Origin of the sequence: Pseudomonas sp. PSE14 (genome assembly GCF_029203285.1) — a bacterium.
Classification (GTDB): Bacteria; Pseudomonadota; Gammaproteobacteria; order Pseudomonadales; family Pseudomonadaceae; genus Pseudomonas.
The window spans coordinates 3,853,961-3,910,531 of the sequence record NZ_CP115669.1 but is presented as its reverse complement, the minus strand read 5'-3'; the positions used below and the strand labels follow the sequence as shown (position 1 = coordinate 3,910,531).

Annotated in this window: 48 protein-coding genes (2 of these 48 only partly in view); 24 read left to right on the top strand and 24 right to left on the bottom strand. The window is 66.3% G+C overall.

The annotated features are described in order from the left end of the window. On the top strand, window positions 1–209 hold the 3' end of the coding sequence (selD, locus tag O6P39_RS17835; protein ID WP_275607810.1) for a selenide, water dikinase SelD. Its footprint begins 826 nt before the window's first position; 209 of the gene's 1,035 nt are visible here — the last part of the coding sequence; its start codon lies off the left edge, out of view; it ends in the stop codon at window positions 207–209. Beyond that, complete coding sequence (gene mnmH / locus O6P39_RS17830; protein WP_275607809.1) at window positions 209–1,309, top strand: tRNA 2-selenouridine(34) synthase MnmH; 1,101 nt, start codon at window positions 209–211, stop codon at window positions 1,307–1,309. Before selD ends, mnmH begins: the two co-directional genes overlap by 1 nt. A gap of 56 nt (window positions 1,310–1,365) precedes the next feature. Here mnmH and O6P39_RS17825 read toward each other — a convergent pair whose 3' ends face one another. Further along, the gene (locus tag O6P39_RS17825; RefSeq protein ID WP_275607808.1) at window positions 1,366–1,827 is read right to left on the bottom strand and encodes a thermonuclease family protein; all 462 of its coding nucleotides are present in this window, start codon (window positions 1,825–1,827) and stop codon (window positions 1,366–1,368) included. Window positions 1,828–1,886: 59 nt separating this feature from the next. Next, window positions 1,887–2,879 carry an aldo/keto reductase gene (locus O6P39_RS17820; protein WP_275607807.1) on the bottom strand — a complete coding sequence of 331 codons (993 nt, stop codon included), beginning with the start codon at window positions 2,877–2,879 and terminating at the stop codon, window positions 1,887–1,889. Between the two features lie 115 nt (window positions 2,880–2,994). Here O6P39_RS17820 and O6P39_RS17815 point away from each other — a divergent pair, with 115 nt between their 5' ends. From O6P39_RS17815 to O6P39_RS17790, 6 genes are all read left to right on the top strand, one after another. Further along, a complete protein-coding gene (locus O6P39_RS17815; RefSeq protein ID WP_275607806.1) occupies window positions 2,995–3,894 on the top strand; it encodes a LysR family transcriptional regulator in 900 nt (299 codons plus the stop codon). Between the two features lie 713 nt (window positions 3,895–4,607). After that, entirely contained in the window at window positions 4,608–5,108 is a 501-nt protein-coding gene (tpx, locus tag O6P39_RS17810) for a thiol peroxidase (RefSeq protein WP_275607805.1), read from the top strand. A 213-nt stretch (window positions 5,109–5,321) separates the two neighbouring features. Beyond that, entirely contained in the window at window positions 5,322–6,620 is a 1,299-nt protein-coding gene (locus O6P39_RS17805) for an MdtA/MuxA family multidrug efflux RND transporter periplasmic adaptor subunit (protein WP_275607804.1), read from the top strand. Next, window positions 6,617–9,739, top strand: a complete 3,123-nt coding sequence (locus O6P39_RS17800) for an MdtB/MuxB family multidrug efflux RND transporter permease subunit (RefSeq protein WP_275607803.1) — start codon at window positions 6,617–6,619, stop codon at window positions 9,737–9,739. Before O6P39_RS17805 ends, O6P39_RS17800 begins: the two co-directional genes overlap by 4 nt. Then, window positions 9,739–12,849: a multidrug efflux RND transporter permease subunit gene (locus O6P39_RS17795; protein WP_275607802.1), complete on the top strand. Its 3,111-nt coding sequence runs from the start codon at window positions 9,739–9,741 to the stop codon at window positions 12,847–12,849. Before O6P39_RS17800 ends, O6P39_RS17795 begins: the two co-directional genes overlap by 1 nt. Beyond that, window positions 12,846–14,318, top strand: a complete 1,473-nt coding sequence (locus tag O6P39_RS17790) for an efflux transporter outer membrane subunit (protein WP_275607801.1) — start codon at window positions 12,846–12,848, stop codon at window positions 14,316–14,318. The genes O6P39_RS17795 and O6P39_RS17790 overlap by 4 nt, the downstream gene beginning before the upstream one ends. Window positions 14,319–14,377: 59 nt before the next feature. Here O6P39_RS17790 and O6P39_RS17785 read toward each other — a convergent pair whose 3' ends face one another. The 4 genes from O6P39_RS17785 to O6P39_RS17770 all read right to left on the bottom strand — a co-directional run bounded on the left by O6P39_RS17785 (window position 14,378) and on the right by O6P39_RS17770 (window position 16,876). Next, a complete protein-coding gene (locus O6P39_RS17785) occupies window positions 14,378–14,974 on the bottom strand; it encodes a C40 family peptidase (RefSeq protein ID WP_275607800.1) in 597 nt (198 codons plus the stop codon). A 144-nt stretch (window positions 14,975–15,118) separates the two neighbouring features. Continuing rightward, window positions 15,119–15,526 carry a C40 family peptidase gene (locus tag O6P39_RS17780; RefSeq protein ID WP_275611975.1) on the bottom strand — a complete coding sequence of 136 codons (408 nt, stop codon included), beginning with the start codon at window positions 15,524–15,526 and terminating at the stop codon, window positions 15,119–15,121. Window positions 15,527–15,821: 295 nt separating this feature from the next. Further along, on the bottom strand, window positions 15,822–16,145 hold the full coding sequence (locus tag O6P39_RS17775; protein ID WP_275607799.1) for an antibiotic biosynthesis monooxygenase: 324 nt from the start codon (window positions 16,143–16,145) through the stop codon (window positions 15,822–15,824). Then, on the bottom strand, window positions 16,142–16,876 hold the full coding sequence (locus O6P39_RS17770; protein ID WP_275607798.1) for a hypothetical protein: 735 nt from the start codon (window positions 16,874–16,876) through the stop codon (window positions 16,142–16,144). Before O6P39_RS17770 ends, O6P39_RS17775 begins: the two co-directional genes overlap by 4 nt. Window positions 16,877–16,961: 85 nt before the next feature. On the opposite strand from O6P39_RS17770, the gene O6P39_RS17765 reads away from it, so the two are divergent. Next, window positions 16,962–17,879 (top strand): LysR family transcriptional regulator, encoded by a 918-nt coding sequence (locus O6P39_RS17765; RefSeq protein ID WP_275611974.1) that lies wholly within the window; start codon window positions 16,962–16,964, stop codon window positions 17,877–17,879. Between the two features lie 69 nt (window positions 17,880–17,948). Here O6P39_RS17765 and O6P39_RS17760 read toward each other — a convergent pair whose 3' ends face one another. Further along, a complete protein-coding gene (locus O6P39_RS17760; protein WP_275607797.1) occupies window positions 17,949–18,314 on the bottom strand; it encodes a hypothetical protein in 366 nt (121 codons plus the stop codon). A gap of 229 nt (window positions 18,315–18,543) precedes the next feature. Between O6P39_RS17760 and O6P39_RS17755 the strand changes: the two genes are divergently transcribed. Continuing rightward, window positions 18,544–18,870: an I78 family peptidase inhibitor gene (locus O6P39_RS17755; RefSeq protein WP_275607796.1), complete on the top strand. Its 327-nt coding sequence runs from the start codon at window positions 18,544–18,546 to the stop codon at window positions 18,868–18,870. A gap of 518 nt (window positions 18,871–19,388) precedes the next feature. Here the strand turns inward: O6P39_RS17755 and O6P39_RS17750 are convergent. Further along, entirely contained in the window at window positions 19,389–20,312 is a 924-nt protein-coding gene (locus O6P39_RS17750; protein WP_275607795.1) for a LysR family transcriptional regulator, read from the bottom strand. 119 nt (window positions 20,313–20,431) lie between these two features. Here O6P39_RS17750 and O6P39_RS17745 point away from each other — a divergent pair, with 119 nt between their 5' ends. Beyond that, entirely contained in the window at window positions 20,432–21,181 is a 750-nt protein-coding gene (locus tag O6P39_RS17745) for a 3-oxoacyl-ACP reductase family protein (RefSeq protein WP_275607794.1), read from the top strand. 64 nt (window positions 21,182–21,245) lie between these two features. Here the strand turns inward: O6P39_RS17745 and O6P39_RS17740 are convergent, their stop codons facing one another. Both O6P39_RS17740 and O6P39_RS17735 read right to left on the bottom strand, forming a co-directional pair. After that, window positions 21,246–22,334: an FUSC family protein gene (locus O6P39_RS17740; RefSeq protein ID WP_275607793.1), complete on the bottom strand. Its 1,089-nt coding sequence runs from the start codon at window positions 22,332–22,334 to the stop codon at window positions 21,246–21,248. Between the two features lie 86 nt (window positions 22,335–22,420). Next, entirely contained in the window at window positions 22,421–23,848 is a 1,428-nt protein-coding gene (locus tag O6P39_RS17735) for a glycosyltransferase family 39 protein (protein ID WP_275607792.1), read from the bottom strand. A 122-nt stretch (window positions 23,849–23,970) separates the two neighbouring features. Here O6P39_RS17735 and O6P39_RS17730 point away from each other — a divergent pair, with 122 nt between their 5' ends. Together O6P39_RS17730 and O6P39_RS17725 are read left to right on the top strand one after the other, a co-directional pair. Next, window positions 23,971–25,032 carry a metallophosphoesterase gene (locus tag O6P39_RS17730; protein ID WP_275607791.1) on the top strand — a complete coding sequence of 354 codons (1,062 nt, stop codon included), beginning with the start codon at window positions 23,971–23,973 and terminating at the stop codon, window positions 25,030–25,032. 86 nt (window positions 25,033–25,118) lie between these two features. After that, a complete protein-coding gene (locus O6P39_RS17725; RefSeq protein WP_275607790.1) occupies window positions 25,119–27,182 on the top strand; it encodes an EAL domain-containing protein in 2,064 nt (687 codons plus the stop codon). Here O6P39_RS17725 and O6P39_RS17720 read toward each other — a convergent pair. Further along, on the bottom strand, window positions 27,166–28,032 hold the full coding sequence (locus O6P39_RS17720; protein WP_275607789.1) for a LysR substrate-binding domain-containing protein: 867 nt from the start codon (window positions 28,030–28,032) through the stop codon (window positions 27,166–27,168). The genes O6P39_RS17725 and O6P39_RS17720 overlap by 17 nt on opposite strands. A 184-nt stretch (window positions 28,033–28,216) precedes the next feature. Here O6P39_RS17720 and O6P39_RS17715 point away from each other — a divergent pair, with 184 nt between their 5' ends. From O6P39_RS17715 to O6P39_RS17705, 3 genes are read left to right on the top strand one after another with little or no spacing between them, the layout of a single operon-like run. After that, a complete protein-coding gene (locus tag O6P39_RS17715; RefSeq protein WP_275607788.1) occupies window positions 28,217–28,852 on the top strand; it encodes an ankyrin repeat domain-containing protein in 636 nt (211 codons plus the stop codon). 28 nt (window positions 28,853–28,880) lie between these two features. Beyond that, window positions 28,881–29,336 (top strand): nucleoside deaminase, encoded by a 456-nt coding sequence (locus O6P39_RS17710; protein WP_275607787.1) that lies wholly within the window; start codon window positions 28,881–28,883, stop codon window positions 29,334–29,336. Further along, window positions 29,333–30,538 (top strand): CynX/NimT family MFS transporter, encoded by a 1,206-nt coding sequence (locus O6P39_RS17705; RefSeq protein WP_275607786.1) that lies wholly within the window; start codon window positions 29,333–29,335, stop codon window positions 30,536–30,538. The genes O6P39_RS17710 and O6P39_RS17705 overlap by 4 nt, the downstream gene beginning before the upstream one ends. 1,112 nt (window positions 30,539–31,650) lie before the next feature. On the opposite strand, the gene O6P39_RS17700 is transcribed toward O6P39_RS17705, so the two are convergent. The 5 genes from O6P39_RS17700 to O6P39_RS17680 form a co-directional block, all read right to left on the bottom strand. Then, complete coding sequence (locus tag O6P39_RS17700; protein WP_178119515.1) at window positions 31,651–31,818, bottom strand: hypothetical protein; 168 nt, start codon at window positions 31,816–31,818, stop codon at window positions 31,651–31,653. A 569-nt stretch (window positions 31,819–32,387) separates the two neighbouring features. Continuing rightward, window positions 32,388–33,785 carry a TolC family protein gene (locus O6P39_RS17695; RefSeq protein ID WP_275607785.1) on the bottom strand — a complete coding sequence of 466 codons (1,398 nt, stop codon included), beginning with the start codon at window positions 33,783–33,785 and terminating at the stop codon, window positions 32,388–32,390. Next, window positions 33,782–36,973 carry an efflux RND transporter permease subunit gene (locus O6P39_RS17690; protein WP_275607784.1) on the bottom strand — a complete coding sequence of 1,064 codons (3,192 nt, stop codon included), beginning with the start codon at window positions 36,971–36,973 and terminating at the stop codon, window positions 33,782–33,784. The genes O6P39_RS17695 and O6P39_RS17690 overlap by 4 nt, the downstream gene beginning before the upstream one ends. Window positions 36,974–37,081: 108 nt before the next feature. Continuing rightward, complete coding sequence (gene mexE, locus O6P39_RS17685) at window positions 37,082–38,317, bottom strand: multidrug efflux RND transporter periplasmic adaptor subunit MexE (protein ID WP_275607783.1); 1,236 nt, start codon at window positions 38,315–38,317, stop codon at window positions 37,082–37,084. A gap of 289 nt (window positions 38,318–38,606) precedes the next feature. Continuing rightward, window positions 38,607–39,521, bottom strand: a complete 915-nt coding sequence (locus O6P39_RS17680; RefSeq protein WP_275607782.1) for a LysR family transcriptional regulator — start codon at window positions 39,519–39,521, stop codon at window positions 38,607–38,609. Window positions 39,522–40,101: 580 nt separating this feature from the next. Here O6P39_RS17680 and O6P39_RS17675 point away from each other — a divergent pair. Next, window positions 40,102–41,121 (top strand): zinc-dependent alcohol dehydrogenase family protein, encoded by a 1,020-nt coding sequence (locus O6P39_RS17675; RefSeq protein ID WP_275607781.1) that lies wholly within the window; start codon window positions 40,102–40,104, stop codon window positions 41,119–41,121. 630 nt (window positions 41,122–41,751) lie between these two features. Here the strand turns inward: O6P39_RS17675 and O6P39_RS17670 are convergent. Then, window positions 41,752–42,099 carry a GFA family protein gene (locus O6P39_RS17670; protein WP_275607780.1) on the bottom strand — a complete coding sequence of 116 codons (348 nt, stop codon included), beginning with the start codon at window positions 42,097–42,099 and terminating at the stop codon, window positions 41,752–41,754. A gap of 101 nt (window positions 42,100–42,200) precedes the next feature. Here O6P39_RS17670 and O6P39_RS17665 point away from each other — a divergent pair, with 101 nt between their 5' ends. Together O6P39_RS17665 and O6P39_RS17660 are read left to right on the top strand one after the other, a co-directional pair. After that, entirely contained in the window at window positions 42,201–42,479 is a 279-nt protein-coding gene (locus O6P39_RS17665; RefSeq protein WP_275607779.1) for a hypothetical protein, read from the top strand. Window positions 42,480–42,565: 86 nt separating this feature from the next. Further along, entirely contained in the window at window positions 42,566–43,174 is a 609-nt protein-coding gene (locus O6P39_RS17660; protein WP_275607778.1) for a flavin reductase family protein, read from the top strand. Between the two features lie 4 nt (window positions 43,175–43,178). Here O6P39_RS17660 and O6P39_RS17655 read toward each other — a convergent pair whose 3' ends face one another. Next, the gene (locus tag O6P39_RS17655; RefSeq protein WP_275607777.1) at window positions 43,179–43,553 is read right to left on the bottom strand and encodes a hypothetical protein; all 375 of its coding nucleotides are present in this window, start codon (window positions 43,551–43,553) and stop codon (window positions 43,179–43,181) included. Between the two features lie 268 nt (window positions 43,554–43,821). On the opposite strand from O6P39_RS17655, the gene O6P39_RS17650 reads away from it, so the two are divergent. Then, entirely contained in the window at window positions 43,822–45,777 is a 1,956-nt protein-coding gene (locus tag O6P39_RS17650) for a methyl-accepting chemotaxis protein (RefSeq protein ID WP_275607776.1), read from the top strand. On the opposite strand, the gene O6P39_RS17645 is transcribed toward O6P39_RS17650, so the two are convergent. After that, the gene (locus O6P39_RS17645) at window positions 45,745–47,481 is read right to left on the bottom strand and encodes a SulP family inorganic anion transporter (protein WP_275607775.1); all 1,737 of its coding nucleotides are present in this window, start codon (window positions 47,479–47,481) and stop codon (window positions 45,745–45,747) included. The two genes, O6P39_RS17650 and O6P39_RS17645, sit on opposite strands and share 33 nt — an antisense overlap. Window positions 47,482–47,719: 238 nt before the next feature. Continuing rightward, complete coding sequence (locus O6P39_RS17640; protein WP_275607774.1) at window positions 47,720–48,724, bottom strand: NADP-dependent oxidoreductase; 1,005 nt, start codon at window positions 48,722–48,724, stop codon at window positions 47,720–47,722. 226 nt (window positions 48,725–48,950) lie between these two features. Here O6P39_RS17640 and O6P39_RS17635 point away from each other — a divergent pair, with 226 nt between their 5' ends. Continuing rightward, a complete protein-coding gene (locus tag O6P39_RS17635) occupies window positions 48,951–49,712 on the top strand; it encodes an SDR family oxidoreductase (RefSeq protein ID WP_275607773.1) in 762 nt (253 codons plus the stop codon). Window positions 49,713–50,138: 426 nt separating this feature from the next. Continuing rightward, window positions 50,139–51,029, top strand: a complete 891-nt coding sequence (locus O6P39_RS17630; RefSeq protein ID WP_275607772.1) for a bile acid:sodium symporter family protein — start codon at window positions 50,139–50,141, stop codon at window positions 51,027–51,029. A gap of 97 nt (window positions 51,030–51,126) precedes the next feature. Here the strand turns inward: O6P39_RS17630 and O6P39_RS17625 are convergent, their stop codons facing one another. From O6P39_RS17625 to O6P39_RS17615, 3 genes are read right to left on the bottom strand one after another with little or no spacing between them, the layout of a single operon-like run. Further along, window positions 51,127–52,290, bottom strand: coding sequence for an AAA family ATPase (locus O6P39_RS17625; protein WP_275607771.1), 1,164 nt, complete (start codon window positions 52,288–52,290; stop codon window positions 51,127–51,129). A gap of 53 nt (window positions 52,291–52,343) precedes the next feature. Then, window positions 52,344–53,543: a benzoate/H(+) symporter BenE family transporter gene (locus O6P39_RS17620; RefSeq protein WP_275607770.1), complete on the bottom strand. Its 1,200-nt coding sequence runs from the start codon at window positions 53,541–53,543 to the stop codon at window positions 52,344–52,346. 12 nt (window positions 53,544–53,555) lie between these two features. After that, a complete protein-coding gene (locus O6P39_RS17615) occupies window positions 53,556–54,158 on the bottom strand; it encodes a LysE family translocator (RefSeq protein ID WP_275607769.1) in 603 nt (200 codons plus the stop codon). 157 nt (window positions 54,159–54,315) lie between these two features. On the opposite strand from O6P39_RS17615, the gene O6P39_RS17610 reads away from it, so the two are divergent. Then, window positions 54,316–54,957: a hypothetical protein gene (locus O6P39_RS17610; RefSeq protein WP_275607768.1), complete on the top strand. Its 642-nt coding sequence runs from the start codon at window positions 54,316–54,318 to the stop codon at window positions 54,955–54,957. Here O6P39_RS17610 and O6P39_RS17605 read toward each other — a convergent pair. Continuing rightward, window positions 54,954–55,397 (bottom strand): MarR family transcriptional regulator, encoded by a 444-nt coding sequence (locus O6P39_RS17605; protein WP_275607767.1) that lies wholly within the window; start codon window positions 55,395–55,397, stop codon window positions 54,954–54,956. The two genes, O6P39_RS17610 and O6P39_RS17605, sit on opposite strands and share 4 nt — an antisense overlap. 82 nt (window positions 55,398–55,479) lie before the next feature. Between O6P39_RS17605 and O6P39_RS17600 the strand changes: the two genes are divergently transcribed. Further along, window positions 55,480–56,571: the 5' portion of a PLP-dependent aminotransferase family protein gene (locus O6P39_RS17600; protein ID WP_275607766.1), read on the top strand. Its footprint extends 75 nt past the window's final position; only the first 1,092 of its 1,167 coding nucleotides appear in the window; its start codon is at window positions 55,480–55,482; the stop codon falls past the right edge of the window.

The following is a 56,571-nucleotide window of genomic DNA, read 5'->3' as shown; positions in this document are numbered from 1 at the left end:
ACTTCGACAGCTACGGCGAGCGCATCGCGCCGCTGCCGGAGTTGCACAAGCTGCTGCTGTGCGACCCGCAGACCAGCGGCGGCCTGCTGGTGGCGGTGGAGCCGGAAGGCGAGGCGCAGTTCCTCGCCACCGCGAAGGAACTCGGCCTCGACCTGGCGCCCATCGGCGAACTGGTTGGCCGACAGCGTCACGCGGTCGAGGTGGCGTGATGCGCGACAACACCCGCCACTACCGCGAGCTGTTCCTCGGTGATGTGAAAATGATGGACGTGCGCGCCCCGGTCGAGTTCGACAAGGGCGCCTTCCCGCACACCGTGAACCTACCGCTGATGAATGACATCGAGCGGCAGAAGGTCGGCACCTGCTACAAGCAGAACGGCCAGCAGGCGGCCATCGCCCTGGGCCATGAGCTGGTCAACGGCAAGGTCAAGGCCGCGCGCATCGAAGCCTGGGCGGCCTTCGCCAAGGAAAATCCCGAAGGCTACCTGTACTGCTTCCGTGGCGGCCTGCGCTCGCAGATCACCCAGCAGTGGCTCAAGAGCGAGGCTGGTATCGATTACCCCCGCGTGGTCGGGGGGTACAAGGCGATGCGCGCCTTCCTCTTCGATACCACCCAGGCGGCGGCCGAAGAGTGCCAGTTCGTGCTAGTCGGCGGCCTGACCGGTACCGGCAAGACTGAAGTGATTGCCCAGCTGGCCAACAGCCTCGACCTCGAGGGGCACGCCAACCACCGCGGCTCCGCCTTCGGTCGCCGCGCCACGCCGCAGCCGGCGCAGATCGATTTCGAGAACCGCCTGGCCATCGACATCCTGAAGAAGCGCCACGCCGGCATGGAGCAGTTCGTGCTGGAAGACGAAGGGCGCATCGTCGGCAGCTGCTCGGTGCCGCTGGAGCTGTACCAGGGCATGCAGCACTACCCGCTGGTGTGGCTGGACGACAGCTTCGAGCAGCGCGTGGAGCGCATCCTCAAGGACTACGTGATCGACCTGTGCGCCGACCATGTCCAGGTAGTGGGTGAGGAGGGTGGTTTCGACGCCTTCGCGGCCTACCTGCGCAAGAGCCTGTCGGGCATCGTCAAGCGCCTGGGCGGCGAGCGCTACCAGCGCCTGGCCGCGATCATGGACGCGGCGCTGGACGAGCAGAAGCGCAGCGGCGCGGTGGACCTGCACCGGGGCTGGATCGAAGGGCTGCTGAGCGAATACTACGACCCGATGTACGCCTTCCAGCGCGAGAGCAAGGAATCGCGCATCGAGTTTCGCGGCACCCAGGCCGAGGTGGTCGAGTACCTGCGTTTCCGCGCGGAGCGCTGAGCGCTCAGCGTTCGATCAAGGTGCTCGCCGAGTGCAGGCAGACACTGAACAGGCTCTCAAGGGGCGCGCCACAGGCCGATCCGGCGCGCCCGTGCTTCCTGTTCTTCGAATTCGTACTGGCCTTTCTCTTCGGCCGTCTGCTCATCCGTCTGTCGCCAGCGCGCCAGGCCTACGCTCAACAGCGCGCGGCCGGCGTCCAGCGTCTGGCCGCAGCCGGGGCAATCGGCCGGCTCCACCCAGACCGCTGCACGCACTGAACCATCCGTTTCAGGTTGTACTGCGCGCAGGCTGGTGGTCTTGCCCAGCGTGAGTCGTTGCAGGGCTTCCCGAGCGCGCTCGCCGAAGGGTTGATTGGCCGTGGGGGCGTCGATGCCGCGCAGGCGAATGCCCTGGGATGTGCCATCACGGCTCTGGCAACTGAGCCGGTCGCCGCTGTGAACGGTGGTGACCCGACACTCTCCCTGCGCCACGGCGGTGCAGGCCAGGGTCATCAACAGCAGGGTGGAAATCCGTCGCATGGGGCCTCCGTCAAGCGAACACCAGCATAACCGCTGGCGTTCGCTCGCGGGGCGCGCATTCACTGGATCAGGCTCATCACCTCTGCGCTGTAGCGACCGCCCGCGGCGGCGCCAACGGGGAAGATGGCGTCGATCTCGGCCAGCTCCGCCGCGCTGAGTTCCAGCGTCACGGCGGCGACGTTCTCTTCCTGGTACTTGCGCTGCTTGGTACCCGGAATCGGCACCAGGTGCTCGCCCTGCGCCAGCACCCAGGCCAGGGCCAGCTGCGAAGGTTTCACCCCACGGGCGGCGGCCAGTTCGCCGATTTTTTCCACCAGTTGCAGATTCTTCGCGAAGTTTTCCCCGGTGAAGCGCGGGCTGACGCGGCGGTAGTCATCCTCGGCGAAGTCGTCGGGGCTTTGCAGCGCGCCGGTGAGGAAGCCGCGTCCCAGCGGGCTGTAGGGAACGAAGCCGACGCCCAGGCGGCGGCAGGTTTCCAGCACGCCGTTTTCCTCCGGATCGCGGGTCCACAGGGAGTATTCGCTTTGCAGGGCGGTGATCGGGTGGACCTTGTGGGCGCGCTCCAGGGTCTCGGCGGAAGCTTCGCTCAGGCCCAGGTAGCGCACCTTGCCGGCGCGCACCAGCTCGGCCATGGCGCCGACGGTTTCCTCGATGGGCACCGTGGGGTCGACGCGGTGCTGGTAGTAGAGGTCGATATGGTCGGTGCCCAGGCGCTTGAGGCTGCCTTCCACGGCCTGCCGCACATACTCCGGACGCCCATTGGCGCCCCGGCTCGCGGGTTGGTCGGGGTTGCGCACCAGACCGAACTTGGTGGCGAGGAAAATCTGCTCGCGCTTGCCTTTCAGCGCACGGCCGAGCAGTTCCTCGTTGGTGTGCGGGCCGTAGACGTCGGCGGTGTCGAACAGGCTGACGCCCAGTTCCAGGGCGCGGTGCAGGGTAGCGATGGACTCCTTCTCGTCGATGCCGGTGGTGTAGAAGTCGGACATGCCCATGCAGCCGAGGCCGATGGCGGAAACGCTGGGGCCCTGCGGGCCGAGGCGGCGGGTTTTCATGCTCAGTTCTCCGGGAGGTGGGGAAGTGGATTCATTCTTGTTGTTTGGATTGCATGGATAAACCGGCTGATTACGGTTTAACTATTTGTCTTGAATGAATAATAGGAGCGTCGCCATGGACCGCTTGCAGGCCATGCAGGTCTTCATCCGCATCGTCGAACTCAAGGCCTTTGGCAAGGCGGCGGACAGCCTGCAGCTGCCGCGCGCCAGCGTGACCCAGCTGATCCAGCAACTGGAGTCGCACCTGGGCGTGCAGTTGCTGCGCCGCACCACCCGCCAGGTCAGTGTCACTGCTGACGGCGAGGCCTATTACGAGCGCTGCGTGCGGTTGCTGGAGGATCTGGAGGAGGCGGAAAGCTGTTTCTCTGAGTCGCCGGACAATCCGCGCGGCAAGCTGCGGGTCGACCTGCCCAGTTCGCTGGGGCGGCTGGTGGTGATTCCGGCGCTGCCGGCGTTCTGCCGGCGCTATCCGCAGATCGAGCTGGAGCTGAGCCTCAACGACCGCCAAGTCGACCTGGTGCGCGAGGGCGTGGACTGCGTGCTGCGCGCTGGTGATTTGCCCGATTCCAGCCTGGTGGGCCGGCGCATTGCCGAACTGGAGCAGCTCACCTGCGTGAGCCGTTCGTATCTGGAGGAATATGGCCTGCCGGAGCATCCGGAGCGGCTGACCGGGCATCTGGCGGTGAATTATCAGTCGGCTTCCAGCGGACGCATCTTCGACCTGGAGTTTCGTCTCGGGGACCAGTTGCTTACCACCCGGTTGCCGAGCCGGATCACGGTGAACAACGCCGATGCCTATATCGCGGCCTGCCGTGCCGGTTTCGGAATGATCCAGGCGCCGCGTTATCACCTGTGCGACGGGCTGGCCAGCGGCGAGCTGGTGGAAGTGCTGGAGCAATGGCGGCCACCGCAGCTGGCGCTGAGCGTGCTCTATCCGGTGCGGCGGCAGATGTCGCGGAGGTTGCGGGTGTTTTCCGACTGGCTCGCGCAGCTGTTTGCGGAGCGGAGGTGGTGAGGGGGCTTCGGTCCTACAGGCGTTCATCCTGAAGCGTGGGGCAGTGGCAAGATTTCGCGGACAAGGGCTAGGCGCCCCCGTCTCTCCTACGAAAGCATTCGCACCGCACAGCTCTGGCTCTTAAGGGTTTCCAGAGAAATATCCGCACGCACCGGAGCGCCCCTTCAGGAGGCCGAGTGGAATCGGAGTTTCAGGGGTTGAGCGGCATGGACGCCGCGAGAGCGTCGTTGGGCCATGGATGGCCCGTCAAGGGGGACGCCTAGTTCGTGCCCCTGAAACTTCGATGGAGCGAGGGCATTTTTCGCCTAAGCGAAAAACCGGATGCAGGGGCGAGGCCTTTTGGTTCCTTTTGGGCCCCAAAAGGGACTCGCCCGAGGGGGCGAAACAAAATCTCTCAGCACACGTCGATGCGGCGCAGTAACTCCGAACAAGACGGCGGATAACGCCTTAGGCGTTATTCGCCCTACGAAGAGCATCGCGGACGGAGTCCGTTCCTACGAAGAGCAAGAACTTCGCGGGCACGGCGGGCTCCTACAGGGGGCCAGGTTTCGCTGTCGATATATCCGAGGAAATCCGCCGCAGGAAGCCGCACCCGGATATCCCGAGCATTCCACTCAGACAAGTCGTGCTAGGATTTGCCCCCCGGCCCCGAATCCTCGGGCGGTGTTGGCATTCCGCCAGCGCTGCCACCCCTCACCAGAAGGACCCAAGCAATGGCTCAAGTCACCCTCAAGGGCAATCCGGTTTCCGTCGATGGCAAGCTGCCGCAGAAAGGCGAGCAGGCTCCGGCTCTCAAGCTGGTCGCCGGCGACCTCTCCGACGTCACCCTGGAAACCTACGCCGGCAAGCGCAAGGTGCTGAACATCTTCCCCAGCGTCGACACCCCGACCTGCGCCACCTCCGTGCGCAAGTTCAACGCCGAGGCGAGCAAGCTGGCCAACACCGTGGTGCTGTGCGTTTCCGCCGACCTGCCGTTCGCCCAGGCGCGCTTCTGCGGCGCCGAAGGCCTGGAGAACGTGGTCAACCTGTCCACCCTGCGTGGCCGTGAGTTCCTCGCCAACTACGGCGTGGCCATCTCCAGCGGCCCGCTGGTTGGCCTGGCTGCCCGCGCCGTCGTGGTGCTGGACGAGCAGAACAAGGTGCTGCACAGCGAGCTGGTTGGCGAAATCGCCGACGAGCCGAACTACGCCGCCGCCATCGCCGCCCTGAACTGATACCCCGGCGCCGATGACACAACCGGGCCGACCCCGCAGGGTCGGTCCGGCTGGTCGGAACCCTTCCGGCCGATCCGGGTCGCAACGTCCTGGAAAATTCGTAACCTCCGGTAAATCAAAGGTAAATAGCGGGTAAAGAGACTTTGCCTGCGGCCTTGCTGTGCTTATCGTTCAGCCTCGCTATCCTCTTTTCTTTTCGCCATGACGACGACCATGACCCCAAGCAATGGAACGCCCTCCAAACTCCGCACCCTGCGCCCCTGGCTCTTCACTGCGATCATCTTCGCCGGTGTGGTGGGGCTGATCATGTGGCTGCACTCGACGTCCAGCGGGGCGCCGGCAGCCCAGGGCGGCGGACGCGGCGGGCGGCCGGGCCCGGGGCAGATGGCGGCGGGGCAGGGCGCGGCGGTGACCGTCAGCGTTGCGCCCGCGGTCAAGGGTGACCTGCCGGTGCATTACCACGCCCTCGGCACCGTCACGGCCTACAACACGGTCAACGTCCGCGCGCGGGTCAGCGGCCAGCTGGTCAAGGTGCCGTTCCAGGAAGGTCAGGAAGTGAAGGCCGGCGATGTGCTCGCGGTGATCGACCCGCGTCCGTTCCAGGCCGCGCTGGATCAGGCCCAGGGCACGCTGCTGCAGAACCAGGCGCAATTGAAGAACGCGCAGATCGACCTCGCGCGCTACAAGGGCCTGTATGCCGAGGATTCCATCGCCAAGCAGACCCTGGACACCCAGGAAGCGCTGGTGCGCCAGTATGAAGGCACCCTGAAAACCAACCAGGGCCAGGTCAGCGACGCCAAGCTCAACCTCGAATTCACCCAGGTGCGCGCGCCCATCTCCGGCCGCGTCGGCCTGCGCCAGGTGGACGTGGGCAACCTGGTCACCTCCGGCGATACCACGCCGCTGGTGGTGATCACCCAGGTCAAGCCCATCTCCGTGGTGTTCAGCCTGCCGCAGCAGCAGCTCGGCACCATCGCCCGCGAGCTGTACAGCGGCAAGCCAGTGCCGGTGCAGGCGCTGGACCGCAACCAGAACCAGACCCTCGCCAGCGGCGTGCTCAAGACCCTGGACAACCAGATCGACACCACCACCGGCACGGTCAAGCTCAAGGCCGGTTTCGATAACGACGACCACAAGCTGTTCCCCAACCAGTTCGTCAACGTACGTTTGCTCGCCGAGACCCTGCAGGGCGTGCTGACCATCCCGGCCAACGCCGTGCAGCGCGGCAACGACGGCACCTACGTCTACCTGGTCGGGGAGGAGGACAAGGCCAAGCGCCAATTGGTTACCTTGGGCACCAGCGAGAACGAGCGCGTGGTGGTGACGGAGGGCCTGAAGGAGGGCGATCGCGTGGTCGTCCAGGGCACCGACCGCCTGCGCGACGGCATGCGCATGAACATCGTCGCCTCCGACGAAAAGGCTCAGGAGGCTGCCGATCAGGCCGGCGACAAGAGCACCGCCAAGCCGTTCGGCTCGGACAATCCGGTCCAGGACAGCGGTAAGAGCGAATGAACCCGTCCCGCCTGTTCATCCTGCGGCCGGTCGCCACCACGCTGTTGATGGTGGCGATCCTGCTGTCGGGGATCATCGCCTACCGCTTCCTGCCGATCTCGGCGCTGCCGGAGGTGGACTACCCGACCATCCAGGTGGTGACCCTTTACCCCGGCGCCAGCCCGGACATCATGACCTCCTCGGTCACCGCGCCGCTGGAGAACCAGCTGGGGCAGATTCCCGGCCTCAACGAGATGTCTTCCACCAGCTCCGGCGGGGCTTCGGTGATCACCCTGCAATTCAGCCTGCAGGTGAACCTGGACGTGGCCGAGCAGGAGGTGCAGGCGGCGATCAACACCGCGCAGAGCCTGCTGCCCAAGGACCTGCCGAACCAGCCGGTGTACAGCAAGGTGAACCCGGCGGATGCGCCGATCCTGACCCTGGCTGTGATGTCCACGGACATGCCGCTGCCGCAGATCCAGGACCTGGTGGACACCCGTCTTGCGCAGAAGATTTCGCAGATTTCCGGCGTCGGCCTGGTCAGCATCAGCGGCGGTCAGCGTCCGGCCGTGCGCATCCGCGCCAACCCCGCGGCCCTGGCGTCGGCCGGCCTGAGCCTGCAGGACCTGCAGACCACCGTCACCAACAACAACCTCAACGGCCCCAAGGGCAGCTTCGACGGCCCGACCCGTTCCTCTACCCTGGACGCCAACGACCAGCTCAAGTCCGCCGACGCCTACCGCGACCTGATCATCGCCTACAAGAACGGCTCGCCGCTGCGCGTGCGTGACGTGGCGAGCGTAGAGGACGATGCCGAGAACGTGCGCCTGGCCGCCTGGGCCAATACCTCGCCGGCGGTGGTGCTGAACATCCAGCGCCAGCCGGGGGCCAACGTCATCGAGGTGGTGGACAGCATCAAGAAGATGCTCCCGCAACTGCAGGCGACCCTGCCGGGCAGCCTCGAAGTGACGGTGCTCACCGACCGCACCACGACCATCCGCGCCTCGGTGGCGGACGTGCAGTTCGAACTGCTGCTCGCCGTCTGCCTGGTGGTGATGGTCACCTTCCTGTTCCTGCGCAACATTTCCGCGACGCTGATCCCCAGCTTCGCCGTACCGCTGTCGCTGATCGGCACCTTCGGCGTGATGTACCTGGCCGGTTTCTCGATCAACAACCTGACGCTGATGGCGCTGACCATCGCAACCGGTTTCGTGGTGGACGACGCCATCGTCATGGTGGAGAACATCGCGCGCTACCTGGAGCAGGGCGACCCGCCGCTGGAGGCTGCGCTCAAGGGCTCGAAACAGATCGGCTTCACCATCATCTCGCTGACCTTCTCGCTGATCGCCGTGCTGATCCCGCTGCTGTTCATGGGCGACGTGGCGGGGCGACTGTTCCGCGAGTTCGCCATCACCCTGGCGGTGGCCATCCTGATTTCCGGCTTCGTTTCCCTGACCCTGACACCGATGCTCAGCGCCAAGCTGCTGCGCCACGTCGAGCCGGAGAAGGAAGGGCGTTTCGCCCGCGCCGCCGGGCGCTTCATCGAGCACATGATCGAGCGCTACGCGGCCGCCCTGCGCGTGGTCCTGCGCCATCAGGGACTGACCCTGCTGGTGGCCGTCGGCACCCTGGCGTTCACCGCGCTGCTCTATGTGGTCATGCCCAAGGGCTTCTTCCCGGTACAGGACACCGGGGTGATCCAGGGCATCGCCGAGGCGCCGCAGTCGATTTCCTTCCAGGCCATGGCGGGCCGCCAGCAGGACCTGGCCAAGGTGGTGCTGCAGGACCCGGCCGTGGAAAGCCTGTCGTCCTTCATCGGTGTCGACGGCAGCAACGCCACCCTCAATACCGGGCGCCTGCTGATCAACCTCAAGCCTCATGCCGAGCGTGACGTCACCGCCAGCGAAGTGATCCAGCGTCTGCAGCCGGAGCTGGACAAGGTCCCCGGCATCCGCCTGTACCTGCAGCCGGTGCAGGACCTGACCATCGAAGACCGTGTCGCCCGCACCCAGTACCAGTTCACCCTGCAGGACGCCGACCCCGAGGTGCTCGCCGAGTGGGTGCCGAAACTGGTGGATCGCCTGGAGCAGTTGCCAGAGCTGGCCGACGTCGCCAGCGACTGGCAGGACAAGGGCCTGCAGGCCTACATCAACATCGACCGCGACACCGCCTCGCGCCTGGGTGTGAGCCTGTCGAGCATCGACAGCGTGCTGTACAACGCCTTCGGCCAGCGGCTGATCTCCACCATTTTCACCCAGGCCACCCAGTACCGCGTGGTGCTGGAAGTGGCGCCGCAATTCCAGATCGGCCCGCAGTCGCTGGACAACCTCTACGTACCCGCCAGCGACGGCACCCAGGTGCGCCTGTCGAGCCTGGCGAAGGTCGAGGAGCGCCACACCCTGCTGGCGGTCAACCACATCGCCCAGTTCCCGGCCGCGACCATCTCCTTCAACCTGGCCAAGGGCGTCGCCCTGGGCGAGGCGGTGCAGGCGATCCGCGACGTCGAGGCGCAGATGGAGCTGCCGGTGAGCCTGCAAGGCAGCTTCCGTGGCGCGGCGCAGGCGTTCGAGTCGTCGCTGTCGAACACCCTGCTGCTGGTGCTGGCGTCCATCGTCACCATGTACATCGTGCTGGGCATCCTCTACGAGAGCTTCATCCACCCGGTGACCATCCTTTCCACGCTGCCCTCGGCGGGCGTGGGCGCGTTGCTGGCGCTGATGCTGGCGGGGCAGGACATTGGCATCGTGGCGATCATCGGCATCATCCTGCTGATCGGCATCGTGAAGAAGAACGCGATCATGATGATCGACTTCGCCCTGGACGCCGAACGCAACGAGGGTAAGCCGCCCCATGAGGCCATCTACCAGGCCTGCCTGTTGCGCTTCCGTCCGATCCTGATGACCACGATGGCCGCGCTGCTCGGTGCGCTGCCGCTGATGCTCGCCGGCGGCGCCGGCGCCGAACTGCGCCAGCCGCTGGGTGTAACCATGGTTGGCGGGCTGCTGCTGAGCCAGTTGCTGACCCTGTTCACCACCCCGGTGATCTACCTGTACTTCGACCGCCTCGCCGCGCGCTGGGCGGACTGGCGCGGCCGCCATGGCCTTGACGTGAACAGCATCGACCCGGCGGAGCGCGGGTGATGAATCTGTCGCGCCCGTTCATCCTGCGCCCGGTCGCCACCAGCCTGCTGACCCTGGCGCTGATGCTGGCCGGCATCCTGTCCTTCGGCCTGCTGCCGGTGGCGCCGCTGCCCAACGTGGATTTCCCCACCATCCTGGTGCAGGCGGCGATGCCCGGCGCCAGTCCGGAAACCATGGCCTCCACCGTGGCAACGCCGCTGGAACGCGCGCTCGGACGCATCGCCGGGGTCACCGACATGACCTCCAGCAGCTCCTTGGGCAACACCACCATCATCGTGCAGTTCGACCTGTCCAAGGACATCGACGGCGCCGCGCGCGAGGTGCAGTCGGCGATCAACGCGGCGGCGAGCCTTTTGCCCACCGGCATGCCGAACAACCCGACGTACCGCAAGGCGAACCCGTCGGACATGCCGATCATGATCCTCACCCTGACCTCGGATACCTATACCCGTGGGCAGATGTATGACCTGGCCTCGACCATCGTGTCGCCCAAGCTGGCGCAGGTGAAGGGCGTGGGGCAGGTGAGCATTGGCGGCTCCTCGCTGCCGGCGGTGCGGGTCGACGTCAACCCGGACCAGCTCAGCCAGTACGGCATTTCCCTGGACAGCGTGCGCACCGCCATCGACAACACCAATGCCGACGGGCCGAAAGGTGCGCTGGAATTCGGCGAGCGGCACTGGCAGGTGGACTCCAACGACCAGCTGCGCAAGGCCAGCGAATATGCACCGCTGATCGTCCACTACAACGCCGAGACCGGCGCGGCGGTGCGCCTGAAGGACGTGGCGAAGGTGTCCGACTCGGTGGAAGACGTGCGTAACGCCGGCTTCTCCGACAACCTGCCGGCGGTGCTACTGATCATCACCCGCCAGCCGGGCGCCAACATCATCGAGGCCACCGACGCCATCCATGAGCAGTTGCCGGTGATCCAGGATGTGCTCGGCCCGCAGGTGAAGCTCTCGGTGATGGATGACCGCAGCCCGTCGATCCGCTCCTCGCTGGATGAGGCCGAACTGACCCTGATCATCTCGGTGATGCTGGTGATCCTGGTGGTCTACCTGTTCCTGCGCAACGGCCGCGCCACGCTCATCCCCAGCCTCGCGGTGCCGGTATCGCTGGTGGGCACCTTCGCGGTCATGTACCTGTGCGGCTTCTCGCTGAACAACCTGTCGCTGATGGCGCTGATCATCGCCACCGGCTTCGTGGTGGACGATGCCATCGTGGTGGTCGAGAACATCGCCCGGCGCATCGAGGAGGGCGACCCGCCGCTCAAGGCGGCCATTCGCGGTGCCCGCGAGGTGAGCTTCACCGTGCTGTCGATGACCCTGTCGCTGGTGGCGGTGTTCATCCCGCTGCTGCTGATGGGCGGCATCACCGGGCGGCTGTTCCGCGAGTTCTCGGTGACCCTGGCGGCGGCGATCCTGGTGTCGCTGGTGGTGTCCCTGACCCTCACGCCGATGCTCTGCGCGCGGCTGCTCAAGCCCATCGAACGACCGCAGAAGGCCTCGGTGGCACGCCAGAGCAACCGTTACTTCGTCGCCTTCATGCTGCGCTATCGCGCCAGCCTCAGCTGGGCGCTGGAGCATTCGCGGCTGATGGTGGTGATCATGCTCGGCTGCATCGCGCTGAACGTTTACCTGTTCGTGGTGGTGCCCAAGGGTTTCCTGCCGCAGCAGGACTCCGGACGGCTGCGTGGCTTTGCAGTGGCCGACCAGAGCATCTCGTTCCAGGCGCTGGACCAGAAGATGGCCGAGTTCCGCAAGATTCTCTCCGCCGATCCGGGGGTGGAGAACGTGGTGGGCTTCGTCGGCGGCGGCAAGTGGCAGTCGAGCAACACCGGCTCCTTCTTCGTCACCCTGAAGGACATCGGCGAGCGCGACTCGGCGGAGGTCATCGTCAACCGCCTGCGCAAGCAGCTGGCGAAGATTCCCGGCGCCACGCTCTACCTGCAGGCCGGCCAGGACGTGCGCATCGGCGGCCGGCAGAGCAACGCCCAGTACGAATTCACCCTGCGCAGCGACGACCTGGCCCTGCTGCGCGAGTGGGGGCCCAAGGTCGAGGCGGTGCTGAACAAGGTGCCGCAGTTGGTGGACGTCAACAGCGACGCCCAGGACAAGGGCGTGCAGAGCCGCCTGGTGATCGACCGCGACCGCGCCGCCAGCCTCGGGGTGAACGTCGCCGAGGTGGATGCGGTGCTGAACAACTCCTACGGCCAGCGCCAGGTCTCGACCATCTTCAACCCGCTGAACCAGTACCACGTGGTGATGGAGGTGGATCAGCCCTATCAGGAGTCGCCCGAGGAGCTTCGCCAGGTCTACGTGATCGGCAGCGATGGCCAGCGCGTGCCGCTGTCGGCCTTCGCTCATGTGGAGCCGAGCCGCGCGCCGCTGACGGTCAACCACCAGGGACAGTTCGCCGCGACCACCTTCTCCTTCAACCTGGCACCCGGCGCGCTGATCGGCCCGGCCCGCGACGCGGTGATGGCGGCGCTGGAGCCGCTGCACCTGCCCATCGACATCCAGGCCACCTTCGAAGGCAACGCCGGCGCGGTGCAGGACACCCAGAACAACATGCCCTGGCTGATCCTGCTGGCGCTGGTGTCGGTGTACATCGTGCTCGGCATCCTCTACGAGAGCTACGTGCACCCGCTGACCATCCTCTCGACGCTGCCTTCCGCCGGCGTCGGCGCGCTGCTCACGCTGATGCTGTTCCGCACCGAGCTGTCGCTGATCGCGCTGATCGGGGTAATCCTGCTGATCGGCATCGTGAAGAAGAACGCGATCATGATGATCGACTTCGCCCTCGACGCCGAACGTACTCTCGGGCTGTCGCCGCGCGACGCGATCCTGGAAGCCTGCATGAAGCGCTTCCGGCCAATCATGATGACCACCCTGGCCGCCATCTTGGGCGCGCTGCCGCTGATCTTCGGCGTCGGCGGCGATGCCGCGCTGCGCCGCCCGTTGGGCATGACCATCGTCGGCGGCCTGATCGGCAGCCAGTTGCTGACCCTGTACACCACCCCCGTCGTCTACCTCTACCTCGACCGCCTGCGCCATTGGGTCAACAAGAAGCGCGGCGTGCGTACCGACGGCGCCCTGGAGACACCCGTATGATCCGCTCTCGTTCCCTGCTTCCTTTGGTGCTGGCCGTGGCCCTGGCCGGTTGCGCCATCGGTCCGGACTACCAGCGCCCCGAGCTGACGGTCCCCGCCAGCTTCAAGGAGGGTGAGGGCTGGCAACTGGCCAAGCCCCAGGACGGCTTCAACCATGGTGCCTGGTGGGAACTGTATGGCGACGCCACGCTGAACGACCTGCAGACCCGCCTGGTCGCCGCCAACCAGACCCTGGCGCAGTCGGTGGCGTCCTACCGCCAGGCCCGCGCGCTGGCCAAGGGCGCGCGCGCCTCGTTCTTCCCCACCATCAGCGCCGATGCCGGCAAGACGCGTTCGGGCCAGGGCACCGGCAGCGGCGGCAGCGTGCGCCTGCCCGACGGCTCCACCGTGGCCAGCGGTGGCGGCGGTGGTATTTCCAACAGCTACGACGCCAGCCTCGGCGTGAGCTGGGAGCTGGACCTGTGGGGCAAGCTGCGCCGCCAGCTGGAAGCCGACACCGCGAGCATGGACGCCAGCGCCGCGGACCTGGCCGCCTCGCGCCTGTCCTTGCAGTCGGAGCTGACCCAGGACTACCTGCAACTGCGGGTGATGGACCGACAGATCAAGCTGCTCAACGACACCGTGGTCGCCTACCAGCGCTCGCTGAAGCTCACCGAGAACCAGTACAACGCCGGCATCGTCACCAAGGCCGACGTGGCCCAGGCGCGCACCCAACTGAAAAGCACCGAGGCCCAGGCTATCGACCTGAAATACCAGCGCGCCCAGCTGGAGCACGCCATCGCCGTGCTGGTCGGGGTGCCGCCGGCGCAGTTCTCCCTGGCCGCCGTGGACGCCGTCCCTGCGCTGCCGCAGGTACCGGCGCTGCTGCCGTCGGAGCTGTTGCAGCGTCGCCCGGACGTGGCCTCGGCCGAGCGCAAGGTGATCGCCGCCAATGCGCAGATTGGCGTGGCCAAGGCCGCCTGGTTCCCCGACCTGACCCTCACTGCCGCCGGCGGCTACCGCAGCGGCAGCTTCCAGAACTGGATCGAGACGCCCAACCGCTACTGGTCCATCGGCCCGCAGTTCGCCATGACCCTGTTTGACGGCGGCCTGATCGCCTCGCAGGTGGAGCAGGCCGAGGCCAGCTACGACCAGACCGTGGCCAGCTACCGGCAGACCGTGCTCGACAGCTTCCGCGAAGTGGAGGACTACATGGTCCAGCTCAAGGTGCTGGAAGAGGAGAGCGGCGTGCAGCAGGAAGCGCTGGACGCCGCCCGCGAGGCGCTGCGCCTGACCTTCAACCAGTACAAGGCCGGCACCATCGACTACAGCAACGTGGTCACCACCCAGACCAGCGCGCTGTCCAACGAGCGCACCCTGCTCACCCTGCAGGGCAGCCGGCTGACCGCCAGCGTGCAACTGATCGCCGCCCTGGGCGGTGGCTGGGATGCGGCGAAGATTGCCGAGGAAGGCCAGGCGGTACGGGACTGATCCGTCATCAGTCGTCGATCAGCGCGCTCAGCGGGACACCCGACGGGTGTCCCGATGGCTCAGCCGCGGAAGCGGCGAGCGGTGGTGTAGCTGCGCTCCCAGTAGCTGTTGTCCAGGGAGTCCTGGCGGATGCGTTCGCCGGAGCTGGGCGCGTGGATGAACTGGTTGTTACCGATGTACAACCCGACGTGGCTGGTGCGGCCGCGACCGTTGCGATTGAAGAAGACGGCATCGCCCGGCTTGAGTTCGTCACGGCCGATGCGCGTGCCGCCAGCCTGGATCATTTCTCCGGTCGTACGCGGCAGCTTCGTGCCGGCCTCGGTACGGAACAGGTAGACCAGCAGCCCGCTGCAGTCGAAACCGCCCGCCACCGAGGTGCCGCCACTGCGGTAGGGCACGCCGATCAACTGCCGGGCACGGGCGACCACGCGGGAATTGCTGGTACGCTGGCTGTCGTGCACCCCGGCCTGAAGAGGGCGTGCGGTCGCACGGTGCAGGCGAGGGACATTACGCTTGTCCACCTTGGCGTGGGAGGTGCGCGACAGGCTGGCGGCAGCCTTGTAGCCATGGGGGGCTATTACAGGTTCCCTGGCTTCGCATAGCGGAGCGGCGAGGGCGACCATCAAGGTCATGTTCAGGAGAAGGAGCGGGCGCATCGTTCGTACATCGTGTGGCTGGGCTGAAACGGAGCGCTATCTTAGGAACCTCCCGGAGGACGGGGATGAGGCGATATACCTGGTCCGTGTAGGTCTTTTCTGATTTGAAAATCCCGAGTGACTCGGGTTCATTTCTTTGCCGGTTCACCCGCTGAACCGCCGTGCCGTGGTGTAGCTGCGCTGCCAGTAACCGTTGTCCAGCGAATCGATGCGAATGGTCTTGCCAGTGCTCGGCGCATGGATGAATCGGTTGTCGCCGATGTACAGGCCGACGTGGCTGGTCCGCCCACTGCCGTTGTGGTTGAAGAACACCGCATCGCCTGGACGCAGCTCCTCACGACCGACTGCATTGCCGCGCTGGGCGATCATTGACGCGGTGGTGCGCGGCAGCTTGCGGTTGGCGATGCTGCCGTACAGGTAGACCAGCAGACCGCTGCAATCGAAACCTTCCTCCAGGCTCTTGCCACCCCAGCGATAGGGTTCGCCGATCAGTTCATGGGCGCGGGCGACGATGCGGTGTGTGTCGACGGTGCGCCGGACGTCGCCAGGGATACGCCCGGTCGCCGGTCGCGGCGGGCTCCGGCGGAAGGCTGGACGGATCAGTTGTTGCTCCAGCGTATCGAGCTCATAGCGTCGCCAGGACGGCGCATCGAAGTCATCGGCCAGCGTAAGGCCGGGGGAGCAGGTGGCGCATAACAAGAGTACGGGAAGCCAGTGAGCGGGACGCACGTCGATTCCTCGCGGGGAGTGATCAGGACGGGCGTCATCCTAGGAATGGGCAGGGAAATCGAATGTAGGATTTCTCCAATGCCCGTGAAGGCGTTTTCCATGGGAGACCAGTGGTCGTTCAGCGTTCGAAGCCATAGGCGCGCTCGACCCGGCAGACCCGTACCTGGAAGGCGTCGTACCAGTCCCGCCGCCCTCGCTGCTGGGCGCTGCGGTGCTCGCATAGGTTTCGCCAGCGGCCGATGGCGGCTTCATCGCGCCAGTAGGACACCGTGATGCCGAGTCCATCGCTGCCCCGAGCGGATTCGACGCCGAGGAAACCCTCCTGCTCGGCGGCCAGTTCCAGCATGTGTGTGGCGGTGTCGGCGTAGCCGTCGTCCTGCTCGCTGCGCAGGGAGGTGAAGACCACGGCGTAATAGGGCGGTTGGGGTGTCTTGGCGATCATGCGGGGCTCCCGACAGCGGTGGCTGCGTATTCGAAGGCGGCGGCCAGGAAGGCCTGCGCCAGCGGTACGCCGACGCCGGCGAGCGCCTTGCGCTCGGGCTGGAACAGGGTGGCGAGGAAGAACGGGTGGTCCGTGGCTTCCAGCGCGCGGATGCTGCCGTCCTCACCGAGGGCGCTGGCCCGCAGCGAGTCGCCGAACAGAGCGTCCTGGAACTCGGGGTTCACCCCGTAGCTACAGCGATAGCCTTCGCGGATGCTCGGCAGGCCGTAGATCGCCGCCAGGCGCGAGCCTGGACGCAGCGTGATGGTTTCGCTGACTTCCACCAGCGAGCAGGGCAGGGCATGGATCACCGGGCGCTCGGCGTTCGGGGCGGTCTCGCCGTGGGCGGCATCCTGCCAGCCGAGTACCTGGCGGGCACGCTCCAGCAGCGCGTGCTGGAAGCCGCCGCAGGTGCCGAGGAACGGAACGTCGTGTGTACGGGCATAGGTGATGGCGCGCAGCGCTCCCTCGGTATCGAGATAGGGACTGCCGGGGATGCACCAGAACCCGGAGTAGGCGTGCAGCGGCAAACCGGCCGCCAGGCGCGGGGTATCCAGCCAGTCGACGCGCAGGGTGCCGCTGTGGGGCAGCAGCGACTGCTGCAGCGCCAGGGGAATCGCCCAGTGCGCGATGACGCGACTGTCACGGTCGCCGATCAAGCCGATGCGCAGACCCTTGCGTTGCCGCCTCATGTTTCGCTCCCCTTTGCGCCGAGGCCCATTGGCGGGCCGATGGGAGCAATTTATAGTTGCGCTGGTGCAACCAAAATTGGCGGTTGTGCAATGCCGGAGTGCGTCTATGCAATATCGTCTCGAGTACGCCGATCTTGCCCTGGTACTGGCGCTGGTGCGCGGCGGTAGCCTGGCCCGTGCGGCGGAGTTGCTGGACGTGGATGTCTCCACGGTATTCCGCGCCGTGCGGCGCCTGGAGAAGGCGCTGGGCACCGCGTTGTTCGAAAAGGGCCGCCACGGCTACCTGCCGACCGCCACCGCGCAACAGGTCGCCAGCCAGGCGGAGCTGGCCGAGCAGGCGCTGGAGGCTGCGCGGCTGAGCCTGGAACAGGGGCACGACGTGCTCAGCGGCACCGTGCGCCTGACCTGCTCCGACACCGTGCTGCAAGGTCTGCTGCTGCCGGCGCTGGCGCGCTTCATGAAGCGTTACCCGGCACTAAACCTGGAACTGACCACCTCCAACGCCTTCGCCAACCTCAGCCGCCGTGACGCCGACATCGCCCTGCGCCTGACCAGCTCGCCACCGGAGCACCTGGTCGGGCGCAACCTGGGCGATGTGCACTACGTCCTTTGCGCCCACCGCGACTACCTCGCCGAGCAAGGCAAGCGGCCCTGGCAGGACATGAGCTGGATCGCCCCGGACGACTTCCTGCCCGATCACTCCAGCGTCGCGTGGCGCCGCCAGGCGTTCCCGGCGGTGGTCCCAGCGTACCGCTGCAACAGCATGCTCTCGGTGCTCGACCTGTGCCGCGCGGGCCTGGGGCTGGCGGCGCTGCCCGCCTTCCTGCTGCGCCCCGGCGACGGCCTGCGGGTACTGGAGGGCGAGTTGCCGGGGTGTAGCACCCACCTGTGGCTGCTGACTCGTCCGGACTGCCGCGCACTGCGCGCGGTGGTGACGCTGTTTGAGGAGTTGGCCGGCAATCTGTCCATGACTCCACGGACCGGGGGCGGCGGCCAGGGCTAGCGTTTTTGTCGGCACCTTTGCCGAGGTAGCTGAAACGAAAGGCCCCGCTCGAAGCGGGGCCAGTGCGAATTACCAGTGGCGATAGTGCCCCGGCGGACCGTAGTAAGCCGGCCCGTAGTAGCGGGGCGCATAGTAGCGTGGGCCGTAGTAGCGGGGCCCCGGCACCACCACGACGGGACGGTAGACCGGCACCGGCTGGTAGTACACCGGCGGCGGTGGCGGTGGATAGTAGGCCACTGGGGGCGGTGCGTAGTACGGCGCCGGAGGTGGCGCGTAGTAGGGGGCTGGAGACGACCCGGCGACGATCGCCCCGCCGACCACGGCGCCGACTACCGCGCCGATGGCGGCGGCATCGCTGTTGCTGTTGGCCGCTGCCTGTCCGGCGAGGGCCAGGCAACCGCAGAGTACGGCGAACTGGGGAAGGCGGCGAAGCATGATGTACCTCCTGGGGGACCCGGCATGGAGCCCGATATCCATGAGACATCCGCCCGCGGAGATTGGTAAGGCCAGCCAGTGTAAAGGTTGTGTAAAAGGCGCCGTGCCGCTCTGTGGCGAGCACTCTCGTGCAGCAGGTTGCAATACTTCAATGCCCCATTCGGGGTTTCAGGCTGGTAAGGTGATCGCCCTCACGCATTTTTCAAACTCAACCTCAGGGAGGCTTTCCATGCCCTTGAACCGAGTGACCCTGTTGTCGCTTTTCGCCGTGGCCGCGCTGGCTGGTTGCAGCGCCAAGGACACCTCGTCCGACACCGCCTCGCAGGCTGCGCAAACGCCGTCGACGCCGTCCGCGAGCTGTGACGCCAAGGCCGTGCAGACGCTGGTCGGCAAGACTATCGACCCGACCCTGACCGAGCAGGCCCGCCGCGACGCCGGCGCCAGCGTGGCGCGTGTGCTGCGCCCGCACCAGCCGGTCACCATGGAGTACAACTCCCAGCGCCTGAATATCGACGTGGACGATCATCAGGTGGTGCAGCAGGTGAACTGCGGCTGATCCGCTGTTCTTGAGAAAAGCCCCGCACTGGCGGGGCTTTTTTGTTGGGATTGTGTTCGCGAGCAAGCGCGCTCCTACAGGTTGGCGACAAGCTCAAGCGTTTCCCTGTCAGCGCGGATTTCGCCGCGATGGATTTCGCGGACAAGGTCCGCTCATACGAAAAGCGGTTTCCAGAGAAATATCCGTGCGCACCGGAGCGCCCCTTCAGGAGGCCGAGTGGAATCGGAGTTTCAGGGGTTGAGCGGCATGGATGCCGCGAGAGCGTCGTTGGGCCAAGGATGGCCCGTCGACGCGTGCCCCTGAAACTCCGATGGAGCGAGGGAAGTCACGCGAAGCGGGACCCGGATGCAGGGGCAAGACCTTTGCCTCCTTTGGGTCGTTTGCCAAAGGAGGTCGCCCGAGGGGGCGAAACAAAATCTTTCAGCACACGCCGAAGCGGCGCTGAAACACCCAAAGCCAAAGCGGCGGATAACGCCTTAGGCGTTATGCGCCCTACGCCAACGGGGAACTCTGCCGCTTCAGACCGCCGAGAACCGCTGCCCCAGCCCGCTCTCGCGGAAATGCTCCACCACGTACTCGACGAATACCCGCGTCTTGGCCGGCAGCAGCTTTTGCGCGGCGTAGTAGATGGCAGTGTTGCCGGCATCCACGTACCACTCCGGCAGCACCCGGAGCAGCCGGCCATCGTCCAGATAGGGCAGCGCATGCTGCATGCTGACCAGGGTGATGCCCAGCCCCTTGAGGGCGGCGAAGCAGGCCGCTTCCGGATCGCTCAGGGTCATGCGCTCTTTCAGGGCGATGGGCGCCTGGGCGTGCTGGCGGTTGACCAGCGGCCAGGGGCGCACCCGACCGGTCTGCGGCGAGCGGATGCGAATGCCGTCATGGCTGGGCAGGTCGCTCGGATAGCGGATTGGCGGATGGGCGTCGAGATAGGCCGGTGAGGCCAGCAGCACCAGGTGCGCCGGCGACAGCTTGCGCGCCACGACGCCGGGCGGCAGTTCAAAGCCGCCGCCGATGGCCGCGTCGAAGCCCTCGGCGATCAGGTCCACCTGGCGGTTGTCGAAGTGCCAGTCCGGGCGGATCGCCGGGTAGCGCCCGAGGAAGTCCGGTAGCAGCGGCAGGATGTAGTCGCGGCCGAACACCAGCCCCATGCTCACTTTCAACACGCCGCTGGGCTGGCCATCGGCGCTGGCCAGGTTGGCGATGGCGCTCTGCAGGCTCGCCAGGCCGCCGCTGGCCTCGAGGAGGAAGCGCTCGCCGGCTTCGGTCAGCGTCAGGCTGCGGGTGCTGCGCTGGAACAGCCGCACCCCCAGGTTGGTTTCCAGCCGGGCGACGCTCTTGCTCACCCCCGCCGGCGTCAGGCCCATGCGCCGCGCGGCGGCGGCGAAGCTGCCGGCCTCGGCGCTGCGCACGAAGCATTCGATACTGATCAGGCTTTCCATGAAGCGATTCCGGACATTCTGTATCGACTGAATATAGCGATTACTGGCTACTGCGGAAGTGTCTGAGGGAGGAGACTGGCCCTGTCGAATTTCTCCCACCCCAGCAAACGGAGTCCCACATGAGCACTAACCAACCCCTCGCCGGCAAAGTCGCTTTCGTTCAAGGCGGTTCCCGTGGCATCGGCGCCGCCATCGTGCAACGCCTGGCCAATGAAGGCGCCAGCGTCGCCTTCACCTACGTCAGCTCGGCGCAGAAGGCCGAAGACCTCGCCGCCAGCATCGAAGCCAGCGGCGGTCGCGCCCTGGCGATCAAGGCCGACAGCGCCGACGCCGCGTCCGTGCAGGCCGCCATCGACAGTGCCGCCCAGCGTTTCGGCCGTATCGACATCCTGGTGAACAACGCCGGCGTGCTGGCCATCGCCCCGCTGGAAGACTTCAACCTGGACGACTTCGACCGCACCCTGGCGGTGAACGTGCGTAGCGTTTTCGTCGCCACCCAAGCCGCCGCGCGGCACATGGGCGAGGGCGGCCGGATCATCACCATCGGCAGCACCAACGCCGATCGGATGCCCTTCGGCGGTGGCGCCGTGTATGCCATGAGCAAGTCGGCCATTGTCGGCCTGACCAAGGGCCTCGCCCGTGACCTCGGTCCGCGCGGCATCACTGTGAACAACGTGCAGCCCGGCCCGGTGGACACCGACATGAACCCGGCTGACAGCGACTTCGCGGCATCCCTGATGGACCTGATGGCGGTCGGCCGTTACGGCCGTGCGGAAGAAATCGCCGCTTTCGTCGCCTACCTGGCGGGCCCGGAAGCCGGCTATATCACCGGCGCCAGCCTGACCATCGACGGCGGCTTTGCGGCCTGATCGGTTGACCAGGCGTTGAACACCGGCCCGGAGCGCAAGCTGCCGGGCCGGTTTCATTGCTGGATCAAGTGCGGTCGCGGCTCTGGATGTTCCAGTGCGGCGCCGTGGCGGCGAGTTTCTCCGAGAGCATCTCCACCTGTTCGTACAGGCGCAGCGTCAGCCAGTAGAAGCCTTGCTTCTCGAAGGAGTCGGTGAGGTTCTGCGGGCGTGCGGGGAGGTGCTCCAGGCCCTGGCAGGCCTGCACCAGCTTGCTGGTGCGGCTGAACTTCAGGGCGTGGGCCGATTGCAGCAGCAGGCGGCCGATCAGTTGCCGGTGATGGTCGAGGCTCGACGGCACCGGTTCGATCTCACCGGCCTGGGCGGCGAACTGGCGCGAGGCGATCAGCGATTCGAGGGTGCCCATCACGGCGCGGTGGATGCGCTGGATGATCTCCAGGTCGCGCAGCGGCATCCCGGTCTCCCGCGCCACCGGCCCCAGGTGGGCACGCGAGGCCACCAGGCGATGATCCAGTTCTTCCAGCTGGCGGGCGAAATGCTCCGGGGTGAAATCGTGGTTGGACGACAACTGCCCATACATCCGCGCGCAGGCCCGCAGGTTGTCCGAGAGCAGGTAGCGCCAGACGTAGACCGCTCGCAGCGGGTAGATCTGCGAGAAGAGCAGGGCGATGGCGACCCCGATCAATACGTTGGCCGAGCGCCACAGACCCTCGGTGAAGCCGGTCTCCCCCGGCCCCGCGACGATGCACAGGGTGATCCCCGCGAGTAGCGCCACGTAGCCGGGGCGGCGGATGGCGAAGAAGGCCGAGGCGGCGCCGAATACCGACATCAACACGTAGGCCAGGAGTTGGGAGCGGGTCTGGTCGTAGACGGCGATCACGCACAGGCCCAGCGCTGCACCGACCAGGGTGCCGACTATCCGTTCGTAGGACTTGCCGCGAATGGTGCCCTGGTGCACCAGTCCGCCCATCACCACCAGTACCGTCACCGAGGACCAGAGACCATGGGGCAGCTTGAGTGCGCTGGTCAGCAGCATTGAGGCCAGCAGCGCCAGGCCGACCCGGATGCAGTGGATCCAGGCGGCGTAGCGGTAGCGGGTGTAGGGGTTGGCCAGGCGGCGGAAGGGCAGGCTGAGGATCGACGGGTGCTTCGCCAAGGGAAGCGGCTCCTGTGCGGGCGGTGGCGATAGGGCAAGGTTAGCCGCTCCCGCTGGCGTCGGTAGCCTGGCAGGTCAACGCCGCCTCATTCGTGCCCGACGAAGTAGTAGTCGCGCTGGCCGACCCGGAAATGCCGTAGCACGCTCAGCGGCGGCTGTGGCGTCTCCAGGCTTTCCAGCACGGCCACGCGGCCGCCGGGCTGGTTCAGTTGCGCCATCAGTTGTTCGTGGGTGTCCAGCGCCGGCAGACGGCTGCGGCTGTAGAACACCGCAGCACCGGCCAGACGCTCGCTGGGCTGGAACAACGTGACCTGCCGGCCCGCCAACTCCTGCTGGCGAATCTCCCGGGTCAGCGGCAGGAAGGATTCCTTCTGGTCCGCGCGCGGTTCGATCCACAGCGCGTAGCCCAGGTAGAAGCCGGGCACCAACAGAATCAGGGCGATCAGCGCGCTGCGGACCCATCCGGAATCCCGGACCTGCCAGCGCTGCAGCAGCTCACGGCCGTACTCGGAGCCGATCACCGCTGCTGCCGGGGCGAGCGACATCAGGTAGACCATGCGCTTGCTGGAGGCGAACGTCAGCAGGGTGAACTGCGCCGCCAGCCAGAGGCAGAAGAACAGCAGGTAGCGGTCGCTCGCCAGGCGTTTGCGGAAGTGCCAGAGCCCCAGGTAGAGCAGCAGGTTCCACGGCAGGAAGGCCTGCGGCAGGCGGATCAGGTAGTAGTAGAAGGGCTCGAAGTGGCCGGCCTCGCTGAACGAGCCGCTGAAGCGCCCGACGCTGTTGGTCCAGAGGATTTCCTGCAGGGCCGGGACGCCGCCGTCGCGGTACAGGAACATCAGCCAGATGAGCAGCGGGACCAGGCCCAGCACTGTCCAGAGCGCCGGACGGACCCAGGCGGCAATCTCCAGGCGCCGCCGGGTGATACTGTCCCAGAGCAGGCAGGCGAAGATCACCACCCCCGGCAGCGCCAGGCCCAGCACGCCTTTGCTCAGGGTGGCGAGGGTGATGCCGAGGGTGAAGGCCAGCCAGTGGCCGGGCCGACCGGGCGAGGCGAGCCAGGCCCGCAGGAAGGACAGCAGCGCCAGCGTTACGCCCAGGGTGAGCAGGGCGTCTTCACCGACCTGGCGGGCATTGCCCCAGAAGCTGGCCATGGTCATCAGCATCAGCGCGGTACACAGCGCCAGCAGCGGCGGCCGCCCGAGGCGCTTGAGCGTGCCGTAGAGCAGCAGGGCGCAGAACAGCGCGGCGAACGCCGAGGCCAGGCGCGCGGCCAGCGCGGTCGGTCCGAACAGGCGCATGGCGGTGACGTCCAGCCATAGGCTGAGCGGCGGTTTTTCCAGGAAGGGCAGGCCGTTCAGGCGTGGCGTCACCCAGTCATGGTCGAGGTACATCTCCATCGCGATGCCGGCCACCCGTGGTTCGGTGGAACCCTGCAACTGGTGATTGCCCAGTGCGGTGAAAAACAGCAGGCCGCCCAGCAGGAGCAGCAGGGCGAGGTGGCGGCAGGAGGGCATGGCGGCGTGTCCGGCGTGGTGCGCGATGGCCGCAGGTATAGGCGATGACGCCTTAACTCAGAATTAACTTGCAGCGTGCTCCACTGCGGCGACCCACAACCGCTAAGTCCCAGGGGCCCGCCATGTCCACCCGCTCTCCGAGTCCCGCTGCCTCCTCTTCGCCGCGCCGGCGTCGTCGGCGCACCCTGTTGCTGATCCTCGTCACACTGTTGGCGGTCGCCGGGAGCCTGGCGGGCTTCATGGTGATGGTTCCGCCGCCGCACTACACCCCGTTATCCGGCCAGCCGGCCTCGCAGGTTACCCTGCTGGCGCTGGGCGACCAGGGTAGCGGCGATCTCCAGCAATGGCGCGTGGCGCGGGGCATGGAGCAGGTCGCCGAGCGCGAGGGCGGGCTGAACATGGTGCTGCTGCTGGGAGACAACTTCTACGGCAAGCCGCTCACGGGGATCGACGATCCCGCCTGGCAACTGAAGTTCGAGCGTGTCTATCACGGCGACTGGCTGAGCCATGTGCCCTTCTATGCGGTGCTGGGCAACCATGATTACCCGAAGTCCGCCGCCGTCGAGCTGGACTATGGGCGCAAGGGCGCGGGCTCCGGCCGTTTCCAGATGCCCGATCCCTTCTATGTGCGCGATTTCGGCGAGGTCGAGGGCCGTCCGCTGCTGCGCGTCGTATTCCTCGATACCTCCCAGGATGCCGCCGGCCGCCAGCGCCAGGCGGACTTCCTGCAAGCGGCCTTCGCCAGCAGCGGCCCCGCACCGATGTGGAAGATGGTGGTGGCGCACCATGCGATTCGCAGCGGTGGTGGCAAGCATGGCGAAGACCAGGAGTTGCTGGCGCAGCTGCTGCCGGCCATGCAGCGCAGCGGGGTGGACATCTACCTGTCGGGCCATGAGCACAACCAGCAGGTACTGGTACACCCCGGTGAGCCGGCTTGGCTGATTTCCGGCGGCGGTGGGCAGACCATCGATACCTTCAAACCCGCAGCGCCGACCGATGACGTGCCGTTCGCCTTGGCCAGTCCGGGGTTCGCCCGACTGGCTTTCACGCCGGAACGGCTGCAACTGGCCTACTACAACGCGGATGGGCGCCAGGAGCAGGGCTTCCTCTGGGCGCGGGCCTGTCCGTGGATGGCGCAGGGGTGCCTGCACCGGTACGACCCATCGCAGATAGCGACGAACTGACATCTTTGCCAGTGTTTTGCCACCAGGGTTTTCGCTAAAATTCGGGCCTTTTGCGCGATCCTTAACCGCGCGCCTCGAGAGTCCCCATGCTGACTGGCAGTTATGATCCCTCCCTGGTCCTGATATCGCTCTGTGTAGCGATCCTGGCGTCCTACACCGCCCTCGACCTGGCCGGCCGGATCGCCACCGCCAGGGGCTGGCCGACGCTGCTGTGGATTGGCGGCGGCGGGGTGGCGATGGGCATCGGTATCTGGTCGATGCACTTCATCGGCATGCTTGCCTTCAGCCTGCCCATTGCTCTGGGCTATGACATACCGCTCACGCTGCTGTCGCTGGCCACCGCCGTACTCAGTTCCGGATTCGCCCTGGCGCTGGTCAGCCAGGAGCGCCTGCCGCCCTGGCAACTGGTGCTCGGCGCCCTGGCAATGGGTGCGGGGATCAGCTGCATGCACTACCTGGGGATGTACGCGATGCTCATGCAGCCGGGCATCGACTACGACCCACTGCTGTTTGGCCTGTCCCTGCTGATCGCCGTGCTCGCCTCGGGCGCGGCGCTGTACATCGCCTTCCGCCTTCGTCGCAACACGCCCTATGTGCGCCTGGTGCGTGGCGGCGCGGCGCTGGTGATGGGCGTGGCCATCGTCGGCATGCACTACACCGGCATGGCCGCGGCGCGTTTCCCCGAGGGCAGTTTCTGTGGCGCGGCGCCCAGTGGGTTGGGCAATGACTGGATGGCGGTGTTGATCATCGTCGTCACCTTGGCGGTGATCGGTATCGCCCTGCTGACCTCGGTGCTCGATGCGCGCCTGGAGTCGCGCACCGCGCTGCTCAGCTCGTCGCTGGCGCGGGCCAACCAGGAACTCACCCAACTGGCCCTGCACGACAACCTGACGCGCCTGCCCAACCGTGTGTTGCTGGAGGACCGCATCGAGCAAATGATCAGCAAGGTGCAGCGCAACGGCGGGCATTTCGCACTGATGTTTCTCGACCTGGATGGCTTCAAGCCAGTCAACGATGCCTTCGGCCATCATGTCGGCGACCTGCTGCTCAAGGATGTCGCCCGCCGCCTGCGCGACAACCTGCGCAGCGAGGATACGGTGGCGCGCATCGGCGGCGACGAGTTCGTCCTGCTGGTGTCGCTCGCCGAGCCGGAAGACGCCGTGACCATCGCCAGCCAGCAGGTCGGCCTGCTGGCGCAGCCGTTCCAGGTCAGTGGCCAGGAGTTGCGCATCGCCGCCAGCCTCGGCATCGCGCTCTATCCCGGCGATGGCGCCAACCAGCAGGAGCTGCTGCGCAATGCCGACGCCGCGATGTACCACGCCAAGGGCAATGGCAAGAACGGCTACAGCTTCTTCGAGCAGTCGATGAACACCAACGCCCGCAACCACCTGCAACTGCTCCACGACCTGCGCGCGGCCCTGGCGCGGCGCGAGTTCGTCCTGCATTACCAGCCCAAGTTCTCCGCCAGCGGCGAGCCGATGGGCGCCGAGGCGCTGCTGCGCTGGCTGCATCCGCAGCGCGGCCTGCTGATGCCCGACACCTTCATCAGCCTGGCCGAACGCACCGGCCTGATCATCGGTATTGGCGACTGGGTGCTGGACGAGGCCTGCCGGCAGATGAGCCTGTGGTATGCGCAGGGCTACCGCGACTGGCGCGTGGCGGTGAACCTCTCGGCGCTGCAGTTCTGCCACGCCGGGCTGGTGGACTCGGTGGCCGGCGCGCTGCGCCGCTACCAGTTGCCGGCCAACTGCCTGACCCTGGAAATCACCGAGACCACGGCGATGCGCGACGCCGATGCGAGCCTGGAAATCCTCGGCCGCCTGGCGGAGATGGGGGTGGACCTGTCCATCGACGACTTCGGCACTGGCTATTCCAGCCTGCTGTACTTGAAGCGCCTGCCGGCCAACGAGCTGAAGATCGACGGTGGCTTCGTCCGCGACCTGGAGCAGGACAGCGACGACGCAGCGATCGTCTCGGCCATTGTTGCCCTGGGCCAGGCGCTGGAGCTGCGGATCGTCGCCGAAGGGGTGGAAACGCCGCGCCAGCAGGACTTCCTCACCCGTCTGGGCTGCGATTCGCTGCAGGGCTTCCTGTTCGGCAAGCCGGTGCCCGCCGAACAGTTCATCGACCACATCAGCGCGACGGCGTGACCTCGGCGAGCTGCGCGCACAGGTTGCGCAGCTGTTCGCACAGGCTACGCCCGACGCTGTCCAGCTCGGGGCGGGCGTAGAGCGCCAGTTCCAGCCCGTCGATCGGGGCGAAGCCTTGCGCGGCGTCCAGCAGTCGATGTCCGGCGTGACGGCCGCGCAACGGCAACAGGCTGACGCCCATCCCCGCCGCCACCGCCGCCGACAGGCTGGCCAGGCTGCCGCTGCTGTAGCTGATGCGCCAGCGCCGCCCGCTGGCTTCCAGGGCGTGGATCATCTCCTGGCGGTACAGCGCGCCGAGCGGGAACACCACCAGCGGCAGCGGATCGCGGGCGGCGGCGGGGTTGTCGGCGCTGTCCAGCCAGGCCAGCGGCTCCGGCCAGTGCGCCAGGCAGTCGCTGTCGGCGCCCCATTGCTTGACCAGCGCCAGATCCAGCTCGCCGCTGCGGTACTGGCGCAACAGCTCCTGGCTGAGACCGCTGGAGACCTCCAGGCGCAGGCGCGGACGCTCCACGCTGAAGGCCGCCAGCAGCGGCATCATGCGTTCGCCGGCGAAGTCCTCGGGCATCCCCAGGCGTAGCACGCCTTCGCTGTGCTCGCTGCTCAGCGCCTCGCGCGCCTCGCCGCCCAGCTGGAGGATGCGCCGGGCGTAGCCGAGCAGGCGTTCACCCTGTTCGGTGGGCAGCACCTGGCGCTGGCTGCGGTCCAGCAGGCGGCAGTCCAGGCTCTGCTCCAGCCGCAGGATCTGCTGGCTGACGGTGGACTGGGTCAGGTGCAGCAGTTCGGCGGCACGGGTGAAGTTGCCGGCGTCCACCACCATCACGAAGCTGCGTAGGAGGTTGGGGTCTAGCATCACGATTCCCACTGAATGGCATGTTTCTATTTAATTTCAACATAGAATGCCCCTTCGTCATACTAGCGACATTCTTTTCGAGGCTGTTGCCGCTTCGCCGCGCCTGCCACGGGCTGCACCGCGTCTGGCGACGCTACGGGTGTCATTACTCCCGACAGCCTCTGGTGATGACAGAGGAGCGCCAATGGACACGCCGACCGTTCAGACCGAGGACGTGCACAGCCGCGCGGCGGCAGAGGCCCTGCTGGCCGCCGCCAGCGCAGGGCGCGACGAGGACGTGGCCGCGTTGCTGGGGCGTGGCGTGCCGGTGGACGTCACCGACAGCCAGGGCAACACGCCGCTGCTCCTGGCCACCGCCCAGGACCGTGTCGCCGTCGCCCGCCTGCTGATCGCCGCCGGCGCCGACGTCAACCGGAAGAACCGCATCCACGACAGCGCTTACCTGCTGGCCGGGGCAGCGGGGCGCCTGGAGATTCTCAAGCTGACCCTGGCCAACGGGGCGGACCTGCGCAGCACCAACCGCTACGGCGGCACCGCGCTGATCCCGGCGTGCGAGCGCGGTCATGTCGACGTGGTGGACACCCTGCTGCGCGCAGGCGTCGACCCGGACCATGTGAACAAGCTCGGCTGGACCGGGCTGCTCGAAGCCATCCTGCTCAGCGATGGCGGCCCGCGACACCAGGCCATCGTGCAACGACTGATAAACGCCGGGGCGAACCTGAACCTGGCCGACAACGACGGCATCACGCCGCTGCAACACGCCCGCCAGCGCAACCAGACCACCATCGCCAGGATGCTGGAAGCCGCCGGCGCGCATTGAGCCCATGCCGATTTTGAAGAGAACTGCCATGCAACACGAAGACTTCATGCGCGAAGCCCTGCAACTGGCCCGTGACAATATCGACGCCGGCGGCCGCCCATTCGGCGCCGTGCTGGTCAAGGACGGCCAGGTGATCGCCCGCGCCGCCAATTCCATTCACCTGGACTGCGATCCGACCGCCCATGCCGAACTGCTGACCATCCGCCGCGCGGCTTCCGTACTTGGTACGCCGCGCCTGGAGGGCTGCGTGATCTACGCCAGCGGCCACCCGTGCCCGATGTGCCTGGCGGCCATGCACCTGTGCGGCGTCGAGGCGGCGTACTTCGCCTATTCGAACGACGACGGCGAGCCGTTCGGCCTGTCCACCGCCAGGGTCTACCAGCAGATGACCCTGCCGCCGCAGCAGCAGGCGCTGCCGCTGCGGCCATTGCGGCCGGTCGGGGAAGAGGGGCTCTACGTGCGCTGGCAGGCGCACGGCAAATGAGTCGCAGCATCGCCGTGCCGGCGGCAGAAACGGCCCGCGCCAGCTGGATCGGCCTGCTGGTGATCGTCGCGTTGGGCATCAACCTGCGACCGATCCTCACTTCCATCGGCCCCTTGCTCACCGACATCCGTGACGCCACCGGCCTGGGCTTCCAGGGCGCCTCGATGCTCACCGTGTTGCCGGTGCTGTGCATGGGCCTGTTCGCCCTGGCCTTGCCCTGGGTCGGCCCGCGCCTGGGGGAAAGCCGTGGCGTGGTCGCCGGCCTGCTGGCCATTGGCGCCGCCTGCTTCTGGCGCCTGCTGCTGGACAGCGGCATGGCCCTGATTGCCAGTGCCGTACTGGCCGGCACCGGGGTGGCGATCATCCAGGCGTTCGTGCCGGGGGTGATCAAGCGCTGGTTCCCGCACAAGGTGCCCTCGGCCATGGGACTGTATTCGGCCTCCCTGATGGCCGGTGGCGGCAGTGCCGCGGTGCTGGCGCCGGTGGTGTCGGAGCATTTCCACCGCTGGCAGGACGGTCTCGGCGCCTGGCTGCTGCTGGCGATCGTCGGGCTGCTGCTGTGGGCGGTCGCCCGCCCACGCGAGACGCCGCTGGCCACGCCGCCACGGCAGGCGGTGCAGCACTATTTCGGCAGCCGCCGTGCCTGGTTGCTGGCGCTGTACTTCGGGGTGATCAACGGCGGCTACACCAGCATGGTCGCCTGGCTGCCGGTGTATTACCGTCAACTGGGCTGGAGCGCCCAGGCCAGCGGCGGGCTGATCGGCCTGATGACCATCTTCCAGGTGATCGCCGCGCTGACCATTCCGCTGCTGAGCCGTGGTTCGTCGGATCGTCGCGGCTGGCTGAGCCTGTGCCTGCTGATCCAGCTCGCCGGCTTCGTCGGGCTGATCGCATCGCCCCTGCACCTCTCCGGCCTCTGGGTGGCGCTGATCGGCTACGGCCTGGGCTCCTGCTTCGCCTTGAGCCTGACGCTGACCCTGGATCACCTGTCCGACCCGGGCGCGGCGGGGCGCCTGGCGGCTTTCGTGCAGGGCATCGGCTTCATCGTCACCGGGATCATTCCCTACGTGACGGGCGCGCTGCGCGACAGCACCGGCACCTTCCAGGCATCCTGGATACTGCTGGCGGTGTCGGTGGTGGCGATGCTGGGGGTGACGCTGCGCTTCTCGCCGAAGGGCTATGCGCGGGCGATGGGCCGGTAGGGCAGCGGCGGATCGCCAAGGGCGCCCGACGGGCGCCATTCGCGGACATGTCCCGCTCCTACGGGTTGGCTTCTGTGTGGCTCTTGTAGGAGCGGACTTTGTCCGCGATGCTTTTTGCTTTGTGTTTCTGCGCCGCTTCAGCGTCTTCGGATACTTCTTGTTTCGCCCCCTCGGGCGAGTCCCTTTTGTCAAACGACACAAAAGGAACCAAAAGGGCTCGTCCCGGCATCCGGGTCTTCGCTTCGCGAAGACTTCCCTCCTTCCGGTATTGCTCCGAGGGTCGGCGTAGAAGGGCCATTCATGGCCCTCTTAGCGGGGACGCCTAGTCCTCTCGCGGCATCCATGCCGCTCGCCCCTCTGCGCAATACCTCCACTCGGCCTCCTGACGGGACTCTGCGCGCGCCTGCGACTTTGGCTGCTTCATGCTGGATTGCTTTTCGTAGGATGGCGTGGAGCGAAGCGATACCCATCTGTAGGGCGATGCTCTTGTAGGAGCGGAGCTTCTCCGCGATTCGACGGCAAGGCCGGCGTTACAGATCAAGGTGTTCAGCCGGTTGCGTTGGGGACGGTGGCAAACCTTCGCGGACAAGGTCCGCTCCTACGGGAGCAAAAGCAGCGCGGAACAAGATGCTCTGCACTAGCTCTTGAAGACTTCCAGCGAAATATCCGCGCACTCGGAGCGCCCCTTCAGGAGGTCGAGTGGAATCGGAGTTTCAGGGGTTGAGCGGCATGGATGCCGCGAGAGCGTCGTTGGGCCATGGATGGCCCGTCGACGCGTGCCCCTGAAACTTCGATGGAGCGAGGGCACCCCGGCGAAGCCGGGGCCGGATGATGGGGCAAGACCTTTGCCTCCTTTGGGTGGGGCGGCCATCCGTAGTTTGCCAAAGGAGGTCGCCCGAGGGGGCGAAACAAGAGACATCCGAGCACGCCGAAGCGGCGCAGAAACACCCAAACCTCAGAAACGGCGGATAACGCGTCAGGCGTTATGCGCCCTACGAAGAGCGAAAGCATCGCGGACGGAGTCCGCTCCTACGGTATGGGCTGCATTCGCTCGAACTGGACCAACCACGGTCGGTCCATGCGCACATCGCGGAGCGGGCCGCTGCCCGCTGCTACACCGATGTCGCCAGGTAGATCCGATAGGTGATGACCGACAGCATGCTCAGCACGCCGATCCACATCAGCAGTACGCCAACGCCCCGCTCGCGGATGGTGAAGCCGATCCCCAGCATGAACATGCCGAAGACGATGATGGCGATGGTGACGAGGATGGAGTCCATGGCATGTCCTTGTCGCAGTGTTCCGATAGATGAAGTTTAGGCCAGCGGCTGCTCGAATTGCCTTGATCCGTGAAAGCCGGGCGGGCGGATGATAGCCGCCTGGGATCGATTGCCCAAGCCGTAATGCCGCTCAGGCCTGCCTGGGTATGCTGCGGAGCAGCCGATAGGCCTTGAGTGTCAGGTGCAGGCTGCAGGAGCCGCGTTCGAGATAGCCCAGGTGGATGAGCAGGTCACTCAGGCGCGGATGGATCGCTGCGCCACGGCGTACATCCGCAAGGACCTTGCGTAACGCGGCATCGGAATGGGAGGGCGGGCCTTTTCTGCCTCTTCCTCTTTCGTTGCTCATGGAGGCCTGTTCTCTGTTCCTCTTTTCAGCAGTCTGCGGCCAAGGACTGGTCGGCGCTTTTTCTATTGCCATTGGAAAACACTGATCAACGCACCGGCATCTGACAGATTCCGGAACCTCGGCATGTCCTGTTTGTGGGAGCGCCCATAAAAAAGCCCCACGGTCAGGAGCGCAGACCGCAGGGCAGGAAGGGTCGAGGTCGTCTCGACCGGGAGAGGAACTATCAGGCCGAGGGCTGCCAGCCGCCGCCCAAGGCCTTGTAGATGGCGACGATGCCGCGATAGACGTCCACTTCCGCCAACGCCTGGGCGTCCTCGGCGGCCAGTTGCTCGCGTTCGGCGTCCAGCAGGTTGAGGAAGTCCACGGTGCCTTCGCGGTACTGCTGGCCGGCCTGCTGCGCCGCGTTGCGGCTGGCCTCGGACTGGCGCACCAGGGAGACCAGGCGCTGCTGGCGCTTGCCGTAGTCGCTGAAAGCGTTGGACGACTCTTCCAGTGCCAGCAGGACCTGCTGCTCGTAGGTCGCCAGGGCCGCGTCGGCGTCGGCCTTGGAGGCCCGCAGGCGAGCCCGCACGCTGCCCAGGTCGAAGGCTGCCCAGGTGATGCTCGGGGCGACGCCCCAGGCATTGGCGGCAGACGAGCCGATCTGTGAGCCACGGCCGGCGGTGAACCCGAGGAAGCCGCCAAGGCTGACTTTCGGGAACAGGTCGGCGGTGGCCACGCCCACGTCCGCGGTGGCGGAGGCCAGGCGGCGTTCGGCGGCGGCGATGTCCGGGCGGCGACGCAGGAGCTCGCCCGGATCGCCGATCGGCAGGGCCTTGGCGATGGCCGGCAGTTTCTTCGGCGACAGGTCCACGGAGAGGGTGTCCGGACGTTGGCCGAGGAGGGTGGCGATGCGGTTCTGCTGCCGGACTTCCTCGGCCTGCAATTGCGGCACGCTGGCTTCGGTGGCGGCCAGGCGCGCTTCGGCGCGCTGCACGTCCAGTTCATTGCCCACGCCGGCATCACGCAGCTGGATGGTCAGGTCGCGGGATTCGCGCTGGTTCTCCAGGTTGCTCCGGGCGATGCTTTCGCGCAGCTGCGCGCCGCGCAGTTGCCCGTAGGCATCGGCCAGCTCGGCGATCAGGCTGACCTGCAGTTGCTGCAGGTCGGCCACCGTGGCTTCGCTCAGGGCATCGCTGGATTCCAGCTCGCGGCGCACGCGGCCGAACAGGTCGACTTCCCAGATCATGTCCAGGCCCAGGTCGTAACGCTCCTGGTTGACCCGGTCCTCGGTCTGCCCCGGCACCTGGCCCTTGCCGATCTGCGCGGAGGCGCGGCTGGTGACGGTGGGGAAGCGGTCGTTGGCAACGTCGTCGCGGATCGCCCGCGAGGCCAGCACGCGGGCATAGGCCACGCGCAGCTCGCGGTTTTCCTTCAGGGCCTGGTCCACCAGCTGGCTCAGCACCGGGTCGTCGAACTGCTTCCACCAGGCGTCTTCGTAACGCGTACGGTCGTAGTCCTTGGCCTGGGCGTTGCTGTCCAGTTGAGCCGGCGCGGTGTCCGGCTTCTGGTAGTCGGGGCCGACCATGCAGGCGCTTAAGGCCAGCGCGAGCAGGGCGGGGGCGAAGAGTTTCACGTTCATACCGAATGCGCCTCGTGGTTCAGGGTGGCACGCGCTTGTTTCTTCGCTTCACGGGCTTCCATGACGCGGCGGATCAGCACATAGAAGACCGGGGTCAGCAGCAGGCCGAAGAAGGTCACGCCGAGCATCCCGGAGAACACTGCGACACCCATGGCATGGCGCATTTCGGCGCCGGCGCCGGACGACAGCACCAGGGGCACCACGCCCATGATGAAGGCGATGGAGGTCATCAGGATCGGGCGCAGACGCAGGCGGCAGGCTTCCAGTACCGCGCTCAGGCGGTCCATGCCTTCGTCCTGCTTGTCCTTGGCGAACTCGACGATCAGGATCGCGTTCTTGCACGCCAGGCCCACCAGTACGATCAGGCCGATCTGGGTGAAGATGTTGTTGTCGCCACCGGACAGGATCACCCCCGTGATGGCCGACAGCAGGGTCATCGGCACGATCAGGATCACCGCCAGCGGCAGGCCCCAGCTCTCGTACAGCGCGGCCAGCACCAGGAAGGCGAGCAGCACGCAGAGCGGGAAGACGAACACCGCGGTATTACCGGCGAGGATCTGCTGGTAGGTCAGGTCGGTCCACTCGTAGGTCATGCCGTTGGGCAGTTCCTGCTTCAGCAGCCGCTCGATCGCCGCCTCCGCCTGGCCGGAGCTGTAGCCCGGTGCGGCGGCGCCGTTGATCTCGGCGGTGATGAAGCCGTTGTAGTGCATCACCCGGTCGGGGCCGGAGGTGTCGCTGATCTTGATGAAGGTGGCCAGCGGGACCATCTCGCCCAGGTTGTTGCGCACCTTCAGCTGACCGATCTGCTCGGGCTCCAGGCGGAACTTCTGGTCCGCCTGGACGTTCACCTGGTAGGTGCGGCCGAAGCGGTTGAAGTCGTTGGTGTACAGCGAGCCCAGGTAGACCTGCAGGGTGTCGAAGATGTCGCTGATCGCAACCCCGTGGGTCTTGGCCTTCTCGCGGTCGATGGCGGCATCCACCTGCGGCACGTTCACCTGGTAGCTGGTGAACACCGACATGGGGTTGAGCTCCGGCAGCGCGCGGGCCTTGTTGAGGATGTTCTGGGTCTGGCTGTAGAGCTCCTCGTAGCCCAGGTTGCCACGGTCCTCCACCTGCAGGCGGAAGCCGCCGATGGTGCCCAGCCCCTGTACCGGCGGCGGCGGGAAGATGGCGATGTAGGCGTCCTGGATGTCGGCGAACTGCTTGTTAAGCTCGGCGGCGATCTCGTTGGCCGACATGCCCGGTCCCTTGCGCTCGTCGAAGTCCTTCAGGGTGGTGAAGACGATGCCGCTGTTGGGGCTGTTGGTGAAGCCGTTGATCGACAGGCCCGGGAAGGCCACGGTGCTCTGGATGCCCGGATGCTTGCCGGCGATGTCGGACATGCGCTTGATCACGTCCTCGGTGCGGTCCAGCGTGGCGGCGTCGGGCAGTTGCGCGAAGGCCACCAGGTACTGCTTGTCCTGTTGCGGCACGAAGCCGGTCGGCGTGCTGGAGAAGCCCAGGTAGGTCAGGCCGATCAGCCCCGCATAGAGGATCAGCGCGATGGAGCTGCCGCGCAGCACGCGGGTGACGGTGCCGACATAGCCGTGGCTGGCGCGGTCGAAGAAGCGGTTGAACGGACGGAACAGCCAGCTGCCCAGCAGCGTGTCGAGGAGGACCGAGAAACGGTCCTTCGGCTCGTGGTGCCCCTTGAGCAGGACGGCGGCCAGCGCCGGCGACAGGGTCAGCGAGTTGAATGCGGAGATCACCGTGGAGATCGCGATGGTCAGCGCGAACTGCCGGTAGAACTGCCCGGTGAGGCCGGAGATGAAGGCGGTCGGCACGAACACGGCGCACAGCACCAGGGCGGTGGCGATGATCGGCCCGGTCACCTCGCGCATGGCGCGCTTGGTCGCCTCGATGGGGGTGAGCCCCAGCCCGATGTTCCGCTCGACGTTCTCCACCACCACGATGGCGTCGTCCACCACGATGCCGATGGCCAGCACCAGGCCGAACAGCGACAGCGCGTTGAGCGAGAAGCCGAAGGCGTGCATCACCGCGAAGGTGCCGATCAGCGACACCGGTACGGCGGCCAGCGGGATGATCGAGGCGCGCCAGGTCTGCAGGAACAGCACGACCACCAGCACCACCAGGATCAGGGCTTCGAACAGGGTGTGCACCACCGCTTCGATGGAGCCGCGAACGAAGATGGTCGGGTCATAGACGATGGAGTAGTCCACGCCCTGGGGGAAGTTCTTCTTCAGCTCGGCCATCTTCTCGCGCACCTCGTTGGAGATGGCGATGGCGTTGGAACCGGGACGCTGGAAGATCGGCAGGGCCACGGCCGGCTGGTTGTTCAGCAGCGAGCGCAGTGCGTACTGGTTGGAACCGAGCTCGACGCGGGCGATGTCCTTCAGGCGAGTGATTTCGCCGTCCGGGCCGCTGCGGATGATGATGTTCTCGAACTCTTCTTCGTTGACCAGGCGGCCCTGGGTGTTGATCGACAACTGGAAGCTGGTGGCGCTGGGCGCGGGCGGCGCGCCGAGGGAGCCGGCGGCGACCTGGCGGTTCTGTTCGCGGATGGCCTGCACCACGTCGCTGGCGGTGAGGTTGCGCGAGGCCACCTTGTTCGGGTCCAGCCACACGCGCAGGGAGTAGTCGCCCATGCCGAACAGCTGCACGTCACCCACACCGTCCAGGCGCGCCAGCTCGTCCTTGATGTTGAGGATGGCGTAGTTGGACAGGTAGAGCATGTCGTAGCGGTTATCCGGCGAGGTCAGGTGCACGACCATGGTCAGGTCGGGCGAGGCCTTGTCGACGGTGATGCCGATGCGGGTGACTTCCTCCGGCAGCTTGGGCTCGGTGCGGGTCACGCGGTTCTGCACCTGCACCTGCGCGTTGTCCAGGTTGGTGCCCAGGGCGAAGGTGATGGTCAGGGTCATCTTGCCGTCGGCGGTGGACTGCGAGGACATGTAGAGCATGTTCTCGACGCCGGTGATGGCCTGTTCCAGGGGCGCGGCGACGGTCTCGCCGATCACCTTGGGGTTGGCGCCGGGGAAGTTGGCGCGGACCACCACGGTGGGCGGCACCACTTCGGGGTATTCGCTGATCGGTAGCTGGAACAGCGAGATGGCTCCGCCGATCAGGATGATCAGCGAAAGCACGGCGGCGAAGATCGGCCGCTGGATGAAGAATTGCGAAAAGTTCATGGCTGGTTCCTGTCGCGAACGCATGGTTCGCCAAACCCGGGACAAAGGTCACCCGAGGCCCTGGTGGGACAGGGCCTGGTACGTCAGTTCATGGATTGCGGGTTGTGATCAGCCGCGCGGGGCGCTCGGCCTGGCGGATTTCTCGGCGACCTTCGGCGCTTCGCTCTGGGCCAGGGCCTGGCGCTGGCGGGCGAGGGTGGCGAGGGTGGCCTGGCTGGCCATCTCGACACTCTGCGCGTCGACCTGGGCGCCGGGGCGGACCCGCTGCAGGCCGTTGACCACGATGCGGTCGCCCTTGGCCAGGCCGTTGCGGACGATGCGCAGGCCTTCCAGCTTCGGGCCCAGTTCGATGCTGCGGTACTGCACCTTGCTGTCCTTGTCGATCACCAGCACGAACTTCTTGCCAAGGTCGGTGCCGACCGCGTCGTCCTTGATCAGCGCGGCGGGGTAGGTGCCGCTGCCGACCAGCTTGATGCGGGCGTACAGGCCGGGGGTGAACTGGTTGCCGTCGTTGTCGAACACGGCGCGGCCACGGATGGTGCCGGTCTTGGGGTTCACCTGGTTGTCCAGGAAGTCCAGCTTGCCTTCGTGGGGGAAGCCGTCCTCGCCGGTCAGGCCCAGGTACACCGGGCTGCTGCCACGGGCGTCGGGGCCACCCTTGCGGGCCAGGTCCATGTACTTCAGGTAGACGCGCTCGTCGGCGTCGAAGTAGGCGTAGACCTTGTCGGTGGAGACCAGGGTGGTAAGCAGGGTCTGGCCGCTGTTCACCAGGTTGCCGGCGGTCACTTCGGCGCGGGAGACGCGGCCGTCGATGGGCGCGGTGACCTGGGTGAACGACAGGTTCAGGCGGGCGTTGTCCAGTTCCGCCTGAGTCGCCGCGACCACGGCCTTGGCCTCGGTGGCGGCGGCGCTGCGGGCGTCGGCCAGCTCCGCGGAAATGGCGTTGGTGGCGCGCAGGCGCTCGCCACGGGCGGCTTCGTTGACGGTGCGGGTCTGGTTGGCACGGGCCTGTTGCAGCTGCGCTTCCAGGCGATGGACCTCGGCCTCGAACGGGCGCGGGTCGATCTGGAACAGCAGGTCGCCTTTCTTCACCAGCGCGCCTTCGCGGAAGGCCACGCGGTCGATGTAGCCGGAGACGCGCGGACGCAGTTCGACGGATTCCGGAGCCTCCAGGCGGCCGGTGAACTCGTCCCATTCGTTGATCGACTGTTCGATGACTTCCGCCACGCTGACCTTGGGCGCGGGCATGTTCTGCGCCGCATCCTGGCCTTTACCGCATGCGCTGAGCACCAGCGCGGCGGCGAGCGCCAACGGAATACGCAAGGTTTTGAGATTTCGCTCCATGGAAAGGACTCCGGCGTTCTAATTGGTTTTGGGACTTCTGATGGAGCGGAGTCTGCGTTCGGGGACGCCTGGGAACTAATCGAACGAGCAAATTTTGATTATCACGTGGAGTGATAAATGCCTTTGCACTATGCGCACGAATAGATAGAAGAAGCGGGCACGGGATTTGCCCGGAGGGGGCTCTTCGTAGGAGCGAGCTTGCTCGCGAAGCTCTTTTCACCGGACGCGCCATGCGATGAGGGTTCGCGAGCAAGCTCGCTCCTACAGGGAGAGTTACGCGTTCTGGAAGTCAGAGGCTGTCAGGGTCGCCCACGAACATGGTGATGCGCGAGCGCAGCCAGCGTTCAGCCGGGTCGTTGTCCTGGGCGCCGCGCCAGACCATCGACAGATCGGCCAGGCGGGTGGGGAAGGGCGGTTCGTCGGCGCGCAGGCCGCCGCTGGCGGTCAGTGCCTGCGCCACGTACTCGGGCACGGTGGCAATGATGTCGGTGCCGGCCAGCAGCTGGGCGAGACCGACGAACTGCGGCACCGCCAGCACCACCTGGCGCTTGCGGTCCATCTCGGCCAGGGTCTGGTCGACGAAGCCGTCCAGGTCGCCTGCATAGGACACCAGCGCGTGCGGGCGCGCGCAGTAATCGTCGAGGGTCAGGGCGCCGGGGATCGAGTCGGCGCGCAGGACCTTCCAGGTGCTGCGGCGCAGGGTCTTGCGCTTGGCGTTGGCCGGCAGCTCATCGGTGTAGCTCACGCCCACGGAGATTTCCCCGGAGGCCAGCAGCTGCGGCATCAGCAGGTAGTTGGCGCGGCGCACCACCAGGGTGATGCCCGGCGCTTCGGAGCGCAGGCGGCGCAGCAGCGGCGGCAGCAGGCCGAATTCCACGTCATCGGACAGGCCGATGCGGAACACCGCCTTGCTGGTGGCCGGATCGAAGTCGGCGGCGCGGCTCAGGGCGGTGGAAATGGAGTCCAGCGCCGGGGAGAGGTGGCCGAAGATTTCCTGGGCCCGCGCGGTGGGCTCCATGCTGCGTCCGGTGCGGACGAACAGCGGGTCGTCGAACAGACTGCGCAGGCGTGCCAGGGCCGCGCTGATCGCTGGCTGGCCGAGGAACAGCTTCTCGGCCGCGCGGGTCACGCTGCGCTCGTGCATCAACGTCTCGAAAACGATCAACAGGTTGAGGTCAACCTTGCGAAGGTCGTTGCGATTCATGGGGACACCTAGGGTCTGTTGACGTTTTGACGCGAGCCGCGTTGCTGCGTCAAATCACGCCAGGCTAGGCGCGGGACGCAGGAAATGGTCATTCCCTTTCCAAGTCCCGCAACGACGCATGGCGTGATTTGCCGCGCAACCCGAAGGGACGGGCCGCATTTTGCGCAGCGCTGCGTTACTCGTCGTTCATTTGGAATGACCAAACCACTCTCCTCGCGCCTTGCCCTGCGCAAAATGCGGCACCGTCGCGGCCGCGTCCAAACGTCAACAGACCCTCTACGATGGGGGAAAAGTGAAGCCCGAAGCGACCTGCGTCAAGTCTGACAGATAAGTCCTTGATCAATTTCCACTTTTTTATCGAGAATCGTACACCGGTGGTGTAGTCCCGATCGAGCCGCAAAAGTGCCCGGTGTATCCCGGCAAACACCCGTCGCAGAGCCTCCGGGCCGCGTCGGGTCAGGGTTTGCGACGGTGCCGAATCATCGCTGTTTATGTCAATTATCAACGGTGAACGGTGGTGTCGCCCCCAAAGCCCGGATAGAGTCCGTGGCTATAGAGATATTAAAAGGCGAGGTATGTGATGTCCCGCATGATCCGTTTCCACCAGTTCGGTGACGCCTCGGTCCTGAAGATCGAGGAAATGCCGACCCCGCAACCGGGGCCGGGTGAAGTGCTGATCCGTACCCAGGCACTGGGCGTCAGTTGGCGCGATGTGCTCTGGCGGCAGAACCTCGCCCCGGATCAGGCCAAGCTGCCGGCGGGCATCGGTTATGAACTCTCCGGTATCGTCGAGGCCGTGGGCGAAGGGGTCGACGACCTCGAACCCGGCACCCCGGTGGCCAGCTTCCCGGCCAACTCGCCGAACCTCTACCCGGCCTGGGGCGACCACGTCGTCCTGCCGCGCACTTCGCTGACGCGCTATCCCGAGGTACTGAGCCCGGTCGAAGCCGCCGTGCACTACACCGGCCTGCTGTATTCCTACTTCGCGCTGGTGGAACTGGCGCAGATCAAGCCCGGCCAGCGCGTGCTGATCACCGAGGCTGGCCACTGCCTGGCTCCGCAGGCCGTGCAACTGGCCAAGGCGCTCGGCGCCCAGGTGATCGCCACCACCAGCCACGAGGACAGCCGTGCGTTCCTCAAGGAGCTGGGTGCGGACAAGGTCATCTACACCGAGGAGCAGGACCTGGTGCTGGAAGTCGAGCGCTTCACCAAGGGCGAGGGCGTGGAGATCGTCCTCGACCAGTGCGCCGGCCCGCAGATGAAGCTGCTGGGTGACGTGGCCGCGCAGCGCGGCAAGCTGATCCTGTACGGCATCAACGGCGGCAACGACGCGGCCTTCCCGGCCTGCGCGGCCTTCAAGAAGCACCTGCAGTTCTACCGTCACTGCGTGCTGGACTTCACCGGCCAGCCGGAGATCGGCCTGACCCGCAACGACGACGCCGTGCAGCGGGCGCTGACCGCGATCAACCAGATGACCGCTGACCAGCTGCTCAAGCCGAGCATCGACCGGGTGTTCGACTTCGCCCAGTACCGCGACGCCAACTACTACATGGAAACCTGCCCGGGCGGCGGCCGTGTGGTGATGAAGATGCCGGAGTGATCTGTCATCGGTCGCTGAAAAAAGCCACTCTTCGGAGTGGCTTTTTTGTGCCTGTTGCTTTTCTGCGGCGAGGGCGACGGGCTTGCGCCCGTGACCGCGGATAAGATCCGCTCCTACGAGAACTGCCTCGGTGCTAACCGGCAAACCGTAGGAGCGGACTCCGTCCGCGATGCTCTTGCTTTCCGTAGGGTTAATAACGCCTAAGGCGTTATCCGCCGATATTGGGGTTGGGTGTTTCTGCGCCGCTTCGGCGTGTGCTGAGAGATTTTGTTTCGCCCCCTCGGGCGAGTCCCTTTTGTCAAACGACACAAAAGGAACCAAAAGGTCTTGCCCCATCATCCGGCCCCGGCTTCGCCGGGGTTCCCTCGCTCCATCGAAGTTTCAGGGGCACGCGTCGATGGGCCATCCATGGCCCAACGACGCTCTCGCGGCATCCATGCCGCTCAACCCCTGAAACTCCGATTCCACTCGGCCTCCTGAAGGGGCATTCCGGCGCGTGCGGATACTTCTCTGGAAGTCCTCAAAGGCAAGGGCAAAAACAAAGCGTCTCTGTGCGCGCTAGCTCTGCTCCCGTAGGAGCGGAGCTTCTCCGCGATAAGCGCCTGCAAGGCGCTCCTCATGTCCTGCCCGCTACACACTCTTGCCATCGTACTCGCGAACCTTCAGCCCACTCACATCCACGTCCGGCAGGCAACGCACGTTGACCGCCGCGATCGGGCTGCCGTCGGGCATCGCTCCGAACGCCAGCGGCGCGCAGCCGCAGGTGGGGCAGAAATGATGCTTGATACGGTGGGTGTTGAAGGTGTAGGTGCTCATGGCGCTTTCCGGCGTGGTCAGGCGCAGCTTGTCCCGGGGCACGAACCACAGCAGCGAACCGCGCCGACTGCAGATCGAACAGTTGCACTGGGTGACTTCGCCGATATCGCCTTCGACGTCAAAGGCGATGCCGCCGCAGTGGCAGCTTCCGTGATACAGCATGATCATGCTCCTCGTGGAATGGACGAACAGCCAGTGTAGTCCGGCGCGAGCGGCCAGGGCCGTCTAAGCTGGAAGGCGCCTGCACAACCAAGGAGGTCGTCATGAAGGCACTTTATGCTGCACTCGCCGCCAGCCTGCTGCTGGTCGGCTGCTCGGGCACCACGGTCGACCGCGACAGCTGCGCCAGCGAACTCAACGCGGCCTGGAAGGAGCTGGACCTGGCCAAGGCCGAGGGTTTCGCTGGAACCGTCAGCTATTCCAAGGCGCTGACCCTGATCACCGCCGCCAAGACCGAGCAACAGGTCGAGTCCTACGGTGGTTGCCTCGACAAGGCCAGCAAGGCGCGTTTCTACATCAAGGAGTCGCGCGCCGGACGTTAACGCTGGCGTGTAGGGAGCCTCTGGCGCGGGCATAATCGCCGGGCGGACGGACGTACCGATCCGTCCGGCAGTCAGGGGACCCTTGCATGCAACTCGATTTCACCACCCTCGCGCCCGCCGACGCCTACCGTTGGCTGGCCTCCACCGTCACTCCGCGCCCGATCGCCTGGGTTTCCACGCTGTCCGCGGAGGGCAAGAGCAACCTCGCGCCGTTCAGCTTCTTCCAGGTCATCAGTGACGAGCCGCCGACCCTGATGGTCAACACCAGCGTGCGCGGCGATGGCAGCGTGAAGGACACCCTGCACAATGTTCGCGAAACCGGCGAACTGGTGATCCATCTGGTCAGCGCCGCCCAGGCCGAGATGATGAACGCCACCGCCGCCTGGCTGCCCCACGGCGTCAGCGAAATCGAGAATGCCGGCATCGCGACCGTTCCCAGCGAGCGCGTTGCGCCGCCGCGTGTGCTCGGCGCGCCGGTGGCTTTCGAGTGCCAGTTGGCCGAGATCATTCCCTATCCGGCGGACAAGCCCAGCGCCTACCTGATCTTCGCCCGCGTGCTGCTGGCGCATGTCGATGACGGCGTGATGCGCGACGAGCGCCATGTCGACCCGGCGAAGCTGGACCTGGTGGGACGCCTGGGTGGAACCCAGTACAGCTACACCCGCGACACCTTCAGCATGATTCGCCCCAAGTAAGCCGTCAGGCGAAATCCAATGAAAGGCCCAGGCGCCAGCGGTTGTCGCTGAGCCTCGCCGCGTCCAGCCGCTCGCCCAGGGCGAACAGCTCCCGCAACAGGGCGGGGCGGTCGGCGAATTCCAGCGTCTGTTGCCGGAGCAGATCGAGGATGGCCTGTACCAGGCGCCGGCCGCTGTCGGCGTCGAACCAGCAGTCGAGCAACTCGCCTGCGGTCTCGTCGTACTCGAAGGGGCAGAGAAAGCGTGCGATCGACGGCAATCTGCGCTTTTTCAGCCAGGGATCGATCCGCTGCTGTTCGCGGTACAGCTCCGGCATTTGCAGCTCGGCGGCGAATCCGGCAAGCGGACGCTGCAGGATCAGTCGATAGCTGGCATTCATTCGCGCACCCCGGTTTAAGACAGAGGTGTCGGAATTTGCCCGGGGTCCAAGGCTGGCGCTGTCGGCGTTATCTGCAGGTTGGGTCTGAAAACTCCTATCAATGTTCTGGATACGACCTGCACGTATCCATCAGCAGCATCACGGTGCCATCACCGTCTCGGACTCTATCCAGCGTCCGACGACGCTCCTAATGTTCCCCGAAAAAACGACGACAACGAACAGGAGACCTTCGTCCCGAAGGATCGCCTGCATGCTGGGGGGAGATGCCATGGTTGCGTTCGTGCAGCGACGTCTGGCCGATATGGGAACGGCGAAGAAACTGGCCATCGGATTCGGCCTGGTGCTGTTGTTGACGGCGCTGGTGGCGGTGATCGGCGTCGCCTCGCTGCGCTCGATCTCCCAGCGCTTCGAGCTGCTCAACGACCTGTCGACGATCAATCGCTCGGTACTGGAGATGCGCCTGCGCGAGAAGGACTTCGTGCTCGATGGCAACCCCACGGCCGCGGATGACCTGCGCAAGCACGCGGCGCAGCTGGGCGAACGGGTGGCACGGCTCAAGACGCTGCCCGAGCAGGCGGCGACCATGACGCAGGTGGAGCAGGGCATCGCGGACTACCTGGCGGCCTTCGATCGCTTCGAGCAGTCCAGCAAGAGCCGGCGCCTGTCGCTGGATGCCGCGAGCTGGTCGGTGAGCGGTGCGTCCAACAGCCTGGATATCCTGCAATCGAGCCTCGCCGATGATGGCGCCTATGAGCTGAAGGAATCCCAGGGGCAGAAAGGCGAAGAACTGTTGCAGCAGGCCGGCCAGGTCAGCCAGTTGTCCCGCCTGGTGTTGCAGGGGCTCAACGAAGCCCGCTCGCGCCTGGAATCGGGTGGCGAGGAGAAACCCACGGATGGTCGTATCAAGTCCGCCGCCGAGGCTCTGGAGCTTTCCAGCAAATTGCAGGCGAGCATCACCGATCCGACCTATGTGACGGTGCTCAAGGACGTGGTCACCAATATCAACGCCTTCGTCGAGAAACTCGACGAGTACACCGCCGCCCTGGAGCAGGAAAAACAGGTGCACGCGCAGATGCGTGAGCGCGCGGACCAGGTCATGCAGCGCGTGGACGACGCCTACGCTGCGCAGCAGTCGGCCATGCTTGCCGGGCTGCGCACCAACGCCGGGTTGATCCTCGGTTCGGCGGCGCTGGCGCTGCTGGTGGGGGCGCTGGCAGCGCTGCTGATCACCTGGATGATCGTGCGCCCGCTGCGCCAGGTGATCGGCATGGCCAGTCGCATCGCCGAGGGCGACCTGAGCGCGACCATCGAGGTGCGGCGCAAGGATGAGGTGGGGCAACTGATGCTGGCCGTGGCGAGCATGGCCGACAGCCTGCGCGGTATCGTCAGCCGTCTGCGCGACGGCGTCGGGCAGATCACTGCGTCGGCGCAGGCGCTGTCCGGCGTTACCGAGCGCACCCAGCTCGGGGTGAACACGCAGAAGGCCGAGACCGACCAGGTGGCCACCGCGATGAACCAGATGGCGGCCACGGTGCACGACGTGGCGCGCAACGCCGAAGAGGCCGCCAGCTCCGCCGAGCAGGCCGATGGCAAGGTGGCCAGCGGGCAGGAAGTGGTACGCCAGACTCTCGGCCGCATTGAACAACTGGCCGATGCGGTGCGTACCGCCACCCAGAGCATCGAACAACTCGGCCGCGAGAGCCAGAATATCGGCAGCGTGCTCGATGTGATCAAGAGCGTCGCCGAGCAGACCAACCTGTTGGCCCTCAATGCCGCCATCGAGGCAGCGCGGGCGGGCGAGCAGGGGCGCGGCTTCGCCGTGGTCGCCGATGAGGTGCGAGCCCTGGCGCGGCGAACCCAGCAATCCACCGCCGAGATCGAAAGCCTGATCACGTCCTTGCAGAGCGACGCCGCCACCTCGGTGCAGCGCATGCAGCGCAGCCATGCGCTGGTGGAAATGACCGTTGGCGATGCGGTGCAGACCGAGGCGGCGCTGGGCACCATCGCTTCGGCGGTAGCGGTGATCCACCAGATGAACCAGCAGATCGCCGCCGCGTCCGAGCAGCAGAGCGCGGTGGCCGAGGAGATCAGTCGCAGCGTCACCAGCATCCGAGGCATCGCCGACGAATCGGCTCAGGCCATGGAGTCCACCGCTTCCTCCAGCGTCGAGCTGGCGCAGCTCAGCCGCGAACTACAGGGGCTGGTCGGGCAGTTTCGGCTCTGAGGGCTGATTCCAGGTGTCCTGCGCCTTGCGCTGGCGGTGCCAGCGCTTGTAGGCGTTGACCCCGGCGCGCACCGAGCTGAACACCAGCGGCGGCTTCACCTCGCCCAGCGCCCCGGAGCGCTTGAGCATCGCCAGCGTCTCGCCGGTGACCCGCGCCAGGGACAGGTGCACGCCCTGGGCATCGAGGGTCTGCTGCACTTCGCGCAAGGTCGTCAGGCCGCTGATGTCCAGGTTGAGGATGCCCTCGGCGTTGAGCAGCACCGCACGTGGCTGGTGCGCCTGGGCCACCACTTCCAGCAGGCGCTGCTTGAAGTAATCGGCGTTGAAGAACAGCAGCGGCGCATCGAAGCGGTAGATCACCAGCCCCGGCAGGGTGTGTGCGTTGGGGTACTGCTCCAGCTCCACCTGGCCGTCGATGCCGTGCACCCAGCCCATCACCGCGTCGTGGGGCCGATAGGTGAGATAGAGCAGGCGCAGCAGGGCGAGCATGATGGCGACGAAGATGCCCGGCAGTACGCCGACACTGAGCACGCCCACCGTGGTCAGCACGCACAGGGCCAGCTCGAACCGGCTCAGGTTCCAGAAACCGCGCAGGGCGCGGAAATCGATCAGGCCCCAGCCGGCCATCAGCAGCACTGCGCCCAGCGCCGGCACCGGCACCCAGCCCAGCGGCTTGCTGAACAGCAGCAGGATCAGGCCGATCACCAGGGCGGCGACGACCCCGACCATCTGGCTCTTGCCGCCGAGCATGTCGTTCACCGCGGTGCGAGAGTCGGCACCGCTGATCACGAAGCCTTGGGAAATCCCGGCGCCGATATTGGCCATGCCCAGCGCCATGAACTCATGGTTGGCATCGATGCTGTAGCCGTGGCGGGCGGCGAAACTGCGCGCGGTGAGCATGGCGCTGCAGAAACTGATGATGGTAATGCCCATGGCATCGCGGAACAGGCTGCCCATCTCCTCGATAGTGGTGTGCGGCAGGGTCAGCGTGGGCAGGCCCTGGGGCACTTCGCCGAGCAGCTTGATGCCGTACTGGTCGAGCCCCAGCAGTGCCGCCGCCAGGGTGGCGAACAGCACGCCGACCAGGGCACCGGGGATCTTCGGGTAGAAGCGCGGCAGGACGATCATCAGCAGCAGCGTGGACGAGCCCAGGGCGAGCGTCGGCAGGTGGGTGGCCTCCAGGTTGCGCAGCAGGGCGACCAGGCCGCGGATGAAACCGCTGGTTTCGCTGTGGTAGCCCAGCAGCTTGCCGAGCTGGCCGGCGATCAGGCTCAGGCCGATGCCGTTGAGATAGCCGACCAGCGTGGGCCGCGAGAGGAAACTGGCGACGAAGCCGGCGCGGGCGAAACCGGCGGCGATGGACAGCGCGCCGACCATCACCGCGACGATCATCGACAACTGCAACAGGCGTTGCGGGTCACCGGCCGCCAGCGGAGTGATCGCAGCGGCGACCATGGCGGCGGTCGCGGCGTCCGGGCCGACCATCAACTGCCGCGAGCTGCCCACCAGGGCGTAGATCAGCATCGGCAGGATGCAGGCGTAGAGCCCGACCTGGGCGGGGAAACCAATGATCTGCGCGTAGGCGATGGCGGTGGGAATCTGCACAGCGGCGACCGAGAGGCCGGCCTGGATATCGCGGGTCAGCCAGTCACGGCGATAGTGCAACAGGCTGTGCAGACCGGGCAGCCATTGGGCGAGGGGCATCGGTGAATCTTCCTTGGGGACGACCAAGGAGCAAGCTTAGATGGAATAGGGGGGCGGGGCTTGTCGAAAATCAGTGAGATAGAGGGATCGGGGCTCGTCGTAGGGCGTACAACCGTTCGCGGTTGTACGCCGATACGCCGGGCATGGACATGGGCTTCGTGGCTGAACCCGGAGCGCGGTGAAACCAAGGTGAGTCGGCGGATAACGTCCAACGTTATTCGCCCTGCATTCCTGTCCGTCAGACCTTCAAGACCAGCTTGCCGAAGTTCTCCCCACTGAAGAGTTTCGCCAGGGTCTCGGGGAAGGTTTCCAGTCCCTCGACGATGTCTTCCTTCGACTTGAGCTTGCCCTCGGCGATCCAGGTCGCCATGTCCTTGAAGCCTTCCGGGAAGCGGTTGGCGTAGTCCATTACCACCATGCCTTCCATACGCGCGCGGTTGACCAGCAGCGACAGGTAGTTGGCCGGGCCGCGCACCGCTTCCTTGTTGTTGTACTGGCTGATGGCGCCGCAGATCACCACCCGCGCCTTGGGCGCCAGGCGGGCCAGCACGGCGTCGAGGATGTCGCCACCGACGTTGTCGAAGAACACGTTCACGCCCTTGGGGCACTCGCGCTTGAGGCCGGCGTTGACGTCCTCGGCCTTGTAGTCGATGGCGCCGTCGAAGCCCAGCTCCTCCACCAGGTAGCGGCATTTGTCCGCGCCACCGGCGATGCCCACCACCCGGCAGCCCTTGATCTTCGCAATCTGCCCGACCACGCTGCCCACCGCCCCGGCGGCGCCGGAGACCACCACGGTATCGCCTGCCTGCGGCTGACCCACGTCGAGGAAGCCGAAGTAGGCGGTCATGCCGGTCATGCCCAGTGCCGAGAGGTACAGCGGCAGCGGTGCGCGCTGGCTGTCGACCTTGTAGAAGCCCTTGGGCTCGCCGAGGAAGTAGTCCTGCACGCCGAGGGCGCCGTTCACTTCGTCGCCGACCTTGAAGTCCGGGTGCTGCGAGGCGATCACCTTGCCCACGCCCAGGGCGCGCATCACGTCGCCGATGGCCACCGGGGCGATGTAGGACTTGGCGTCGTTCATCCAGCCGCGCATGGCCGGGTCCAGCGAGAGGTACTGGTTCTGTACCAGGATCTGGCCGGGGCCGGGCTCGCCGACCGCGGTTTCCACGTAGGCGAAGGTGTCGCGGGTGGCGGCGCCGACCGGGCGCTGGGCGAGCTGGAACTGGCGATTGATCTGGGCGGTCATGGCAGTGAACTCATGAGGGGAAAGCCATAGGTGATAGTCCTCGCAGCCGGTGGCGGCAAGCTCCGTCCGCCGGAGGAATGATCACTTATCGGTCTGAGTGATCTGGCATCGAAGGCATCATCATTGATATGGATGCATCGCCCATGCGCCGCCTGATAGTGCTTCGCCTACTCGGGTGGCTGGCTAGACTGCGACGGTTATTCCCACACCGCTTCGAGGTTCGCTCATGAGTCAGCTGCTTTCCGGCCAGGTCGCCCTGGTCACCGGCGCCGGCAACGGCATCGGCCGCGCCACCGCCCAGGCCTTTGCCCAGCAGGGCGTGAAGGTCGTGGTTTCCGACGTCGACGCCAAGGGCGGCGAGGCCACCGTCGAGCTGATCCGCGCGGCGGGCGGCGACGCCACCTTCATCCGTTGCGACGTGACCCGCGATGCCGAGGTCAAGGCGCTGGTGGAAGGTACAGTAGCCGCATACGGTCGCCTGGACTACGCCTTCAACAATGCCGGTATCGAGATCGAGAAGGGCCGGCTGGCCGAGGGCGAGGAAAGCGAGTTCGACGCCATCATGGGGGTCAACGTGAAGGGTGTCTGGCTGTGCATGAAGCACCAGATTCCGGTGATGCTCGCCCAGGGTGGCGGCGCCATCGTCAACACCGCCTCGGTGGCCGGCCTGGGCGCCGCGCCGAAGATGAGCATCTACGCTGCCTCCAAGCATGCGGTGATCGGCCTGACCAAGTCCGCCGCCATCGAATACGCGAAGAAGAAGGTGCGGATCAACGCCGTGTGCCCGGCGGTGATCGATACCGACATGTTCCGCCGCGCCTACGAGGCCGATCCGAAGAAGGCCGAGTTCGCCGCCGCCATGCACCCGGTGGGACGTGTCGGCCGTGTCGAGGAGATTGCCGCTGCCGTGCTGTACCTGTGCAGCGACAATGCCGGCTTCACCACCGGTATCGCGCTGCCGGTGGATGGCGGGGCGACGGCGATCTGATGTTTCGGGCTGGGTGGTCCGGCGCTCGGGCTGCCCTCACCCTAACCCTCTCCCAGTGGGAGAGGGGACCGTTCGGCAGGCTCGGAAAGTCTGGAGCTTCCATCCGGCACTCAGGTTTGCCGTCACTTCGGACGACTCCCTCTCCTCGGGGAGAGGGTTGGGGTGATGGGATAAACCCCCCGCGCCACTATTGCCATGAGACACCCGTAGGAGCGAGCTTGCTCGCGAACCCGCCCAGCGCCGGAGCGGCCTGGAGATTTCGTTCGCGAGCAAGCTCCTCCTACAACATCACCCACACGATTCCGCTCCGTTCGTCACAAATCTCCGCATTCTGTTACAGGAAGAAATGGTTATCGCCCTCAAGGCCGGCTACAAACGCAGTAACGGTCGAAGGAATCGGCCGACTTCAGCTGGAGAATAACGACAATGACCGACAGCCCCTTGCTGACCCTCTTCTTGCCCATTTCCCTGGGCATCATCATGCTCGGCCTCGGTCTGTCCCTGACGATCGCCGATTTCGTCCGCGTCGTGCGCTATCCCAAACCGGTCATCATCGGGCTGGTCTGCCAGATCATCCTGCTGCCGCTGGCCTGTTTCCTGATCACCCTCGGCTTCGCCCTGGAGGCGGCGCTGGCGGTGGGCATGATGCTGCTCGCCTCGGCGCCCGGCGGCACTACCGCCAACCTCTACAGCCACCTGGCCCATGGTGACGTGGCGCTGAACATCACGCTGACCGCGGTGAACTCGGTGATCGCCATCCTCACCATGCCGCTGATCGTCAACCTGTCGCTGCTCTACTTCATGAACGACGGCCAGACCATCCCGCTGCAGTTCGGCAAGGTGGTGCAGGTGTTCATCATCGTCCTGGGGCCGGTGGCCATCGGCATGCTCATCCGCCGCCAGTTGCCGAGACTGGCGGCCGCGTTGCAGAAGCCGGTGAAGATCCTCTCCGCGCTGTTGCTGCTGGTGATCATCGTCCTGGCGGTGGCCAAGGACTGGCCGACCTTCGTCGCCTATGCCCCGGTCGTCGGCGCGGCGGCGCTGTGCTTCAACCTGCTCAGCCTCGCCGTCGGCTACTGGGTGCCGCGCCTGCTCAAATTGCCCAAGCCGCAGGCGGTGGCCATTGGCATGGAGATCGGCATCCACAACGGCACCCTCGCCATCGCCCTGGCGCTCAGTCCCATGCTGCTGAACAACAAGACCATGGCGATCCCGGCGGCGATCTACGGCGTATTGATGTTCTTCACCGCCGCCATCTTCGGCTGGTGGGTGAGCCGGGGCGTGACCAAGGCCGCAGCGGATCAGGTGGCTGCCTGAGTCGCAGGTGTTTCGCTTCCCGGTGGTTCCGGTGCTGGGCGCTTCGCGAGCAGGCTCGCTCCTGCGGGGCGGCGCGTTTCTGGGTTAAGCGATTCGCTCAATCCGCCCAATGCCACGCCGGCGCGTCGAACATGCCCTGGTCGCGGATGCGTGTCTGGCCCAGTTCCTTGTCCAGGTGCAGGCAATTGCAGTCCGGGTGTTCCTCCAGCGTGGCGATCAACCGGCTGGCGTGGGAGACGACCCACACCTGGGTGTGCTTCGACGCCTGGATGATCAGCCGCCCCAGCGCCGGCAACAGGTCCGGGTGCAGGCTGGTTTCCGGTTCGTTGAGCACCATCAGCGACGGCGGGCGTGGGGTGAGCAGGGCGGCTACCAGCAGCAGGTAGCGCAGGGTGCCGTCCGACAGTTCCGCTGCGCTCAGTGGCCGCAGCAGGCCGTATTGCTTCAAGGCGACGGCGAAGCGCCCGCCCGGTTGGCAGTCGATCTGTAGCTCGGCGCCGGGGAAGGCGTCGCTGATGGCGGTTTCCAGGGCGCGGGCATCGCCGATTTCACGAATGGTTTGCAGCGCGGCGGCGAGGTCGCGGCCGTCGTGGTGCAGCACCGGCGTGCGCGTGCCCAGTTGCGGCTGGCGCGCGGGAGCGTCGGCGTCGGTGCGGAAGTGGTCATAGAAGCGCCAGCCGCGAATCTGGTCGCGCAGTAGTAGCGCTTCGGGGCAGTCGGAGCCGCTGCCGATCTGGGTGAACAGGCTGTCGAAGGTCGGGATGTGCTGTTCCAGCACTTGCCAGCTGCGGCCTTCGCGGGCGCGCAGCATCGGGCCGTTGCGTTCCACCAGTTGTGACGCGGGGCGATACCAGGGGCCAGCCCAGATGCTTTCGTGCTTGATCTCCGGGTCCAGGCCGAAGGCGCTGACCACCGGCGGCGGTGGCAGGCCGAGGGCGATGGCGTAACCGAAGTCTTCGCCAGCAAAGCCCAGGCGCAGGCGCTTTACGTCGTTGCGTGGGCCGCCCTGGACTTCCACCTCGCCCGTGCGCATGCGCCGTGAATGGGTTTCCGGCCCGGCCCAGAAGGTGGATTCCAGTCCGCCTTCGCGGGCCAGCGCATTGACCACGCCGCCTTGTGCCGTCTCGGCGAGCAGGCGCAGGGCGCGATAGAGGTTGGACTTGCCGCTGCCGTTGGCGCCGGTGATCAGGTTCAGCCGGCCCAGCGGCAGCACCAGCGAGTTGATCGAGCGGTAGTTGGCGACGGCCAGGGTGTGCAGCATGCGGGCGATCCGGTTCAGGCAATCGCCCGCATGCTAGCAGAAGGGGTGTCCCCTTACGGGGCGCGGCGCCAGTTCAGTACCAGCTGCGTCAGCAGGCCCGCCACCAGTCCCCAGAAGGCCGAGCCCACGGAGAACAGGGTGAAGCCCGAGGCGGTGACCAGGAAGGTGACCATCGCCGCTTCGCGCTGCCGGGCTTCGGCCATGGCGTTGGTCAGGCCGTTGGTGATCGAGCCGAGCAGGGCCAGCGCCGCGATGGACAGCACCAGCGCCTTGGGCAGCGCGACGAAGAGTGCCGCCAGGGTGGCGCCGAAGATGCCGGCGACGCCGTAGAACAGCCCGCACCAGAGCGCGGCGGTGTAGCGCTTGTGCGGGTTCTCGTGGGCTTCCGGGCCGGTGCAGATGGCTGCGCTGATCGCCGCCAGGTTGATGCCGTGGGAACCGAAGGGCGCCAGCAGCAGCGAGGCGATGCCGGTGGTGGATATTAGCGGCGAGGCGGGCACCTGGTAGCCGTCCGCGCGCAACACGGCGAGGCCCGGCATGTTCTGCGAGGCCATGGCGACGATGAACAGCGGGATGCCGATGCTGATGGTGGCGGCCAGGGAGAAGCTTGGGGTGGTCCACACCGGGCGTGCGATTTCCAGCTGGAAGTGGCTGAAGTCGAGCAGACCGAGGACGCCGGCCAGGGCGATGCCCACCAGCAGCGCGGCGAACACCGCGTAGCGCGGCGACAGGCGCTTGGCGACGAGGTAGCTGAGGAACATCGCCACCACCAGCAGGGTTTGCTGTTCGGCGGCGTGGAGGATTTCCACGCAGATGCGGAACAGCACGCCAGCCAGCAGGGCGGCGGCCAGCGAGCCGGGCACCTGGCGCATCAGGCGGTCGAAGCTGCCGGTGACGCCGCACAGGGTGATCAAGGCTGCGCAGACGATGAAGGCGCCGATGGCCTCGCCATAGGGCACGCCGGGCAGGCTGCTGATCAGCAGCGCCGCGCCGGGAGTGGACCAGGCGATGACGATGGGGGTGCGGTAGCGCAGGGTCAGGCCGATGGTGGTCAGTGCCATGCCGATGGACAGCGCCCAGATCCACGAGGAAATCTGCGCGGTGGAGAGCCCCGCCGCCTGGCCGGCCTGGAACATCAGCACCAGCGAGCTGGTGTAGCCGGTGAGCATGGCGACGAAGCCGGCCACCACGGCGGCGGGGGATGAGTCGGCCAGCGGACGCAGGGGGGCGGAGGCGGGGGTGGTTTCAGTCATGCACGGATTCCATCAGGCGCTGGTGAGCAGCGGGTAGAGCGAGGCGACCAGCAGGGTGGCCATGCTCAGGTTGAACAGGCGCAGGCGCACGGGGTCCTCCAGCCAGCGCCGCAACAGGCTACCGAGGATAGTCCAGACGCCCACGCTGGGCAGGTTGACCACGGCGAACAGGGTGGCCAGGAGGATCACGTTGCTGATGAAGGCGTCGGGCGGCAGGTAGGTGGCGATGGCGCCCACCGCCATGACCCAGGCCTTGGGGTTGACCCACTGGAAGGCGGCGGCCTGGAGGAAGCTCATCGGCCTTGCGTTGTTCTCGCCGGCCGCTTCGGGGGCGCCGGCGCGGGCGATCTTCCACGCGAGGTAGACCAGGTAGGCGCCGCCGGCATAGCGCAGCGCCTGGTAGCTCGCCGGGAAGCGTTCGAACAGCTGGTGCAGGCCGGTACCGACGGCCACCACCAGCAGCAGGAAGCCGATGCTGATGCCGAGCATGTGCGGGATGGTCCGGCGAATGCCGAAGTTCACGCCCGAGGCCAGCAACATCATGTTGTTTGGACCGGGGGTGATGGAAGTGACGAAGGCGAACAGCACGAAGGCGCCGAGGAGTTCGATGGGCATGGCGGGGTACCGGTCTTGTTGTAGGGCCAGACTAATCCCGCCAGCGCGCAGCTGTCCCGTAACAGCCAGTGGCCGAGTGGGCCGTACAGTCGCGGTGGCAAGCAGCGCCTGCGCGAAGTATGTTGCACCTGCATCGTCAGTCTGGAGCCAACGGTCCATGGACCAGAACCCTTACGCCGCCCCGAAGGTGGAACTGGTGGACGCCCGGGCGCCGGAGCCTTTCCTGCATGGGCGCTGGAGCGCCGGTGGATTGCGGCTGCTCGCGGGGTTGAGCCTGGCCATGCTGCTGACCGAGTTGGCCCTGCTGGGGATGTCGATCATCAATCGCCTGCCGGGCGCGGCCGCCATTGGGCAGCTGGAAGTGTGGTTGAGCGTGCTCAGCGTGTTGCTCGGCTGCTTCCTGACCTGGCGCTGCACCCGCTTCCTCGAGGATCGCTTCAGCGCCCATGGCCTGCGCTGGCCGATGGCGATCTCGATCGCGATGGCGGTACTGATGCAGCTCCACAGCATGGTGTTCGACGTCGAGTTCAACGAGATCCATGGCGGGGCGACGCTGGCGTTCCTGCTGATGTTCCTGCCCAGTGGCATCGCCCAGCTCTGGTATGGCATCCGCGTGCTGAAGATCGCGCTGCCTTATCCAACGGTGAAGGTGATGGGCTGGTTCGACGTGGTGGTTGGCGGGTGCCTGGCGACGGTCGTCCTGTTCGTGCCCGGCACCCTGCTGGCGATGGCCAGCACCATTCCCCTGGCGCTGATGTTCCTGCGCGGGGCGCGGGAGCTGGATAGCGCAGCGGGTTAATCCCGCTCCTGCGGATGGGCGATGGCCTGGTTCACCGCCATCCAGCCCCTGACCGCATCCTCGCCGGCCTCGCTGAAGGCGCGCTGCAACAGCCGGTCCTGCTCGCGGCGCAGGGCTTTCTCCAGCTTGCTGCCTTCCGGCGTCAGTTCCAGCAGGCGCTTGCGCTTGTCGCTGTCGGCCGCCTCGCTGCGGATCAGGTGCATTTCCAGCAGCTGGCGCAGCGGGGTGTTCAGGGCCTGCTTGGTCACGCCCAGGGCGGCCAGCAGCTGGCTGACGCTCAGGCCCGGATTGCGCGCGATGAAGAACAGGATGCGGTGGTGGACGCGGCTGAGCCCGCGGCGGGCGAGCATTTCATCCGGTTTCGCGGTGAAGGCCCGGTAGCTGTAGAAGAAGGCTTCGATGGCCTGGAGTTGAAGCGCGTTTTTTATTAGGTCAGGCATATTGACGTATCCGTCGTGGGCGTCGTAGCTTCGGTCAAGCAGTTTGACTCATTCTTCCGTGCTCACGCTACCGGTGACCCCCATGGCCTTCTCCGAACGCATTGCCCGTCTGAAAAGCTCCTTGATCCGTGAAATCCTTGCCGCGGCGCAGCGTCCGGAAGTGATGTCCTTCGCCGGTGGCCTGCCCGCCGAGCCGATGCTGCCGAAGGTCGAGTGGGCCGAGATGCCGGTGAGCATGGGGCAGTACGGCATGAGCGAGGGCGAGCCTGCGCTGCGCGAGGCCATCGCCACCGAAGCCCGACGCCTGGGCGTGCCCTGCGAGGCGAGCCAGGTGCTGATCGTCAGTGGCTCGCAGCAGACCCTGGACCTGGCCAGCAAGCTGTTCATCGATCCGGGCACCGAGGTGCTGCTCGAAGCGCCGACCTACCTGGCCGCGCTGCAGGCCTTCCAGCTGTTCGGCGCCAACTGCCTGACCGTGCCGCTGGGCGCCGAAGGCCCGGACGTCGCGGCCCTGCGCCAGCGCCTGGAGACCAGCAAGCCGTCCTTCGCCTACCTGATCCCGACTTTCCAGAATCCGTCCGGCGTGCGCTACAGCGAACAGCGCCGCGATGAGGTTGCCGCCGTGCTCGACGAGTTCGGCGTGACCCTGATCGAAGACGAACCCTACCGCGAGCTGGTGTTCGACGACGGCGCCGCCACCCCGCTGGTCAGCCGCCTGAAGAAGGCCAGCTGGATCTACACCGGCACCGTCTCCAAGACGCTGCTGCCGGGTCTGCGCGTGGGCTTCCTGATCGCCACCCCGGACCTGTTCCCGCACCTGCTGCGCCTGAAACAGTCCGCCGACCTGCATACCAACCGCGTCGGCCAGTGGCAGGCGCTGCAGTGGTTCGGCACCGAGGCTTATCGTGGCCACCTGGCCGAGCTGCGCGATTTCTACCGCATCCGCCGCGACGCCATGCAGGCGCAGCTGGAGGAGCACTTCGCCGAGCTGGCCGAGTGGAACGTGCCGCAGGGCGGCCTGTTCTACTGGCTGAAACTCAGGCAGCCGCTGGACACCCGTACGCTGCTGGACGCGGCCCTGGCGCAGAACGTAGCCTTCATGCCCGGCGAACCCTTCTTCACCCAACCGGATGCCAACCCCGGCTACCTGCGGCTGAACTTCAGCCATGTGGCG

Excerpts from the sequence above, each read along its gene's own strand:
- O6P39_RS17710 (WP_275607787.1), top strand. The coding sequence starts at position 28,881 with ATGCAACACGAAGACTTCATGCGCGAAGCCCTGCAACTGGCCCGTGAC.
- mexE (WP_275607783.1), bottom strand. The coding sequence starts at position 38,317 with ATGGAGCGAAATCTCAAAACCTTGCGTATTCCGTTGGCGCTCGCCGCC.
- O6P39_RS17680 (WP_275607782.1), bottom strand. The coding sequence starts at position 39,521 with ATGAATCGCAACGACCTTCGCAAGGTTGACCTCAACCTGTTGATCGTT.
- O6P39_RS17750 (WP_275607795.1), bottom strand. The coding sequence starts at position 20,312 with ATGGAAAGCCTGATCAGTATCGAATGCTTCGTGCGCAGCGCCGAGGCC.
- O6P39_RS17745 (WP_275607794.1), top strand. The coding sequence starts at position 20,432 with ATGAGCACTAACCAACCCCTCGCCGGCAAAGTCGCTTTCGTTCAAGGC.
- O6P39_RS17815 (WP_275607806.1), top strand. The coding sequence starts at position 2,995 with ATGGACCGCTTGCAGGCCATGCAGGTCTTCATCCGCATCGTCGAACTC.
- O6P39_RS17825 (WP_275607808.1), bottom strand. The coding sequence starts at position 1,827 with ATGCGACGGATTTCCACCCTGCTGTTGATGACCCTGGCCTGCACCGCC.
- O6P39_RS17625 (WP_275607771.1), bottom strand. The coding sequence starts at position 52,290 with ATGCTGCACACCCTGGCCGTCGCCAACTACCGCTCGATCAACTCGCTG.
- O6P39_RS17635 (WP_275607773.1), top strand. The coding sequence starts at position 48,951 with ATGAGTCAGCTGCTTTCCGGCCAGGTCGCCCTGGTCACCGGCGCCGGC.
- O6P39_RS17620 (WP_275607770.1), bottom strand. The coding sequence starts at position 53,543 with ATGACTGAAACCACCCCCGCCTCCGCCCCCCTGCGTCCGCTGGCCGAC.
- O6P39_RS17695 (WP_275607785.1), bottom strand. The coding sequence starts at position 33,785 with ATGAACGTGAAACTCTTCGCCCCCGCCCTGCTCGCGCTGGCCTTAAGC.
- O6P39_RS17675 (WP_275607781.1), top strand. The coding sequence starts at position 40,102 with ATGTCCCGCATGATCCGTTTCCACCAGTTCGGTGACGCCTCGGTCCTG.
- O6P39_RS17670 (WP_275607780.1), bottom strand. The coding sequence starts at position 42,099 with ATGCTGTATCACGGAAGCTGCCACTGCGGCGGCATCGCCTTTGACGTC.
- O6P39_RS17650 (WP_275607776.1), top strand. The coding sequence starts at position 43,822 with ATGGTTGCGTTCGTGCAGCGACGTCTGGCCGATATGGGAACGGCGAAG.
- O6P39_RS17630 (WP_275607772.1), top strand. The coding sequence starts at position 50,139 with ATGACCGACAGCCCCTTGCTGACCCTCTTCTTGCCCATTTCCCTGGGC.
- O6P39_RS17820 (WP_275607807.1), bottom strand. The coding sequence starts at position 2,879 with ATGAAAACCCGCCGCCTCGGCCCGCAGGGCCCCAGCGTTTCCGCCATC.
- O6P39_RS17800 (WP_275607803.1), top strand. The coding sequence starts at position 6,617 with ATGAACCCGTCCCGCCTGTTCATCCTGCGGCCGGTCGCCACCACGCTG.
- O6P39_RS17785 (WP_275607800.1), bottom strand. The coding sequence starts at position 14,974 with ATGCGCCCGCTCCTTCTCCTGAACATGACCTTGATGGTCGCCCTCGCC.
- O6P39_RS17790 (WP_275607801.1), top strand. The coding sequence starts at position 12,846 with ATGATCCGCTCTCGTTCCCTGCTTCCTTTGGTGCTGGCCGTGGCCCTG.
- O6P39_RS17665 (WP_275607779.1), top strand. The coding sequence starts at position 42,201 with ATGAAGGCACTTTATGCTGCACTCGCCGCCAGCCTGCTGCTGGTCGGC.
- O6P39_RS17705 (WP_275607786.1), top strand. The coding sequence starts at position 29,333 with ATGAGTCGCAGCATCGCCGTGCCGGCGGCAGAAACGGCCCGCGCCAGC.
- O6P39_RS17755 (WP_275607796.1), top strand. The coding sequence starts at position 18,544 with ATGCCCTTGAACCGAGTGACCCTGTTGTCGCTTTTCGCCGTGGCCGCG.
- O6P39_RS17730 (WP_275607791.1), top strand. The coding sequence starts at position 23,971 with ATGTCCACCCGCTCTCCGAGTCCCGCTGCCTCCTCTTCGCCGCGCCGG.
- O6P39_RS17795 (WP_275607802.1), top strand. The coding sequence starts at position 9,739 with ATGAATCTGTCGCGCCCGTTCATCCTGCGCCCGGTCGCCACCAGCCTG.
- O6P39_RS17640 (WP_275607774.1), bottom strand. The coding sequence starts at position 48,724 with ATGACCGCCCAGATCAATCGCCAGTTCCAGCTCGCCCAGCGCCCGGTC.
- O6P39_RS17805 (WP_275607804.1), top strand. The coding sequence starts at position 5,322 with ATGACCCCAAGCAATGGAACGCCCTCCAAACTCCGCACCCTGCGCCCC.
- O6P39_RS17645 (WP_275607775.1), bottom strand. The coding sequence starts at position 47,481 with ATGCCCCTCGCCCAATGGCTGCCCGGTCTGCACAGCCTGTTGCACTAT.
- O6P39_RS17715 (WP_275607788.1), top strand. The coding sequence starts at position 28,217 with ATGGACACGCCGACCGTTCAGACCGAGGACGTGCACAGCCGCGCGGCG.
- O6P39_RS17655 (WP_275607777.1), bottom strand. The coding sequence starts at position 43,553 with ATGAATGCCAGCTATCGACTGATCCTGCAGCGTCCGCTTGCCGGATTC.
- O6P39_RS17775 (WP_275607799.1), bottom strand. The coding sequence starts at position 16,145 with ATGATCGCCAAGACACCCCAACCGCCCTATTACGCCGTGGTCTTCACC.
- O6P39_RS17770 (WP_275607798.1), bottom strand. The coding sequence starts at position 16,876 with ATGAGGCGGCAACGCAAGGGTCTGCGCATCGGCTTGATCGGCGACCGT.
- O6P39_RS17720 (WP_275607789.1), bottom strand. The coding sequence starts at position 28,032 with ATGCTAGACCCCAACCTCCTACGCAGCTTCGTGATGGTGGTGGACGCC.
- mnmH (WP_275607809.1), top strand. The coding sequence starts at position 209 with ATGCGCGACAACACCCGCCACTACCGCGAGCTGTTCCTCGGTGATGTG.
- O6P39_RS17615 (WP_275607769.1), bottom strand. The coding sequence starts at position 54,158 with ATGCCCATCGAACTCCTCGGCGCCTTCGTGCTGTTCGCCTTCGTCACT.
- O6P39_RS17725 (WP_275607790.1), top strand. The coding sequence starts at position 25,119 with ATGCTGACTGGCAGTTATGATCCCTCCCTGGTCCTGATATCGCTCTGT.
- O6P39_RS17690 (WP_275607784.1), bottom strand. The coding sequence starts at position 36,973 with ATGAACTTTTCGCAATTCTTCATCCAGCGGCCGATCTTCGCCGCCGTG.
- O6P39_RS17610 (WP_275607768.1), top strand. The coding sequence starts at position 54,316 with ATGGACCAGAACCCTTACGCCGCCCCGAAGGTGGAACTGGTGGACGCC.
- O6P39_RS17760 (WP_275607797.1), bottom strand. The coding sequence starts at position 18,314 with ATGCTTCGCCGCCTTCCCCAGTTCGCCGTACTCTGCGGTTGCCTGGCC.
- O6P39_RS17660 (WP_275607778.1), top strand. The coding sequence starts at position 42,566 with ATGCAACTCGATTTCACCACCCTCGCGCCCGCCGACGCCTACCGTTGG.
- O6P39_RS17700 (WP_178119515.1), bottom strand. The coding sequence starts at position 31,818 with ATGGACTCCATCCTCGTCACCATCGCCATCATCGTCTTCGGCATGTTC.
- tpx (WP_275607805.1), top strand. The coding sequence starts at position 4,608 with ATGGCTCAAGTCACCCTCAAGGGCAATCCGGTTTCCGTCGATGGCAAG.
- O6P39_RS17735 (WP_275607792.1), bottom strand. The coding sequence starts at position 23,848 with ATGCCCTCCTGCCGCCACCTCGCCCTGCTGCTCCTGCTGGGCGGCCTG.
- O6P39_RS17605 (WP_275607767.1), bottom strand. The coding sequence starts at position 55,397 with ATGCCTGACCTAATAAAAAACGCGCTTCAACTCCAGGCCATCGAAGCC.